A 55585-nucleotide genomic window follows, 5' to 3' on the forward strand; every position below is an offset into this window, starting at 1 on the left:
GATATAAAATTTTTTACGCCTTCGTATTATTGCTGTTTCCGTTGTTTTTTTATGCAACGACCATTCCTTTTGAGTATATCGACGGGAAAATAATCATCAATGTGGATATTAAAAATAAGAAGCACAATTTTATTTTTGATACCGGTGCTTTAACGATAATTTCTTCTGAACTAAAAGGTTCGTTGAATGAAAAGAAAAGCACCATCATTTTTGAAGCTACAGACGCCAACAACTCCAAATCTACAATGGATCTTTTCTCAACCAATGAGTTGAAGGTTTCTGATTTGAAATTTAAAAATGTAGATTTTTCATTTGCTGATATTAGCTGGATGGATTCTCGTGCGTGTAAAAAAATCAGTGGGATTTTCGGAGCCAATATGATGAATAATAAGGTTTGGCGAATTGATTTTAAAGCTAAAAAGATTATTGTTTCAGATAAATCAACTGAAAATTCTGCCCAATCTGTATCAATTTCTTTTTCTGAAGAAAATTTTACTCATGTTCCGACTATAAATGTTACTATAAGAAAACGAAATTTCAATGTTTTTTTTGATACAGGAGCCGGTTCGGGTTTTACTTTAGATTCAAATTCATATAATTTAATAAGAGACAATAATTTTCTGACTTTTGAAGGACTTCTGTCTCAATCATTAAATAGTGTGAGTAAAGGCGAAAAACAACTTGATATGATGGAAGTTGAGATTAATAATACTGTTTTAGGCAATCAGGTTATTGATAATAGTAATGATTCCCGAAATTTGGTTGGAACGAGATTTATGGAAAATTATATCGTCGATTTGGATTTTATTTCTAAAAAAATCATTTTAAATACAACAGGCAAAATTCCTGAATATAATAGTTTCGGAATTTCTTTTGCTCCCGCTGAAAACCATTTGGTTATTGTGAATCAACTCAAAATCCCTCAATTATCTGAATTAAATGTTGGCGATAAGATTATCAAAGTTAACAATATTGATGCTTCAAAAATGAGTCTTGAAAACTTCTGTGAAATCAAAAAAATGATGGATAATGGTCAAATTATGACCATTCAAAACGAATCCGGAAAAGAGTTTAGACTCGAAAAGAAAAATATTTTACAATATTTAAATTAATTTTAGTTTACAATTTATCCAAATCATCAATTGATTGTTTCTGTAATGTGTTTTGTTACATTATAGATTTTAACGATTGTTCAAATTGCCTTTTTAATGCGGTTTTTAATTATTGTTTGATCTAATTTTGTCCCGTAAAATTTATTCAATTCATGGAATTATTAGAAAAATTAAACTGGAGATTTGCAACAAAAGCAATGAATGGGCAAAAAGTGCCTCAGGAAAAAATAGATAAAATATTAGAAGCTGCAAGATTAGCGCCTACATCAAGCGGTTTGCAGCCTTTTGAAGTGATTGTAATCAGCAATCAGGAAATTAAGGAACAAATAAGACCTCACGCTTGGAATCAGCCACAAATTACAGATTGTTCACATCTTTTGGTTTTTGCAGCTTGGGACAATTATACGGAAGAAAGAATCAATAAAATGTTTGATTTAACGAACGAAATAAGAGGTTTTAAAAACGAAGGTTGGGAAAATTACAGACAGCAAATTTTGGCAATGTATCCTCCAAGACCGGCTGAAGAAAACTTTACTCACGCAGCAAAACAAGCATATATTTCTTTCAGTGCGGCAATTATTGCAGCAGCTTTCGAAGGATTAGATTCTACGCCAATGGAAGGTTTTTCGCCAGAAGAAGTTGACAAAATTTTAAATTTAAAGGATAAAGGTTTAAGAAGCGTTCTTCTCTTACCAATCGGATACAGAAATTCTGAAAATGATTGGTTGGTAAACCTTGCCAAAGTGAGAAAATCAAAAGAAGATTTCATCACAGAACTGAACTAACAGCTAATTTTTTTCTTCATAGAAAATCCCTTTCAAAATAACTTTGAAAGGGATTTTATTTATTTCTAAAATCATGTAGAGATTAAATTGTAGGCTTCCAATCCACCACAGCTCTAATAAAAGCCTCAGCATTTTCCACCGGAATATTAGGTAAAATTCCGTGTCCTAAATTGGCGATGTATCTGTCTTTACCAAAACGGTTAATCATTTCATTCACCATCTTCTTGATTGTTTCAGGTGTAGAATGTAATCTTGCAGGATCAAAATTTCCCTGAAGCGTCATGGTGTGATTCGTCAAAGTTCTTGCAAATTCCGGCTTAATGGTCCAGTCAACTCCCAAAGCCGAAACCGGCGCCATGGTCATCTCTTCCAAAGCAAACCAGCATCCTTTTCCGAAAACTATAACGTGTGTCAACGGGCTTAATGCTTCAACAATCTGATTGATATATTGCCAAGAAAATTCATTATAATCTGCCGGAGAAAGCATTCCGCCCCAAGAATCGAACACCTGAACTGCAGAAACACCTTTTTCAACTTTTCTCTTCAAATAAGCAATGGTTGTATCTGTGATTTTCTGTAACAATTTGTGTGCGGCTTCGGTTTGTAGGAAACAGAAAGATTTAGCAATATTAAAATCTTTTGAACCCTTTCCTTCAATACAGTAACATAAAATCGTCCAAGGTGAACCTGCGAATCCAATCAATGGAATTTCGTTATCCAACTTATCCAAAGTCATTTCTATTGCATCGAAAACGTAGCCTAAAGTCTCATTTACATCCGGAACGACAATGTTATCAACTTGTTCCGCAGTTCTGATTGGTTCATCCAACCAAGGTCCGACAGATTCTTTCATTTTGAAATCAATTCCCATCGCTTGGGGAACCACCAAAATATCTGAAAATAAAATCGCCGCGTCTAAAGGAAATCTTCTGATAGGCTGAACCGTAATTTCCGATGCCAATTCTGGAGTTTGACATCTTGTGAAAAAATCGTATTTATCACGAAGTGCTATAAATTCGGGTAAATATCTTCCTGCCTGTCTCATCATCCAAACCGGAGGTCTTTCTACGGTTTCTCCTTGAAGTGCTTTTAAATATAAGTCGTTTTTAATCATAATTTTTAGGTGATTGTTGTTGGTTTTCAGTTACTTGTTTTAGGCTAAATTTTCCTTAGACCTATTTCTGATTACCGACAATAAATTTAAAAGAGTATTTTCTTTGCTTGTGAAAATCTCAGATTTTGTATGTTTTTTTAATTCTTTAGAAGTAGTTTCTCCAATAGAAAAAAGGATAACATTTTCCAGAGAATTATTTTTCGCAAAACTACGAACTCCGCTCGGACTGAAAAAAACAATTGCTTGGTATTTTTCAGTAATTATTGGATTCAGTTCTTCTGTATCATAAACAGTAACTTTTTTGTACTGAATATTTTGCAACGGAAGTTCAATATCTAAAACATCTATCGCCAAATTTGCACAAAAATGAATGAATTTTTCGTGAACACAGTTTTCAATGATAAATTTTGAAAGTGTTTCTGCATTTTTTAAAACCTTAAAAGTTCCGAAACCATTTTTTCGAAGTTCTCTCTTTGTTTTTTTGCCGACGCAGTAGATTTTATTATAATTTTTTGCTGTGAAATCTTCGTTAGGTTTAAAACCGTTTTCAAAAAAAGATTTCACTCCGTTTAAGCTTGTGAAAATTAAAGACCTGTTTTTTAAATCAAAACTTTTTACAGGAATTGACCTTGTTTTTATTACCTCAATGCATTCAACCGAAATATCATTTCCTAATTTTTCGGAGATGTATTTTGGGTCTAATTTTTTGGTAAATAAAATGTTCATTATTTAGTTTGGTTGAGAATATTTTTAACGCAAAGGTCGCAAAGATTTTTCTTTTAAATTATTGAAAATATTTTTTAGTTCGCAAAGGCTTTTCACTCAGTAAAGACTACAAAATTTAATTATTTTCAGAGGTAAAATTAATTGATTGGTTTATCTTTTAATTTTAAATCAGCGACTTTTAATCTTACCTTATTCATAAAATCTTTTCCCGGATCTTCTTTTCCTGTGAAATATTTAGGGTCTGATTCTTTCCAAAGTTTAGACTTTCTGAAAACTCCGTATTCGGAATGCCCGATTAAATAGTCAATTTTATATTTTTGAGTTAAATATCTTACCAATTGCGCATTGGCTTCAACCTGTTTCTCGGTAAGCGGTTGTTGTTTACTTCCGATGTTTTCAACACCGATAGCGCAATAATTTAAACCAATCGTATGCCTTGCAAATTGAGTTGGTTCCATCAATTGATAAATAGTTCCGTCGCGGTCGATAATGTATTGTGAAGAAACATTTAATGTGCTTTGTTTTTTTAAAGTATTTCTGGCACTTTCGAGATGGGTTTTGTTGAAATATTTAAAATTACTTTCGACCGTTCCGCCTGCAGTGTAATGAAGAACAATCATTTTAGGAACAATTGTAGGTGTTTTTTGGGTTAATCCATGATGATCTTTTAAGTATTCTAAACTTAAAGCCACTCTTTCTGCCGAATAATTGATAGGTTTTTCAATAATTTTTAAACCCAAATTTTGTGCAGAACCGAAATTTAAAACCAATAAAAAAAGAGCGAAAATTACCTTCTTCATATTTAATTATTTTGAATATTGATAATGTCCGGTAATGTCAAATTTAAACAAGCAGTCTTCCAAAACTTGTCCAGCTCCGATGTTATGAACAATTAAATATCTTTTTCCGTCCGCTGATTTTTTATTCACAACAATTCCAATGTGCGTTAAATTTCCAGGCAAAAGCCAGGTTACAATATCTCCCGGAACGTAGGATGCAGGGTTTTGATCTGTTGGTTTTGATTTGCCAAATTTTGCAAAGAAAACTTGCAAATTGGGAACTCGTCTATGGTCGATATTTGTATCTGGTTTTTTCAAACCGAATTTTTTAGGATATTTAGAAAAATTCTTCTTCATATCTTCATGTACTTCTTTTTGTAAATCGATCCCCAGTTTTCTATATGCTCTGATGATGACATCAGTGCAAACTCCCTTGTCTGCAGCTACATCGCCATTGGGATATTTAATCGAAACATATGCTGGGTCATAAGTAACTCTGTCTTTGGTTAAACTTAAAGCTGCATCAGAAAGTTTTTGCGCAAACTGATTTTGCGCATTTGCTGTAAAAGCAAAAAACAGAAAAATGAATATTGAAAAGTACTTTTTCATTGTTTTAAAATTTTGAACTTCATGTTGGTTCCGTAAAGTTCAAAAATTAAATTTAAACAGGAAGATATTTTAAATATAAAGAAATGTTAAGATTTCTCGTAAGGACTAATCTTAGCCTCAACCTTTACAGCAGACTTTTAATTTCTCTCATTAATTCCTTTCCTCCATTTTCCAAAACAATATTCGCAAATTTTTCACCAAAATCTTCTTCTTCATTATATTCAAAATTCTCGTCGGTGGCGATGTAGTTTTTCCCATCTAATGAACAAAGGGCAGCTTTAAATCTGATTTGATTATCAAATTTTTCAGCATAAGCTCCAATTGGTGCTGTGCAACCTCCTTCAAGTGTGCTTAAAAAATTTCTTTCCATTTCAACACAAATTTGAGTTTCCTTGTGAGAAATCTGTTTCAGAATATCGTTAATTTCTTTTTTATCAGAATGTCCTGCAACGGCAACCACGCCCTGCGACGGCGCTGGAATCATAAACGGAATAAATTCGTAGTCAATATCCATTTTCATTCTTTTAATTCCGGCTAGAGACAAAATTGTGGCATCAAAATCTTGTTCTTCTAATTTCTGAAGTCTGGTTTGAATGTTTCCTCTGATGTCGAAAAATTCAGTTTCCGGATAATGTTTTAACCAAAAAGCCCGTCTTCTTAAACTGCTTGTTGCCAGCTTCAATTCGTGGAATTCTTTATCAATTGCAGATTTTCTTTTAATCAAAACATCTTGCGGATGATCTCTTTCCAAATAAGCAACAATTTCTACATTTTCAGGAAGTTTTGTAGGAACATCTTTGAGTGAATGTACAGCAATATCAATTTCGTCATTCAGCAATGCAATGTCTAAATCTCTTGTGAAGACACCCGTAATTCCTAATGAATACAAAGGTTGATTAAGATTTTTGTCGCCAGAAGAAATGATTGGGACAATTTCAGTCAGGTAATTAAGGTTTTGTAACTGTCTTGCGACTTCTCTTGCCTGCCACAGTGCGAGTGCAGAATTTCTTGTTCCTATTCTAATGCTTTTCATTGAATTCGTTATTGGGTTGTTCAACTAAAATTTCGTGCATTAATTTACTAATTTCTTCGGCTTTCAAAGGATTGTCTATGATATATTTTGCAAAACGGTTGGTGATTTTCTGAATCATTTTCTCAGAAAGCTCCATGTCGTTGATATTGATGTACTTATTTTTTCGGTAAAAATTGTGCATTTCATTACGTTCCATATTTTTCAGAACAGCTTTAAAATGATGAATATTGGGCGCTAATTTCCTTTTTTTCTCCCATTCAAGAAAATCTTTGGTCATTTCTTTAATGATGACTTCAGCTTTCGGAATTTCCTTTTCTCTCTGCTGAATTGTTGCCTGAATCTGTTTTGAAAGCTCATCAACATCAATTAATGTCACGTTCTCAATTTCAGAAACATTTTTATCAACATTATGAGGAATTGAAAGGTCAATAATCAAAATTTCTTTTCCGTTTTTTAAATGAGATTTGTTGATGATTGGAGTTTTGGCTCCTGTGGCAACGATAAGAATATCTGTGTTATCTAATTCTTTATCAAAATCAGCATAGTCAATATTCGGGATATTATATTTCTCTGAAATCTTTGCTGCTTTTTCCTGAGTTCGGTTGGCAATTTTTATTTTTGGCTGATAAACGTGTTTTACCAAATTTTCAACCGTGTTTTGTCCGATTTCTCCAACACCTAGAAGAAGAATGTTCTTTTCAGTAAGTCTTTTCTGATTATTTAAAATATAATGAACCGCCGCATAAGAAACGGAAGCTGCTCCATTTGAAATCCCAGTCTCATTTTTTATCCTTTTGGAAATTTGAATGGCAGAATTAATCGACCTCTCCAAATAAGGATTTGAATTTTGTCTTTCTTTTTTAAAACGGGCGTAAGCTTTTTTAATTTGTCCGATAATTTCAAAATCGCCAATAATCTGACTTTCCAATCCCGCTGCAACTCTGAATAAATGATTTAAAGCTTCTTCTTTGGTTGCAATATTGGCGAACTTTAAAAAATCAGTAAGCTGCACACCAATTGTTTTACAATATTCTTCGGCTACAAAAAGGTAATTTGAAGTCGTGGTATAAATCTCCGTTCTGTTGCAAGTGGAAACCACGAAAGCGTCCCCTAAATTTTCATCATGAATTCGGGTGACAAAGTTTTTAATATTTTCATCAAAAAACGCAAATTTACCTCTCGTTTCTACATCTGCCTTCTCGTAACTAATCGATAAGACGGCAAAATTTGATGTCTGATGTATATTGGAATACTGTATCATAAGCAGTCGCAAATTTACAAAATTTTTACTCAAAGGATTTGCAATTGTATGTATGATAATTATCGTAAAAAGCTATGAAAATGAATTTTAAACTAGATTTAGAATGGGTAAAAATAAAAACAGTTAGGGTTGTGTACTTTATAAATTTTAATAAAAATTTAACCAAATTAGATGAAAGTTATTATTTTTAACTAGTATGAAATTTATATCTTTGTAAACTTAAATCAGGACAAAATTATGAGTATATTCGATATGTTTACGCAAGACATTGCGATAGACCTTGGAACTGCTAACACGCTTATCATTCATAACAACAAAATTGTTATAGACCAGCCCTCAATTGTTGCGATTGAGCGTTCTACAGGTAAGCCAATCGCAGTAGGTGAACAGGCAAAACATATGCAGGGTAAAACTCATGAGGATATTAAAACAATTCGTCCGTTAAAAGATGGTGTAATTGCAGATTTTCATGCTTCTGAGCACATGATTAAGGAGTTTATCAAGAAAATTCCAGGTATCAAAGGAAGATTTATTCAGCCTGCTTTAAGAATCGTTATCTGTATTCCTTCTGGAATTACCGAAGTTGAAAAAAGAGCGGTAAGAGATTCTGCTCAGAAAGTAAACGCTAAAGATGTACGATTGATTTATGAGCCAATGGCAGCTGCAATAGGAGTTGGTATTGATGTTCAGAAACCTGAAGGTAACATGATTATCGACATAGGTGGTGGTACTACCGAAATTGCTGTTGTTGCTTTGGGAGGTATTGTTTGTGACAAATCTGTGAAAATTGCAGGGGATGTATTTACAAACGATATTGCTTATTTTTTAAGAACGCACCATAATTTATATATTGGAGAAAGAACTGCTGAAAGAGTGAAAATTGAAGTGGGTTCTGCAGTGGAAGATTTAGATGTAGATATTGACGATATTCCGGTACAAGGTAGAGACTTGATTACAGGTAAGCCAAAAGAAATTATGGTTGGTTACAAAGAAATCGCTCGTGCTTTGGATAAATCAATTATCAGAATTGAAGATGCTGTAATGGAGACACTTTCTCTTACTCCACCAGAATTGTCAGCAGATATTTACAAAACGGGTATTTATCTTGCGGGTGGAGGTGCTTTGTTGAGAGGTTTGGCAGATAGGCTTCACAAGAAAACTGGTCTTCCGGTTTTTGTAGCTGAAGATCCGTTGAGAGCTGTTGTTCGCGGTACAGGTATCGCACTTAAGAATATGGATAAATTCAATTTCTTAATTAAATAATTTTAACTTTTTACGACTTTATATCTGAATGGGATTTTTGCTGAGATTATTTTCAAAGAATTCGCTTCTTGTTTTCTTTATCTTCTTGCAAATCATTGCTCTCATTTTGATATTCTCCAAAAATGCCATGCAGCAATCTTGGCTTGCGGGTCAAACTGCGGCTTTCAATTCTTGGGTTTCAGGAGGTATTGATGAAGGTGTTTCTTATCTAAAATTAAAGCAAGTCAATGAAGATCTTGTTGCTCAAAACAAATCTTTAATGGTGGAACTTTATGGAAAACAAGGTGCAGCAAATCCTCAATTCAGAAAAGTACACGATACATTGGGAGGCGGGCAAATCTATACTTTCGTAGATGGTGAAATTGTTTTCAACAGTATCAACAGACGAAACAATTATTTCACTATCAACCGCGGAACAAGAGATGGGGTTTATCCTCAAATGGGTGTAATGGCCCCAAAAGGAATTGCTGGAATTGTTATTAATTCTACCGACAGTTACGCTTTAGTACAATCGGTTTTAAGTGTTAATAAAATCAGAATTAATGCTGCTCTAAAAAACTCAGGATATTTCGGAACTTTAACGTGGAAAGGCGATAATTCTCGTATAATGCATTTGGCAGACGTTCCAAAGTATGTTTCCCTGAAAATTGGCGACACGATAGAAACCGATGGGAAATCAGCGATTTTTCCTAAAGGTGTAATGATTGGTAAAATTGCGGGTTACACCGTTGATAATAAAACAGGATTTTGGGATATTTCAGTTGAATTGAGTGAAAAAATGGGGGCTTTAAATAAAGTTTTCGTTGTTAAAAATCTTAAAAAAGCTGAGGTTCAAAAAATTCAGGATACATTGCAAGCTGTAATAAAAAAGGAAAATGATTAGCAGAACCCTATTTACAGATTTTTTGATCATGGCTTTTCTGGTTGCATTACAGGTTTTTGTATTGAACAGGATTACGCTGTTTGGTAAATTTACACCGGTTTTATATCCGGTTTTTGTGATGTTTTATCCTTTTTTCAGAAATAAATTTCAATTTTTAGCTTTAAGTTTTTTAATTGGTCTTTCCGTTGACGGTTTTCTTGGTACATGGGGAATCAATGCTTTGGCAACTACTGCAATTGCTTATTTCCGCACGTTGATTTTCCGTACGTCTACAGATACTTCTACAGATTTCTTTTCATTTCAGTCTTTGCAGTGGACGCAGTTTTTACTGTTTCTTTTTTCAAGTATCTTTTTGCATCAGCTTTTGGTGCAATATATTGAGTTTTTCAAAATCAGCAGAATTTTTGAAATCTTATTTAATGTGTTGGTAACTAGTGGAATTTCCTTTATATTTATCATCGTTTACGCATTAATCTTTAAAATCAAACAGAAAGTTTGAACGCACGCCATATAAAAATCTTAACCGTTCTCATCGTTATTGCTCTTATTTTTGTAGCAAGGCTTTCTTATTTACAGTTGTTTACAGACCGTTATGCATTGAATGCGGCGAATACTTCCATCAAAACCGAATATGTAATTCCACAACGTGGAGTTATTTTCGACAGAAACGGAAAAATTATGGTAGGAAACCAGCCTGCTTATGAAGTTTCTTTTACTCAGGCGTTAATGAAACCTGATTTTGACACGTTGGCTTTCTGTAATTTAATGAAAATTGAGAAAAGAGATTTCATTAAAAAAATTAATACAATTAAGACTGAAAAATATTATTCTAAACTAACTCCAATGACTTTTCTGAAAGATTTAAGCAGAGAAGACATTGCGAGAGTTCAGGAAATTATATTTAAATATCCTGCCTTTAATATTGTTCAGCGTCCACAAAGACAGTATGAAGTTTCCACTTCCGGAAATCTTTTAGGTTATACGAGTGAAGTAAACGACAGAGAAATTAAAAAAGATTCTGTGTATTATCTTCCGGGTGATCTTATCGGAAAAACAGGGATTGAGAAAGCTTACGAGAAAGAACTTCGTGGAGTAAAAGGAGTAAAATACATTCAAAAAGATATTAAACTTAGAAATGTTGGCCCTTATAAAAACGGTTCTCTTGATAAAGATGTAATTACCGGAAAAGATATTACTTTGACGATTGATTACGACTTGCAGAGAATGGCTGAAGAGATGCTGGTGAATAAACATGGTGCAGTTGTCGCTTTAGACCCGAATAATGGCGAGGTTTTGGTTGCAGCAACAGGACCCGATATTGACCCAAATCTTTTTACCGGACCTCATAAATCTAAAAATCTTTACGCATTATCAAAAGATACAATTTACGAAAATAAACCAACCTTCGACCGCTCTTTACAGGCTGGTTATCCTCCAGGCTCAACTTTCAAATTGCTGACGGCTTTAGCGGCAATGCAAATGGGAGTGATGGATGAAAAAACAATTTTCCCTTGTGGAGGTGGTTTCTTTTATAAAGGTAAAAGAATTAAAGGCCACGGTGGAGCAGATCCATTAATTCCTTCGATTCAGGTTTCGAGTAACTGTTTCTTTACGTATGCATTTATTGCTATCATCAAAAAATATCCGGGAAATCCTTCAAAAGGTGTTGATGAATGGAAAAAAATCATGAGCAGTTTTGGTGTTGGTGAATTTTTAAATAATGATTTTGCTGTTGGTGCAAAAGGTAGAATTCCTTCAGGAGATTTTTACGAGAGAAGATTTAAAGAAATTATAAAAGCCAACGGTTCTACAAAACAAAATTATAAAAATTGGGACGAAATGTCAACCGGAGCCATCTATAACGGAATGGGACAAGGTGACGTGATGGTAACTCCACTTCAGTTGGCAAATTATGTTGGAGCCATTGCAAATAGGGGTTGGTATTATACTCCTCATATTGTAAAAGCGATTGATGGAAAACCTAATCCCGATCCTAGATTTAAAGTAAAACATAAAACGTTAGTTGATCCTAAACATTTTGAGCCTGTCTTAAAAGGAATGGAAGCCGTAGTTTTAAGAGGAACGGCGAGAGGTTTAATGTCTAAAGATTTTACACAATTAGCAAAAACGGGAACCGCGCAGGTTCCGCAGGGAAAAGATAATTCTATTTTTGTACTAATTGCTCCTGCTGAAAACCCCAAAATTGTGGTGGTTGCTGTAATGGAACATGCGGGATTTGGTGCAACTTGGGCAGGTCCGGCTTGTACGGTTATTGCTGAAAAATACATTACCGGAGATTTAAAACGTGAACATCTTTATAAAAAAATGATTACGTCGAGTTTTATGCCTGAATATAAACGACAGTGGATTGTCGATTTAAAAAGGAAAGGACTTTATAAGGAACCAAAACCGGATTCGCTTAAACTTAAAAGAATTCAAGATAGTCTTAATTTAATTAAGAAAAAGAAAGAAGCGCTGCAAAAACAAATCAATACAGAAACCAAAAAACCTAAGAAACCATGAAGTGGACAGAAGGAATAGATAAATTGGGGCTTGGTCTGTATTTTCTGTTGTGTACATTCGCAATAGCGAATATTTACAGTGTTAATAAAGATTTAGGTGAAAAACAATTGATTTTTTTCGGAATTTCTCTTTTTGTTGGTCTAATTATTTTTGTCAGCAGAAGCAAGTTTTTCGAAAACATGTCAAGTATCATTTATATTGGTGGAATCTTGCTTCTGTTGGGGCTTTTTCCTTTTGGAACCGAAATTTTAGGGCAAAAAAACTGGTATAAGTTCGGAGGCATTACGATGCAGCCGGTAGAGTTTTCTAAAATTGGGGTTTCGCTGATGTTGGCAAATTATGTCTCGGGATCAGAATTTAATCTTAAAAATAGGAAATCATTAATTACAGTTTTTGGAATTATAGCAATTCCTGCCGCTGTAGTTTTAGCAATTCCGGATGTCGGTTCATTGCTTGTGTTTACGGCGTTTTTTATCGCTTTATATCGAGAGGGATTATCAGGAAAACTATTTTTGATTGGAGGTCTTTTTGGAGCCGTTTTCCTTATTGCCAATTATCTTAATGATCCTTTGCAATGGAGTTTATGGTATTTTACATTATTTATCTTAGTAATAGGAGGGATTTGGTTTGCGTTTAATGCTGCTTTTCTTCGCAAGAATATTTACACTCTTTTACCAGGAGCAGGAATCGTACTTTTGTTGGCTGCGTTATCATTCATCTCACCTGTTATTTTTGAAAAACTTCCAAAGCACCAACAGGAGCGTGTTGAGGTTTTATATAAAGGAGAAAGAGAGTTTCGCGATACTTCGGGTTATAACTTATTATATTCAAAAACAGCGATCGGTTCCGGCGGAATGTTTGGAAAAGGATTCCGTGAAGGTTCTGTTACCCAAGGAAAGTTCGTTCCGGAGCAGGAAACCGATTATATTTTCTGTACCGTTGGTGAAGAATGGGGCTTTGTAGGAAGTGCCGTTCTGGTCTTATCTTATATGATTTACATCGGTCGAATCTATTATCTCGCAGAAAAGCAGAAATCCGTATTTAACAGGGTTTTTGGGTATAGTTTTGCCTCAATCCTTTTAATGCACTTTTCCATCAATTTAGGCATGGTTATGGGGCTTTTTCCAACGGTGGGTATCCCGTTGCCGTATTTCAGTTATGGTGGAAGTTCATTACTTGCCTTTTCAATCATGACTTTTATTTTCTTTAAACTTAATTACGCAGATAAAAACAGTTTGGTTTAGAACTGGAAGAGGAAGCCGGATGATAAAGTCTGAACGTATTCTTCAGAGTTAATATTTAAAATCCGCTCAATCTGTAAAATCCGCAAGAAATTCTTCTTAGATTTAGTTTGGATCTGAGTATATCCAAATAGAAATTTACAAAATCAAATATATATTTATGAGAGAAGCTTACTTCATTGACGAAAATTTTGAAAATATAGATTTCACTCAACAATCTTTAGAAGTTGGCGAATACGAAAATTGTACTTTCCGAAATTGTAATTTTGAATATGTAAATCTCTCCGAAATTAAATTTACCGACTCTGAGTTCTTCGAATGTAATTTAAGCATGACAAAACTTGCTGGAACGGCTTTCAGAGATGTTATATTTAAAGAATGTAAAATGTTTGGAATGCAATTCAATGATTGCAATGAGTTCGGAATGTCTTTTAAATTTGATGGTTGTGCTTTAAATAATTCTGTTTTTTATAAGTCAACTATTAGAAAAACAGTTTTCAAAAATTCGAAACTAATTGAAGTTGATTTTTCTGAGTCTGATATTTCCAATTCTGTCATTTCAAACTGTGATTTAAGCGGAGCAATTTTCGACAGAACCAATTTAGAAAAAGCAGATTTAAGAACTTCTTTCAATTATACAATCAATCCTTCCTCAAATAAACTTAAGAAGACCAAATTTTCACTTTCTGAAATTCATGGGCTCTTACGTCAACTTGATATAGAAATCGATAAGAATAGCTAATTTATTAGCTTATAGATTATAAACAAAATTAAAGCCATCAAATCTGATGGCTTTATATATAAATCAATTATTTAAGACTAAAAATTAGTAGTTGCTAAATTATTGTAGTTATCTCCGTTTTCGTTGATTACTCTTTTTGCGAATCTGAATTTAGGTCCCCAATAAGAATCATTCAGTGAAGAAATCATAACACCCTTTGATGTTGCCGCATGAATAAATTTCACTTCACCTTCTTCTGTTACATCTTCTACAATTCCTACGTGAGAAATTCTTCTACCGTGAGAAAAGAAAATTAGGTCACCTTTCTGAAGATTTTCTTTATCGATTGCTTCTCCTTCTTGAGATTGAGAAGCTGCAACTCTTGGCAACGTAAGTCCTGCTGCTGCACCGAAAACTGATAATACAAATGCTGAACAATCGATTCCGTTTCTTGTAGTTCCTCCATATCTGTAAGGAGTTCCGATATAAGTAGAAGCTTCTGCTAAAATATTGTCGATTGTCTTGTTATGCTTGATCGCTTTTGCGATTTCAGAATTTTTTATAGAATTCTTGGCGTTAGATAGCGCAACTGCTTTTTCAGAGATAAAAGAATTGATTAATGTCTTCTTATCTTTCTCTAACTGAGTGTCTAAAGCAGTAAGTTTGGCATCTGTTTTGTACTCTTTATTGTAAGTTGCCGGTTTTGAAACGACGTAATTTGTTACGCATGATTGAAGTGATATTGTAGAAACGAAAGCAACTAAATAAAACAAAACTCTTTTCTTCATAAATTTTCTATTGTCCGTGTTAAAAAGGTATATTTTTCTCTAAAGCCTTACAAAAGTAGAGATATCTGCCAAGACGGCATCAATATGATTATTGTCATGTTCTTGTTTTAACACATTTTAACATCCTTTTTTAATATGTTAAAGAAATAACTGCGTTGAGGGGCCTATTTTCTATGACATCTAATTTTTTTCATTAAGATTTTTTAACATAATTATTATAGATGCTTACTATTAATAGAAATTTTATTTTTTTAAATAATTATAATAATCTCAAATACTGTTAAATAAAATGGAGATTAAAAGCTAAATAATGCTTTTATCCCTATTATTTCCGAGTAATATATCTGTTAAGATAATATATGTTCGAAGCTTCTTAACGCTCTTGAATTTATTTATATCTCATGTCTCAATAATAAAATTAATTTTAAGCAAAAAAAATTCCCCGCATTAACGGGGAACCTTCACTAATATGGAACTTTACAGATGTTATCTTGTAAATAACATTTCTCTATATTTCGTCATTGGCCAAAGCTCGTCATCAACCATCATTTCAAGATCGTCAGATGCTTCTCTGATCGGATCAAATAACGGAATAACGCTTGTGCAGTATAGTTCTGCCTGCTTTTGGCTTTCAGACGTTGCTTTTGCAGCTTCTCTCGCTTTCATAAGATCTTCAACACCTAATTTAATTTTAGAAATGTTTCCTGAAATCTGAGTAATTAAGCTCATCTGCTCTTTAGCAAGAGTTTTGAATTCTTTATCATCAAAAATTTCTTTAAGACCTCTTACGTTTTCAATCAGTCTGTTCTGATAATTTAAAGCCGAAGGAATAATGTGGTTTCTTGCGATGTCACTCAATACTCTTGCTTCGATATCAATAACTGTTGAATATTTTTCTAATTTAATTTCGTTTCTCGCCTCAACTTCTCTATGATTGAAGATTCCGATTTCCTCATATAGATCAAGGAATTTCTGGTTCATTTCCTGCTTTAAAGCTTCAGGAGTAGTTTTCCAGTTGTTTAAGCCTCTTTTTTCAGCTTCTAAAGCCCAATCATCAGAATATCCGTCACCTTCAAACATAATGTTTTTACACTGCTTGATGTATTCTCTTAATACATTAAAGATTGCTTCGTCTTTTTTAAGACCTGTTTCAATTAAAGCGTCCACTTCTACTTTGAAATCGCTTAATTGTTTTGCCGCAATCGTGTTCATTACGGTCATAGATTCTGCACAGTTTGCAGAAGAACCTACCGCTCTGATCTCGAATTTATTTCCGGTAAATGCAAATGGAGATGTTCTGTTTCTGTCAGTATTATCCAACAAAATTTCAGGAATTTTTCCAACTACATTTAATTTTAAGTCAGTTTTTTCGTCTGGTGAAAGTTTCCCTTCCGTTACTTTTTCAAGCTCTTCCAAAACTCTGAACAACTGACTTCCAATAAATACTGAAATAATTGCCGGTGGAGCTTCGTTTGCACCCAATCTGTGATCGTTGCTTGCAGAAGCAATACTTGCTCTTAAAAGATCTGCATATTCGTGAACTGCCTTAATTGTATTCACGAAAAATGTTAAGAACTGTAAGTTTTTCTTTGGGTTTTTTCCCGGGCTTAAAAGGTTTTCGCCAGTATCAGTTGCCAAAGACCAGTTGTTGTGTTTCCCACTTCCGTTTACACCTGCGAAAGGTTTTTCGTGGAATAAAATATGGAAATGGTGTCTGTGAGCAATTCTTGCCATAACGTCCATCAACAGAGAGTTGTGGTCAACAGCAACGTTTACTTCTTCAAACATCGGAGCTAACTCAAATTGGTTTGGAGCTACTTCGTTGTGTCTTGTAGTAACCGGAATTCCCAATTTCATACATTCAACTTCCAGCTCTTTCATGAAGTTCATAACTCTTGTAGGAATTGAACCGAAATAATGGTCATCCAATTGCTGTCCTTTTGCAGGAGAATGTCCTAATAAAGTTTTACCTGTTAAAACTAAATCTGGACGAGACTGATACAATGCTGAATCAACCAGGAAATATTCTTGCTCCCAACCTAAAGTAGGAGTTACTTTCGTTACATTTTTGTCGAAATACTGCATAACATTCGTTGCAGCTTCGTCTACAGCGTGCAAAGCTCTCAATAAAGGTGCTTTGTAATCTAAAGTTTCTCCTGTGTAAGAAATAAAGATAGAAGGAATACACAAAGTAGTTCCCATAATAAATGCCGGAGATGTAGGATCCCAAGCCGTATAACCTCTTGCTTCAAACGTGTTTCTGATTCCACCATTCGGGAAAGAAGATGCATCAGGCTCTTGCTGAATCAATAAGTTTCCGCTGAATCTTTCGATTGCTCTACCACCTTCTATAGGAGTGAAGAATGAATCGTGCTTTTCTGCAGTGCTTCCAGTCAATGGCTGAAACCAGTGCGTGTAATGGGTAACCCCTTTGCTCATTGCCCAGTCTTTCATAGCAACAGCTACCTGATCTGCAATTAGTCTCTGGATTTTACTTCCTTTTTTAATAGCATCCATAATAGATTGGAATGCTTCTTTTGTTAAGTATTCTCTCATTGTGTTTTCAGAGAATACATTTTCACAAAATAATTCTGATAATTTAGCAGGAATTTCTACTGAATTATCTTTTCTAAAGTCCTTGAATGGTAAAGTTTCTAAAGCTTTAAATCTTAAAGTTGACATATAGTGTTGAATTTTTATGGCGCAAATTTACAAAAAAAATGAATTGAAAATAAAATACCCCTAATTTTTTTAGACTATTTAATTATTTGTTTTGGTTTTAATTTCAATTGACCCCTGTTCTAATATGGGGTGTTTTTAAAATGGAATTAATTTTCCGTTTAAATAAGATTAATATGGGTGCAGATAAACATTTTTTCTGTTAAAATAGGATTTAAAATTAAGTTTAAATCATTTTGAGAGTAATGATTTCCTGAATTCATTTTAAAAAACAAACTTATGATGCTCAAGAATCCTTATTTTTGAATAAATCAAAACCCGATGATAAAAAAAATCACATTCATTATTTCCTGCCTGTTCTTGCAAATGCTATTTTCTCAAAAATCAGATCCGATATATTATGATAAAGATTGGGAAGTTACTACAAAGGCAAATGCTTCTTATTATCGACTCATGCCTTTGAAACAAATCGGCGAGTTGGCTTTGCTTCACGATTTTTATATCAACGGAACTCAGCAGTTTGAAGGCTACACTTTGAAGGCTAATGAAAATGCATACGTTGGTGATATTATTTGGTACGACGAAAGTGGAAATGATGAAAATTTTAAACAATATCGCAATGATACAAAGAACCTTACCTTATTATATTATCACAGCAATGGCAAAATCCGGAAAAAAGTTCAGTATAAAAACGGAGTAAAAGATGGTGAAGCCATAATTTACGCAACCGATGGAATGGTTTTAATGAAAGGGATTTATGCAAAAGGCAAACCTGAAAGCGGAAGTTTTGAAAGAGTAAGACAAAGTGATGACTACGATTATAATTCAACTAGTGAAGAAGGTACAGACGGTAAAATTCTGGAGACGGCTGAAGGGGTAATGGTTTCGCCTCCGCCTCCAGTAGATGTTCAGACAACAACTGTTGAACCTCAAACGGTAGAAATGGCAGTCTATGAAGGTGAAAATCTTTTGAAAAGCAAGAAAAACAGAAAAACCGTTTCAGAAAAAATATTTTGGGTCAACTCAAAGCAATTGGCTCAGGAAACGGTTTATGAAATCGGCGCGTATGATTTTAAACCTACTGCTAGAAAAAATTACTATAAAACCGGGAAATTGGTTCAGTCTTTAAATGAAACTCAGTTCAAACAATATGGAAATGACATTGAAAACGGCGCTGAATATCAATATTATCTTCAAAATAACTTTGCGACCGGTATTAAGTCTGTTTCAGATTTTAGTAAAGGTGAAAAGTCAGGGAAAGAGATCGTTTATTTTCCAGATGGAAATGTTTCTTTCGAAACCAATTATAAAAATGGCTTAAAAGATGGTGAGGAAACTGTTTTTAATGAAAATAAAACGGTGAAAAGTAAGCGGGTTTATAAAGAAGGGAAATCTTTTAATGGAAATTTTGACGAAAGGGTAGGCGGTATGTACGTCAGCCAAAATTATACAGATGGTGTAAAAGAAGGTGAGGCAATTGCTTTAGATGAAGAAAAGCAAATAGTTGCAAAAGGAATTTACAAAAACGGAAAACCTTTTAACGGAACTTTTATTGAAGGTAATGAAGATAGTTCTGATAATTATGAGTTGATCAATGTTGAAAACTTCAAAAAAACCGGCTTACAAAAAGTTTTCGGCTACAGATTGGAGAATTTAATTAAAACGTATACGATCAAAGATAATAAACTGAACGGAATGACTACTTTCTATAATGACAGTAAAATAGTGGGAACTTTAGAGTATAAAAATGGCGAACCGTACAACGGAAACCTGGTTGAAAGTGAGAAAACTTCGGTTTTCAAAAACGGAAAAATTACAGAAGAGACGTATTTTGAAGATACTTATAATAAGGATAACATTCGGAAGCAAAAACTGTATGAAAATGGAATTCTCGTAAAGGTTAAAGATTTTTCTTTTGATATTTCAGAAAACCCCCAGGAACTTTATGAAGGTGTTTTTAAAAATGGAAAACCTTATTCCGGATACTTTGAAACTGAATATAACAGAGAATTTAAGCAAGTCAATTATTTTGAAAACGGAATTTTGAAATTTCAATATTCAAACGATTATCTGAAAAATATGGATAATTTCAGACATCAGTCTTATGATATTAAATCTACGTATAAAGACGGAAAAATATACGATGGCATAGAATATAAGCTAGATGAAAAACAATTTATCTCAAGATATTGGAAGAGTGGAGTTTTACAAAGTTTCGACTGGGATTTGTTTGCAGTGCATTATTTCAACAGACTTCATTTTGAACTGAAAAATAATACGATTGAAATCAGCGATATGCAGGCAAACAGAAAGGCTGAAATTAAAATTGACCCATCCAAAAACACGTTTAACAAACAGCTTTCTATCGGTGGAAAAGTAGTTGACGGTACCAAAAAAGATTATCTGGATTCAAAGTATAAAGAAAGCATTATTGTTTATTGCGAGAAAGACGGAAAAATTGTCTCAAGTACCGTAAATCCAATGGATGAATCGATGGAGCCGATGGAAGGAACGGAATTGTTCTACAAAGTTTATGCAATGGTGAACGAAACTTCAGGTCTTCAGGATAATTTCAATAGGTTGGCAGAGAAAATTTCAGGCGACAAATTCATTGAAGAAACCGACGAAAACCGTATCATCACGGGAATTCAGATGGATGCTGAAGGAAAACCCAAAGACGGAATTCTAATTACTCCCAAACAAAATAATACGTATACTGTACAATTCTATATGAATAGAAAACTGATGAAAACAGTAGAAAAAGTTACCGTAGAAAAAATCGAGACCGTAATTAAGAATATAGATGATTAATTACGGAAGCAATATGAATAAAACTTATTCCAAAATTCTTTCTCAATAGAAACGTAAATATTAATTTTAAGTCGTTTAAAAATTTAGTTTAAAATGTAATTGTTTGGTTTAAAGTTCTTTAAATCATTAAAATTATTTTCCGTAACTTAGCAGACTTTTTATAAAAAATTTAATATATGACAAATTCTAGAGCAAGAGAAACCACCGAGGCAATTGAAAGACTATACATTTCTATGAGACACCTGTTTTATAGAGGTTTTTTCAAGCCAAGCGGAGTTTCCGGAGAAAGCATTAGAAGTTTGTTGAAGACGATCAATCCCGAGATTTACGGTACCATGAGCGTTCCAAGCAAGTTGGAGCTTGATGGTTTGATGTATGTTTTAGACAGACTTCCGGAAGGAATAGAAGAATGTGCTTTCATTCATCTTACATCAGACGAAGGCTTTGATAAAGGGAGTTTTGAGCCGATCGTTCCTAAGAAAAGAAGGAGAAACTGTTACCGTATCGACGAACATCAGATGAATATCGAAGTTCTTTTGGGACGTTCAGAAATCTATGATATCCTTACCCACTTAACATTCTTATTTATAGAAGCCGATAAAATCCGTAATCTCGCATTTATTCAGGATGAAAACTGGAAGCCGACACGTGCTTTCAAAATCATTGAAGAAGTGGTAAAGGGCGAGAAAAAATTCAGCAGAAGAGAAAAAGAAGTCGCATTGATTCACCTTTCTTCTTTAATAGGAAGAACTTTTGATGAAACTTTAAATGCCTACAATACGTTTGGTGACGATGAAAATCCGGACAGATTATTCAAAATCATTTACCATTTAGGAAAAGTGAGTCTGGAAGATGCCAAACAAAGCCGTGAGCGTGAGATTTATTTCAGTGCTATTTTAAAAGAAAGAGTCGGTCACCACTATTTCGGAGAAAAGTGGGCTCACAAAGTGAAAGAAGTTTTATTTGAAAACGACCTTCACATGCGTCCGTTACACATTATTTCTGCGAATATGCATTCGGTGAAAAATATGTTGTACAGCAATGATGCTTTAAAGAAAAAAGATCCGAAAGATGTTGATTACAAACTCTACGGAGAAATTTCAGATAAAAAAGATCTTCGTGACAAAGTTTCAAAATACGCTTTGGAAGAAGGTTTAGTTTACATCAATGACAAAAGCGGAAGTAATATCGATGTTCAGATCATCGATTTAAGCAAAACCAATCTTAAAAACACGCCGTTCGGTCACTTGAAATACGATGGTGACGATGTGATCATGGTTTTCGATTATGCATTTGGCGAACAGGCTTTTGAGGTGATGGATGAATTACTGAGACCTTTCGAGCAAAAAGGAGAAGTATACATGATGAAAGTAAAATCTGTTTCCATCATGGGGAAAGCGGGAATTCTCGCTGGTGGAAAAGGTGATATTATGATTCCTACTTCCCATATTTTTGAAGGAACGGCAGATAATTATCCGTTTGAAAATGCTCTGAAGCTGGAAGATTTTAAAGATGATGAATTGCAGGCATTCGAAGGACCGATGATTACGGTTTTGGGAACGTCACTTCAGAACAGAGACATTCTTTCTTATTTTATGAACACTTCATGGAAGGCCATCGGACTTGAAATGGAAGGTGCACATTACCAGAAAGCGATTCAGGTAGCATCTAAAATCAGACATCATATCGCACCGGACTTATTTGTAAGTTACGCTTACTACGCTTCAGATAATCCTTTGGAAACTGGAGCTACGCTTTCATCAGGTGGATTAGGACTGACCGGTGTAAAACCTACGTATCTGATTACTTTAAGAATCCTGGAAAAGATTTTACAAAGCGGAAAGAAAGAGATTTCTTCTAAAAAATAAATCTGATTATACAGAATACATTTAATCCTTCAAGGTTTGTAAACTTTGAAGGATTTTTTTTAGGGTTTAATTGTTACCAACCTTGTCAAGGTTACTTAGAAAATGATATAGTTTCATTTGTGAATTCGAGGCGTGACGTTTTTTGGTTATTTAAAAAAGAATCTGTGAAAATCCGTGTAATCTTTGGGAAACTCAAAAAAATATTATCTTTAAGATATTTAAATGTAAAAGAAATGAGTACACCCTCACAGTTAGCCAAAAGATTTCGTGAAGTTTTATTGGATGGAAAATGGATTGCCAACACCAATTTTAAAGATCAGCTTTCAGATGTAACATGGCAACATGCAAACACGAAAATTGCCAATCTCAATACCATTGCTATGCTCACATTTCACATCGATTATTATATTGCCGGAATTCTCAATGTTTTCGAAGGTGGAAATTTGGAAATCAGAGATCAGTTCAGCTTTGATCTTCCACCGATTGAATCTCAGCAGCAATGGGAAGCGCTCTTAAATAAATTATGGAACGATTCTGAAAAGTTCGCAAATTTATTAGAACAGTTGCCAGATTCTAAATTGGATGAAGTCTTTGTCGATGAAAAATATGGAACGTATTTAAGAAATATTGACGGAATGATTGAACATGCTTATTATCATTTGGGACAAATTGTTTTAATTAAAAAAATAATGAATTAAACATTAATGACGCTAATCTCTTTTATGTAGATAACACAAATTGGCAGTGTTAATTTGTGCTTTCATGAGTAAAATTTTTATTTAAATATTCTGCGAAAATCTTCAAAGAAATAATTTAACAATCAAAATTCATCTAAACCTCAACAAAACTCCATTTTTGAGGCTTTTTTAAAAATTTCTTACCTTTAGACAAATAAAATTTATCAATGAAAAAATCGTTAATCATCCTTTGTGTGTTTGTAATTTCGCAGTTTCAGGCTCAGCAAAAAGCCTATTATCAGCAGGCTGCACAATATAAAATGGATATCGACGTCAATGCAGAAGAATTTACTTATCAGGGAACTCAAACTTTAAAATACCAAAATAATTCGCCTGACGAACTCGATGTTGTGTACTTTCATTTATACTGGAATGCATTTAAACCCAATTCTATGATGGATCAAAGAGTAGCAAGTCAGGGAAAAAACGGTGATTCCAGATTACAGAAAGACGGAATTTCCAGATTGGCAGCAATTCCTAAAAACGAAGAAGGTGCGCAAAACATTCATTGGATTAAGCAAAACGGAAAGAATTTAAAGTTTGAAATTCAGGAAACCGTGATGAAAGTATATTTAGATAAGCCGGTTAAAGCTCGTTCAAAAACAACTTTTACCATGGAATGGGATGCTGTAATTCCGCAACAAATCAGAAGAGCGGGAAGAGATAACCGTGAAGGTATTGATATGACAATGACACAATGGTTTCCTAAAATCGCAGAATATGATTATGATGGATGGGCAACTTTCGATTATGTGGGAAGAGAATTTCATGCACCTTTTGCAGACTTTGATGTAACGATTAAAATCAATAAAGATTATATTGTCGGAGCAGGAGGAACACTTTTAAATCCTACAGAAGTAAAAGGATATGATTCTTCAGCGCAGATTAAAACCGACCAAAATAAAGCAATCTGGAAATGGAAAGCTAAAAACATGCTCGATTTTGCCTGGGCTGCAGACCGAGATTATTCGGTAGAAAGTTTTGAGGTTCCGCAAGGTCCGAAAGTATATTTCGTCTATCAGAAAAACGATAAAACAAAAGCATGGGGCGAAGCAAAACCTTATGTAACAAAATATTTCCAAATCATGAATTCTAAATTCGGGAAATATGCTTATCCTTCTTACGCATTCATCCAAGGTGGAGATGGCGGAATGGAATACGGAATGTGTACCATGATTTTGGGTGAAGCAAAAAATATTGAAGATTTAATGGGATTGATGGCTCACGAAGGTTCGCACTCTTGGTATCAGCAAATGTTGGCAACCAACGAACCGACAAGACCGTGGATGGATGAAGGTTTTACAAGTTATGCTGAAAGTTACGTGATGTATCAGTTGTTTCCACCAAAAGATAACAGACCGAATGCTTTCGTTGAAAAAGTAGATGCTTATAGAAAGTTTATCAAAAAAGGAATTGAGGAGCCTGCAGTTTGGTTGGGCGATCATCATGATAACGGGACAGCATATTCTTATGCGAGTTATGTGAAAGGAGAATTATACTTGGTACAGTTAGGTTACATTGTTGGAGAAGAAAATTTATCTAAAATTATGACCGAGTATTTCAAAGAATGGAGCATGAAACATCCTACCGACAGAGATTTCTTACACATCGCACAGAAAATTTCTGGCATGGATTTGAAATGGTTCTATCATTATTGGATCAACACCACAAAAACCATCGATTATGGAATTAAAGATGTGCAGTATGGTGCTCAGTCAACAACGATAACTTTAATTAATAATAGTCAGGTTCCTATGCCTATTGACTTTTCTGTAATTACTTCAGATAAAAAAATAGTGAATTATCAGATTCCGTTAAATATGACGCATGCCTGGAAAACCAAAGATGCTTTCGGAGAATTTACTACTTTGAAATATTGGCCATGGACGCAAAAAGAATATACGTTTACCATACCTTATAACAAATCTCAACTGAGCGTTTTAGGAATAGATCCTAGTCAAAGATTAGCTGATGTAAATCCTGAAGATAATTTTGTTGAAGTGAAGTAATTTAATAATGGTGTTGAAACACCGTCACTTCGAGTAGATTTTTGAAAAAAATCGTATCGAGAAGTAATAATAAATAAAATGCCCGAAGAAACTCTTCGGGCATTTTGTTTATATATTCTTTAGTTGTTCTATTTCATTTCTCAGCCGTTGGTTTTCTTCTTTTAGGAAAGTAATTTGATCTAAAAGACTTTCTGTAAGCTTATCAGAACCATTGTAGTTATTGGTTTGATTTTGAATCATATTATTACTTGAGTTTTCATTCGATGTGTTTTCCTTATTTATTTGTGTGTAACCTTCTTCCGGTTTTAGAATATCATCCAATTCCACATTAAGCGAAGTGCAGATATTTTCAATATGATTAATCCATGAGTTGGTTTCTCCGTTTTCTATTCTTTGATAAGTAGAGCGTGAGATGTGGAGCTTTTCTGCAAGCTCTTCCTGAGAAAAACCTCGTTCTTCTCTGTATGATCTTATTCTTTTGCCTATGCTTGTATTCATGGATAACCTTTTTTGAGTAGAGCAAATATAATTTTTTTTTCTAAAAAAATCGTGCATCAAAAATAGGGCATTGCAGTTTGAATTATTTATCACATATTTGTGGAGTTACAAAATATTTATATTTTTAACCCTTTAAAAACAAATGATCTATGAAGAAAAATTTATTTCTCAGGCTCTGCCTGATTCTTGTGGTCGCCGTTACTGCTTACTCCTGCAGAACAGACCAATTTCCCGAACAGGAAAATTTTAACAACAGCGCTAAATTCCAGCTTACCTCGAAGAGGATTTCTTTAAATGATGCGAAGCACAAAGCCAAACTTTTACTCGAACTGCAAAAAGCGGAAAAAGAAGTAGAGAAACAAAAGTTGAATATTCAGGGAAAACTCGTAAATATAGGAAACGGAATCAATATTGATACTGATAACGTGATCTATATGGAAAACGGTCCCGATTTTCATACCTATACATTTAGCGTTATTCGTGACAATACTCCTATCAATGCTCCAATAGAAAATCTTCTTTTAACTCCAAATCCGGATGGAAGTTACCGGGTGTTTCATATTGTTTTGAATCTCACAGAAGCAGATAAAGGCAAAATTGCCAACAGAGAATATGTAAATTATAAAAATAAAGAGCAGATAACAGAATTGGCTGGTGTCAATCTTTCTTCACTCAGCCAAAAACAGCTTTGTATTCCGCATTACTATTCCTATCCTGTAAAATGTAAAGATAATCTTCATGAACCGGGAGAACCATGTGCTTATGCTGGTGAATTTGGGGCCGCTTATTGGGGAAGCATTGTTCTGTATGATTGCTTTGGAGAAGAACCTGCTACGATTATGCCTACACCAACTCCTATTAATGGAGGCGGAGGAGGCGGAGGTGAATGCCCAGATTGTCCGGATAATAATACCCCTGTACAATGTGTACAAGCACCTACAGATCCTACACAAGTGGGAATTGTAGACCCGAATGGCTGTATTATTGGGATGCCTACAGATCCGAATTTGCCAAATTTGGGTGAAAATCCTTGTGAAAAAGCACAATTACCTGTAAGTAATGCAAATACTCTTTTAAATGAACCAACTATTTCTGCAGAAGTCTCCTCATTAGAAAATCATGCTGCTAATAGTTTCACAGAGTATGGAATGGCAATTATTAATACTGGAACGACAACAATCGCACAAGATCCTTACACTAATAATGACCCAAATGACCCTGGAGCAATAAGTATCAGTATTCCTTCAGTTGGAGATTTTTTAGCTAATGCACATAGTCATCCTGATCATGGTGCAGCCCCACCGTCTCCTAAAGATTTTTATAATGCTCTTGAAAACTCAAAAAACTATCCTACTTTTATGGCAGAATATGTATTCGCACATAATGGTACTAAATATGCTTTCGTTGTAAATGACAAAGCAAAAGCAGAAGCTTTTTTGGCAGCTTACCCTCTCTCAAGTACTACAATAACTGTGGACGGCAAAAGAGTGTTTAGTAAAAATTCTCAAGTGGGAAAAGACTTTATTGAGATATTAGAACATTATACAGAAGGGAGGCTACCAAATTACTCAGGAGTAGACCAAAATGATGGTTTAGAGTCTGCATATGCGATGATTTTACAAAAGTATGATGCTGGAGTAAGTTTGGCAAAAACGGATGCTAACGGAACTCTTAGACCGCTTCGCTTAGTGTCTTTTAGGTATACCATTCCTGCATCAGGAGGCAAGAAAATTACCGGATATAAGGCTGAACCATGCCTATAACTAATTTAATATATTTACACTTATGAAAACAAAACTTATTATACTCTTAGGATTTTTTTATTTCACTTCTTGCATGGCACAAATCCCAGATGAACCAATGACAATTGCAGAGTATCCTACATTTTACACCCAAACCGTCAATAAACTTAATAATATAATTCCTAATAAAGCCAATTATTATGGACAGCCACTTTCGGTTTTTTTACAGGCTTTAAGTCAAAATAATATTATTGTTAAAAAATATGAACCTGGTCCTTTTAACGGTGCTAAATTATTAAAATTAAGTTTTTTTTGGAATATGGATGTTCGAAAGTGGGCTATGGATGGTAATTATGCTGAACCTCAAATAAATATCTATTTTCAACAGCCTTTTAATTACCAACAAGCCATGACAATGATGAGTACCAACGGTTATCACTCTTATTGGAACCCCCAAGCAGAAAACTTTTTCAAAGACTTGGTTATAGAAAAAATAGAATTCTGGTATGTAAGAGGATTGACAGATAATAGTGCGAATCCTAAGTAATGAAAGTTTTTTCAATTCTTTTAATATTTAGTTTATTGACAAGTTGTACAATAAAGCAAAAACAATTAGATTATTATCTATCAACAGGAATTGAGAATATAAAAATATTTCCTGCCAATAAAGAAGATTCTTTAAAGATCAATTCTATGAATATTACTGCGAATAAATCTTATGAGGAATGTAGAAAATTACAAAATCAATCGTGTATTGATGATAGAGGTAATATGATTTTATATGCAATATTTCTTGAAGGTATTAGTAATTTTAGAATGGTTTTATTTAACAATTTTAAACTACCTAAAAATGCTTTAGAGGGAGAAAATCGTATCAGAATAACAGTAGGAATTAATAATACTATTGAAAACATAGAAATATTAAAATACACTGATGAAAATACATTAAAAGCTATTCAAGATGTTTTTAAAATAAAAGAACTTAATACTTGGAAATCTGCAAGGATTTACAATATTCCTGTGAAAGAACAATTTGAGATCAGTGTTTTTGTGATTCATAAATATTGATTTGATAGTTATAATTAAAAAATATGAGAAAATTACTTTTCTTTATTGTAATTCTTACTTCACTGACAAGTTGTAATGTCAGAAAAAAAGGACTTGTGCATTATCTGTCAACGTTAGAAAATGTGGAATTTATAGCTTCTAAAGAAGATTCCATAAAAATAGATAGTGTAAAACTAGTTTTAAAGAAAACTCAGGAAAGAATAGATGGAGAAAAAGGTGACGGATGGATATGTTTTGACTCAGAAAATCATGCAGAATTTAGAGGAGGAGTCACATTATTCAGAGAATTAATCTATAAAAAATTCAAAGTTTCTACAGATTCGAAAGAAGGAGAAAATCTTATCAGAATCACAATTGGTAAATATAATAATCTTGAAAATGTAGAAATTTTAAGGTATTCTGACGAAAACAGTAAAAAACAAATAAAAGATATTTTCAAACTTAAAGAATTGAATAATTGGTCATCTGCAAGATTATATCAGGTGCCAGTGAAACAACAATTTGAAATTAGCATTTTTGTTGAGAAAAGATAATTTTCTACTATACAACTAAAGAAACCGCAGAAATTTCTGCGGGTTTTTAGTTTACTCTAATGCTTATTCCCAAATCCTCTAAAGGGTTATACCAAAAGCTCCCGTCGATTTACACAAATCCACGGGAGCTTTTAGAAAAAGCAGGCTTGCTTTTCAAAAATGCACGCCTGCTTTTTAAAATTGCTTACTTAGCTTTTTCAAACTTCATCACGGCAAGCATTTCTTTAAGGTCAATTCCCGGTCGGAAAGCAATTTTTGCTGATTTAATCATCGAAGAATTAAACTTATCGGCGGTTTCTGCTCCTTCGCTGCTTAGTGTTAGACTAAAAGATCCGAAATCTCCGAACCTTACAATTCTGCCTTCCGATAAATGCTTAGAAAGTACTTTGGTTAAATCATTCAAAACTGCAAGAACGTCGGTGTCGCTTACTGTTGTAGAACCACCTGCAATCTCTTTACTGAGACTGCGGAATGTAACTTCTCCTGAAGATTTGGCATTAGCGTAGAATTTTTTTGGAGCTGATTGATCTGAAGGGTTACCCTTTTCACTTAGTGAATACTGTACTGGCATATCATTGTGTTTTTAATTGTTGATAATGTCAAATATACTGTTTAAAATAATATAATGTAAATTATTTTCATTTTTTATGGTGTAATATTGTGATAAGTGCATTTTATTAAAGGTGCTGCTAATTTTCAGGTACAATTTTATTTCATTAATACTTAAAGATTTATGGGATTAGAGTAATTGTATATCTGGAAAATGAATATCTTGCTCTCTATAATGAAATTAAAAAAGCTTTAATATAAGAATCATGACAAAAAAAGAGCTTTTAAAATTAATCTACGAAGAAATAGATTTTAAGGAAGGAGAACTTAAAGATGATGAAATTGCCTGGAAAAATATTTTAGGCGCGGAACACATTGTTTCTGAGAACAATATTGCTTCTCAAAACGGTATGTTTGCTTGGTATGAAGATAATGATGTAGGCTTTGATATCCTAAAATTGAAAATCAACAGCAACTTCCTTCTCGAATGGAAAGTTCCTGTCAATTCTATGGGGTTTTCTTATGGCGGCTGCCGGTTTATTGAGTTTTGTGAGAATTTTTTAATCGTCATGTATGCAGATAAGCATCGTGATCAATTAGTGGTAATTAATACTGGAACCCTTGAAATTGAAAATTTGGGAGTACTCAGCCGAAATCCTTCAGTTGATTTAAGTGAAAATGTTTTAAGCGTAAAAGAAAAAAACGAAGAAAATTCCGGGTTTAAAGTGAGGTTTCATAATGGGATTTTTACAAAAGAAATTTTGGAATAATCTTTCTCATCAATCAAGACAAATATAGAAAATCCCGATTATTCCCATGTTTAGTGACAAATTCTGTAACATTTTAAGCATTATCTTTACTAATGATTAAAAAGTAAACTATGTTTAAACGATTTTTAAAGCTGGAGTGGAAAAGTTTTTTTCGAGGATCTTCGGTAGGTATCAATCTTGCGATGAAGATTTTCAGAATCATCGGGATCTGTTTCTTTATTATGTGGCTCGCAATGATGTCTTTTATTGCCTATTTTTATGTGCAGGAAGAAATGGCGCAGGATCCGCTGAAAATTATTTCGCGTTTTATGATTATGGGCTGGTTGGTAGATTTGGTTTTCAAATATATGCTTCAGCAGATTCCTACGCAGAATATCAAACCTTTCCTTACTTTAAATATTCCTAAAAAAGTTGTCGTTAATTATACTTTAATTAAAACATTTCTTACACCGCTGAGTTGGTTTAATTCAATATTTTTGATAACATTTTGCGGAATTTTGGCATTCAACGGATATGGTTTTCTAGGCATATTTGCATGGTTTATCGGAATGTCGTCTCTGTTTTATCTGAATAATTTCCTCAATCTTTTATTTAACGATAAAGAAAACATTGCCATCGGAGTAGGAATTCTTATTGCTGGTTTTGCAGCATTGAATTATTATGAGATTGTTCCTGTTTTGTCTTATTCAGAAAGTATTTTTTACAGCTTTTATGATAAACCTTACCTTGCGATAATTCCCGTTCTCTTATTTGCAGCACTTTGGAAAATCACTTTCAATTATATCCGAAAAAGCTTTTATCTGGATGAAGGTCTTGAAGCTAAAAAAGAAATCGGAAAAACCGAAAACATAGCTTTCCTTAATAAATACGGTGCGATTGGAACTTTTATCAACAATGATATTAAGATGCTGAAGCGAAATAAAGTTACAAAAGGCGTATTGATAGGTAGTTTTATGTTCCTGTTTTATGGTCTTTTGATGTTTGCCAATGATATATACAGTGGCCCTGCATGGATGATGTTTATGGGACTCTTCGTGACAGGCGGTTTTCAGTTTACTTTCGGACAGAGAGTTCCTGCTTTTGACAGTGCTTATTATCCTTTGATGATGACGCAAAATGTTCCCTACAAAGAATATCTAAAAGCAAAATGGTGGTTGATGAATATTGTTACCGCAATTTCAATTGTTATCGCCTTATTTTATGCCTATTTTGGATGGGATATTTATTTCGCCTTTTTCGCTGCGGGATTATATAATATCGGGGTAAATTCTCAATTTACATTATTGTCGGGAGCTTATAATAAAAACTTGATTGATCTTAATTCAAAAGAGAAAAGAGTCGGACAAAAAAATACATTTACTTTCAAAGCTCTAATATTAATGATTCCTAAAATGCTGTTACCAATGGCGGTTTATTACGCAATGAATCATTTCTACGGAATTTCGGCAGCTGTAATTTCTGTAGGAATTATGGGGCTTATCGGTTTTCTTTTCCGTGAAAAAATCTTCGATATTATTATTAAAAAATATAAAACTGAGAAATACAGTACGCTTGAAGCTTTCAAAAAAGATTAGAAACCAAATATGTCTTTGCTGAGTGTAACGCCTTTGCGACCGAAAAATATTCATTATTAAATGGAAAAATCTTTGCGAACATTGCGCTAAAACAATACAAAATTAAAAAATCAAAACAATGATCACAATACAAAATTTAAAGAAAACATACGGTACAGCAACCGTTCTTAATATAGAAAATTTAGAAATTACCAAAGGCGAAACGTTCGGTTTGGTTGGTAACAACGGAGCCGGAAAGACTACACTTTTTAGCTTAATGCTTGATTTAATTCAGCCGACAACAGGTTTTGTAAGCGTTGAAGGAATTAAAGTTAACGAATCTGAAGCATGGAAAAACAAAGTTTCAGCATTTATCGACGAAACTTTTTTAATTGGATATTTAACTCCTGAAGAATATTTCTATTTCATCGGCGAATTGAGAGGTCAGAATAAAGCTTCGGTAGACGAATTCTTGAAACAATTCCATGATTTGTTTAACGGAGAAATCATTAATGCCGGAAAATACGTACGTGATCTTTCTAAAGGAAATCAGAAAAAAGTCGGAATCATCGGTGCCTTAATTGGTAAGCCTGATATCATTATTTTAGATGAACCATTTGCGAATCTTGATCCTTCAACGCAAATTAAATTAAAAAACATGATCCGTGATTTTGCCAGAGAGAACGGAGTGACGTTTTTAATTTCAAGCCATGATTTGGCGCATACTACAGAAGTTTGTAATAGAATTGTTGTCGTAAACAAAGGAGTTGTTGTTCAGGATATTCAGACTACGCCAGAAACGTTACGTGATCTTGAAAAGTATTTCGAAGATCAGGTAAACGCAGGGAAACAGCAAGTGATTTCGGAAGAAACGTCAATTTAAAATGATTGATATTTTCTCAGAGCCACAAAGTGGCGGTATAGTATAGCATCGGGTATATCCCGATGTTTTTAATAATCGTAAATGAGTTTGATAATTCAAAAAAAATATAACATTCATTTTCAGTGGGTTGCATTAGTTTAAATAAAAAATTAAAATTTTCTGTAACCATTTTAAACTTTTACTGTCTTTACTATAGAAACAGAATAAACCATGAAGCTTTTGTTTAATAATAAAAAAGAAGATTTGCTGAGCCGCCTCAAAAGGCAGGATCCGGCTGCGCAGAAAATCTTTTATGATCAGAGTGTAAAAAAATTCCTGAGTGTAGCGAAAAGTTACGTCAGCGATTTGTATCAGGCGGAAGATTGCGTGATTAAAGCATTTTGTAAGATTTTTAAACATATTGAAAGCTTTCGTGGTGAAGGAAACTTCGAAGGTTGGGCGAGAAAAATTGTAGTCAACGAATGCCTCAATTTTATTAAAAGCTGCAAAACGGTTTTTTATCTTGACGACGTTCACGCTTCTGTTTTGGAAGATTTACAGGAAGAAATGATAGATTTTGATTTTAATGCACAGGAACTATTAGATCAGCTTCCGTATGCGTACAGAATGGTTTTCAACCTTTATGTGATTGAAGAATATTCGCATCAGGAAATTGCAGATACATTGAATATTTCTTTGGCAGTAAGCAAAACCCAACTCTTCAGAGCAAAAGAAAAATTGAGAAAGATTTACTTTCAACAACAAAAAAAACTGAAAAATGAACACGTCTAAAGATAATTTTGAATTCCAGATAAAAAAACAAATCGACGAAAGAGAAGTGGCTCCTTCAAGAGATTTGTGGGCAGAAATTCAAGCTCAAACCGAAAATACTCGTTCAAAAAAATTCAATATGAACTGGGTGTTATTGGCTGCTTGTCTTGTTTTAATATTTGGTTTGGGAGCAGTTCTATTTTTAAATAATGATTCTGAACCAAAACCACAAATGGCTGAAACTGAGGAAACACCTTCTTTGAAAGAAGAAAATACAATAACACAGCCAGAAACAACAAATGCTCAGAACATTATTGTTAAAGATGAGCAGGAAAGATTTACTCAAACTAAAAATTTACCTTCTGAAATACAAACTGAAAAAGAAGTTTCTCATAAAAATGAACTTCCTTTAATTAAAGAAAATCCTTCTGAAATCGCTTCTCAGATTATCATTCAGAATCAGCCTGCGAAAATCATGGCAAAATCAGATTCTGTAAAGGTTCAGAAGAAAAGAAGATATGTTGATCCTTCTACGCTGCTTTTTTCGGTAGAGCATAAAGATGTCATCGATAAATCTAAGGATGGAAGCAATGTTGCGACAATCGATCTGAATACTAAATAATTCAATTTAAAATAAAAAAAATATATATCATGATTAAGAAATTTATCATCACAGGAATGTTGTGCCTTGCTGCGACCTCAATGAATGCACAAAGAAAAGGGCTAAGTTTAAACCTTCAATCAAAAGAAGATACTACGGTAAGCCCGATTGTAAAAGAGAAAGTAGAAGAATATGCTGCGAAAATCAATGGAATCATTCAGGAAGAAAAGAAGCAAATGGAAACCGAATTGAAGTTTCTTCAGGAAAAGAATTTGGATAAAGCAGAATTTGACAAGCAAAAAGCTCAGATTGCAGATACTTATTCTCAAAAAATAGATGAGAAGATTGAAGCTTTAGGATTTGATTTAGACCAGGTGATTCAAAAACAGGTAAGATATTCTTTGTTGAATTCTGACGTAACTTCAAACGAAGAATTAAAAGAAAAGCTGTTGAAAAAGTTTAGACCTAAAAAAAGCTTTGACGGATATATTTCTTACGGAATTATGACGTTGACGAATGATAAACCCGATAATGATTTAGATAAAAACTTAGGTTACGCCAATAATTTTGAATTTGGTTTAAAATTTAATTATCAGTTTGGCAGAACCAGTCCATGGGGATTGATTTCCGGTGTAGGTTTTTCTTGGAGAACAGTTCGTCCTGATAACAACATGATTTTCGCAAAACAAAACGGAGATGTTTTCCTTACAAAATATGAAGGAAGTCTTGATAAAGCTAAACTAAGAACAGGTTATGTAATGGTTCCGCTTGGTTTTCAGTATAATTTTTCTAAGCTGAAAAGTGCAGGAATGGATGTTCAGTACAGACCTTATTCAGACGGATTCAGAGTAGGAGCCAATGTTTATGGCGGAATTAAAATGGCAACGAATAATATCGTTAAAGGAGACAGTCAGGGTTTCAGGGACCGTTCAAATTATCAGGTAAATCCTTTTGTTTACGGAGCGCAGGTTACGATTTCTTATGACAATATCTCGCTGTTTGTGAAAAAAGATTTCAGTAATTTCTTTAAAGATTCTTATTTTCAGAATGACAAAGCTTTGGTTTTTGGAGTTGCTTTGGGTTGGTAATTTAACTGTATAAATAATTGATGTAAAATATAACAAACTAACAGATCAGATATTCAATTTGGCACACGAATTGAATATTAAAAATCAACATTCACATTAACAAGCAAGACACTCCGCAGAATTTTCTACGGAGTGTCTTGTTTTATGTCTCGGAATATTATTTCAAGCTTCCAACCATATCTTCAGGCTTCACCCATTCGTCAAACTGTTCAGAAGACACAAAACCAAGATTGATCGCTTCTTCTTTTAAAGTTGTTCCGTTGTTATGAGCTGTTTTTGCAATTTTTGCAGCATTTTCATAACCGATTTGTGTGTTCAAAGCAGTTACTAACATTAAAGATTTGTCTACCAATTCTTTAATTCTTTCGTTATTTGGTTCAATTCCAACTGCGCAATGATCATTAAATGAGATACAAGCGTCAGCAATTAGCTGAGCAGACTGCAAGAAATTGTAAGCCATTACTGGTTTAAAAACATTCAGTTCATAATTTCCCTGCGTTCCCGCAAAAGAAATTGTGGTATCGTTTCCTAAAACTTGTGCACAAACCATTGTTAAAGCTTCATTTTGTGTAGGATTTACTTTTCCCGGCATGATTGAAGATCCTGGCTCGTTTTCCGGAATATGAATTTCGCCAATTCCTGAGCGTGGTCCTGAAGCCATCAATCTAATATCCTGAGCGATTTTATATAGAGAAACGGCCAACTGTTTCAAAGCTCCGTGAGATTCTACAATTGCATCGTGAGCAGCCAAAGCTTCAAATTTATTTTCTGCCGTTACAAAAGGAAGATTCGTGAACTTTGCAATGTATTCTGCCACTTTTACATCGTAACCTTTAGGTGTATTTAAACCGGTTCCAACCGCTGTTCCTCCCAAAGCTAATTCTGAAAGGTGAGGTAGAGTGTTTTTTAAAGCTTTAATTCCATAGTTTAATTGAGCGACATATCCTGAAAACTCCTGGCCTAGAGTTAAAGGAGTCGCATCCATCAAATGCGTTCTTCCGATTTTTACAATATCTTTAAACTCAATTGCTTTTTCGTTCAACGTGTTTTTTAGTTTCTCAACTGCAGGAATGGTAACTTCAACTACCTTTTTATATGCAGCAATGTGCATCGCAGTCGGATAAGTGTCGTTTGAAGACTGAGATTTGTTGACATCATCATTGGGGTGAACTTCAGTTTTGTCGCCCAAGTTTCCGCCAGATTTAAAGTGAGATCGGTTTGCAATTACTTCATTCACATTCATATTTGATTGTGTTCCCGAACCGGTTTGCCAGATTACCAAAGGAAATTGGTCGTTCAGTTGTCCTTCAAGGATTTCGTCGCAAACTTTGCCGATCATGTCTCTTTTTTCAGCAGGAAGGACTCCTAAATCTGTATTGGTAAATGCCGCGGCTTTTTTTAAATAAGCAAAAGCTTCGATAATTTCATGGGGCATAGAACCTTCCGGACCGATTTTGAAATTGTTTCTTGAACGCTCCGTCTGTGCGCCCCAAAATTTGTCTGCAGGAACCTGCACTTCACCCATGGTGTCTTTTTCTATTCTGTAATTCATTGTGAAATTGTTTAATTAGAGGTTTAGGACGAGGTTAAGTTTAAGGCAAATTTCAACCCCAATCTTAACCTTAGCTTTAATTCATAAAGTTAAACATTGCTCAAAGATCTCACAATTTATAATCATTATAAATACGTATTTAAGTCGCTGATTTTGCTCATGTTTTTTCGTGTAAGCTGTATTTTTGCACCGAAAATAGAAAGTAATGGATTTTAAATATCAGGATCCGTATCCAATTTTGAAAGATGATACGGTTTATAAAAAATTGACTTCAGAGTATGTAAAAGTGGAGCAACACGGAGAAAGAGAAATTTTAACTATTGATCCGAAAGGTTTGGAGCTATTAGCTGAAGAAGCAATGGCAGACGTTTCTTTTATGCTTCGTTCTTCACATTTGGAAAGTTTAAGAAGAATTATTGATGATCCTGAAGCAACTGACAACGACCGATTTGTTGCTTATAACTTACTTCAAAACGCAGCGGTCGCTGTAGAAGGAGCTTTGCCTTCTTGCCAAGATACAGGAACGGCAATTGTAATGGGTAAAAAAGGGGAAAATGTTTATACAGGAGTTGAAGACGGCGAATATTTAAGCAAAGGAATCTACAATACCTATCAAAAAAGAAATTTAAGATATTCTCAAGTCGTGCCTTTGACAATGTTTGATGAGAAAAATTCCGGTTCAAATCTTCCGGCACAGATTGATATTTATGCTAAAAAAGGAAATTACTACGAATTTTTATTTTTAACGAAAGGTGGAGGTTCAGCTAACAAAACTTTCCTTTACCAAAAAACGAAATCTTTATTAAACGAGAAATCTCTTGAAGCATTTGTAAAAGAGAGAATTTCAGATTTAGGAACTGCGGCTTGTCCGCCTTACCACTTGGCTTTGGTGATTGGTGGAACTTCAGCTGAGGCGAATTTGGCTGCGGTAAAAAAAGCATCAGCAAAATATTATGACAATCTTCCGACTGAAGGAAACGAAGCTGGACAGGCTTTCAGAGATTTGGAATGGGAAGCGAAAGTTCAGAAAATTTGCCAGGAAAGTGCGATTGGGGCTCAGTTTGGAGGAAAATATTTAACTCATGATGTTCGAGTAATCAGACTTCCTCGTCATGCAGCTTCTTGTCCGGTTGGAATGGGAGTTTCTTGTTCGGCTGATAGAAATATTAAAGGAAAAATTACCAAAGAAGGTATTTTCTTAGAGCAATTGGAACAAGATCCAAAAAGATTTTTACCTGCAACGCCACCACATTTGGAAGAAGCGGTTGAAATTAATTTGAATAAACCGATGCCGGAAATTTTGGCTGAACTTTCAAAATATCCAATCAAAACAAGATTAAAATTAAATGGTACTTTAATCGTTGCGAGAGATATTGCTCATGCAAAAATCAAAGAATTGTTGGATGCAGGTCAACCAATGCCTGAATATTTCAAAAATCATCCGATTTATTACGCAGGACCGGCAAAAACTCCAGAAGGAATGGCTTCAGGAAGTTTTGGTCCAACGACAGCGGGAAGAATGGACGTTTATGTTGACGAATTCCAAAGCCATGGCGGAAGTATGGTGATGTTGGCAAAAGGAAACAGAACAGCTGATGTCACGAACGCTTGTAATAAATATGGAGGTTTCTACATCGGTTCAATCGGAGGTCCTGCTGCAATTTTAGCGAAAGATAATATTCTTTCTGTTGAGGTTGTAGATTTCCCTGAATTAGGAATGGAAGCGGTAAGAAAAATTGAGGTGAAGGATTTTCCAGCGTTTATTATTACAGATGATAAAGGGAATGATTTCTTTGCAAATCTTGCTCATTAAATTGGAGATTGTATGAGGAAATTTTAGAATTTTAGCGTTACAATTGTCAGTCTAATTTCTAAAATCTAGCTTCTAATATCTAAATTAATAGTTTAAAATAAAAATAAATAGTAAAAATCAGCTTTTGTCTTTTGTGTGAAAAAGAAAAAAGTCCTATTTTTGCTTAAAATATTAAGAAAATGATCTTATCTGGATTTTGGCCGTTTTATCAGTTCCTTTGGACAATCTATTTTATCTGTATGTTCCTTGTAGGGTTCTGGTGTATCTTGATGTTTTTCGGGTTGGTAATTCCAATGTGGTTAACAGAAGGTTTGAAAGAATATTTTGGAAAAGTAAAACCTTTCGATCCTGAGCAAATCAGAAGTAAGCTTCTAACAGAGCAGGAAGGAGTTGAGGTTATTTACAGTGCTCCAAAAGGTCATGGTCCTTTCATCCACGAAAGTCATGGTCACGATAAAGGACATCATTAAGTGATTGTCATTGCTTTCTCACATGAATTCCGAGGAAGTAATATCAAAGCAAAACAACATATATAAAACCACTAAAAGCAATTTTAGTGGTTTTTCTTTTTATCCTAATCTCAGTTTTTCAGGAGAAACACCAAATTTTTTCTTGAAAGCTCTCGTGAAATTCTGCACATATTCATAACCGCATTCAATGGCAATTTCTTTAATCATAAATTGTTTGTTGATAATCATTTTTTTTGCTTTCAACATTCTGAGTTCAGATACATAATCAACAATTGTTGTCTGATAATATTCTTTAAATTCTTTCCTCAACTTATTTTGATTAATTCCTATTATTCTGGAAATTTCTTCAATTTTCAAATTTTTATGATAGTTTTCATCTAAAAATTTCTTGATGGTTTCAGGCGTTTTAGATAAATCTTCTACAGTATCTTTCTCATTAAACTGCTCAAAAATCAGAATTAAAAGTTTAATAATTTTTGCCTCAATAAAGAGTTTCTGTATTACTCCTTTTTTAGAATATCCGGAAATTTCCTTTAAAATCATATGCATTTCTACTGTCATATTGGGCGGAGTTTGTTTATGAAGAAAGATGAAATTATTATTTTTCATGTTTTCAAGAATTTCTGCACTTTCAAGATTCGATTTTGGATCAATCAAATTAAAAACATACTGATAGTTAACCTTAATTTGAAGATACTTTAAAACTTCCTGATTTTCCGTCCATAATTCTGCATGATTTTCTGCAGAGGAATAATGAAGAATGTATTGATTTTTTTTAAACTGAAAATTGGTACCACAATCTGAAGCCTGCAGATTGATATTCGGGCTCAGAAAAAAAAGCAGATTAAAGCTTGATTGTCCTTCAATAAAGTTTGATTTTAAATATTTTTCAGTCGCTGCATCTTCATGAAAAACCACCTTAATGTCTTCAGATTGAAATAGTAAGCCTCTTTTCGCCTGTTTCATTGTACGACGTGTTTTTAATTCCATAGTATTTGAATAAAAAAGCCGCATCCGATAAGTAAAAGTTTGAAAATGATAAGTAGGGATTTGAGACGCAAGCTAATTTTGCACAAAATTAAATTAAATTTAGAATAAATAAAAATAATATCTGTTATGTTTAAAAATTTATACATTCCAATGGTTAAAATCGGTCTAGGCACAATGGTGTTATCGATTGCAACCAGTAATTTTGTAAATGCTCAACAATGGCAAAATGTGGGTTCTTCTGCGAATGTTTCGGCAGGTGGAAGTAGCTTTAATAATTTGGTTGTTGATAATGCGGGAAATTATTATTTGTCATACTATGATGTATCTGTTCAAAAAGGTTCAGTTCAGAAATTTAATGGGACGTTATGGTCTTATGTAGGAGGAAGTGCAGGAATTACGACAAGTTATGCAACTTATAATTCATTGTCAATCAATTCAAATGGAACCAATCTTTACTATACCAACCAAGGAAAAGGTTTAGAAGTTCGCCAGTTTAACGGAAGTTCGTGGACGCAATTGGCAAGTCCGACAACCTCAACAATTAATTATCATGCTTCTGCAGTTGCTCCATCTGGAGTTTTATTTACTTACAGTAATTTAGCCTCGGGAACGGTAAAAAGATTGGTAAATGGAACTTGGGAACAAGTTGGAAATACCGGTTTTTCTGATGGTGCTTCTTTTGCTGAAATGGTTATTGGAACTAACAATAAAGTTTATACAGCAAATGTGGCAAGTGGAATAAGAGTATATGAAAATACTACTACAGCAACAACCTCAAATGCTTGGACATTGGTTGGCGGAGCGATTGTAGACGCAGCGTCTTCCGGAGAACAATATACTTCTGATATTGCAATTGATGCAAATAATAATTTATACGTTGCGTACGTTTCTAATTCGGCAAATTCAAAAAAGGTAAATGTAAAAAAATTCAATGGGACGACTTGGGAACAAATGGGTAATGCCTATTTTTCTGCAGGAGGTGTACAACACGTTGCAATTGCAGTAACTTCTTCCGGAAAACCTTATGTAGTGGCAAGTCGTTGGGAAAATGATAATTTCTTAAAAAATACTGCTTACCAATTAGATACTGTGACTAATACATGGTCAACTTTCGGAGGTGATTTTATTTCTGACGGAGAAGCGACTTATAATGATTTAGCTGTTGATAATACTAATAATTATCTCGTTTTAGCATATTCTCAGGATTTTACAAAAGTTAAAAGAATTTCTCTTGCACCTTCAACTACACCAGTTTGTAATAATACTGACCCGGGAAATAATGCAGGAGATACTGGTTGTGTAACATTTAATTATAGAGGGCAACCTGTAACTTATGCTACGGTAAGAGGAACGGATGGTAAAATCTGGCTTCAACAAAATCTTGGAAGTACAAAAGTGGCAACATCTCTTACGGATTCTGATGCTTACGGAGACTTATTCCAATGGGGAAGATGGGATGACGGTCATCAATTGAGAAATTCAGCTTTATTAGGAACGGCTCCTTCTCCGAACAATCCGGCAGGTTTGAACGGTGGGAATACAACTTTCTATTCCGCAGCATATAATTCTTCATCAAACTTTTGGTCTGGAGGAATAACTGCTGATACATGGTCAGCAGCAAGCTCTTCTTCAGTAACAGCTACGAGTGGAGCAGATCCATGTAAAGCAATTGGTTCAGATTGGAGACTTCCTACTGTAACTGAGGTTGATGCAGCGGTAACTGCTGAGAATATTACTGAATTTAATTCTGCACTTTCGAGTAATTTAAAACTTATTCCTGCAGGAATGAAAGATTATAGTGGAATTTTCTCTCCTGGAACAAGACTTTATCTTTGGTCTTCATCATCTTCACCCTACACAGGTTCTGGACAACATTTATATGTAAGTCAATATTCGGCTTTATCAAACAGTGCGGGTAGAGACGCTGGAATGTCTGTAAGATGTATCAAAAGTGTAACTACAGGCTTAGGAACAACTGATATTAGAAAAGTAACTGTTGGAGTTTATCCAAACCCAACAAATGGTATTTTAAATATCAAAACTGATTCACCAATTGAAAATGTAAATATTACCAATGTTGTAGGTCAAAGATTAAAAGTTCAATACTCAAATCATCAGGTTAATTTACAAAGATTGCCAAACGGAGTCTACATTGTAGAGTTGATTATGAAAAACGGACTAAAAATATCTAAAAAAGTTATTAAAAATTAACGTTCATTTTAATATTTGATTTGTTTTTAGGCGGTTGTTTCATTTTGAAATAGCCGTCTAATGCTTTTATAATTAAATCAATGATAAGCATCATGTTTGATGTGATAATCGAAAGGTTGAAAATGATAACTCATTCTTTCTTTTCAGGATTAATTTTGCCGAAAATTTTAAAATAATTTAGAATAAATAAAAATAACTTATTTATGTTTAAAAATTTACAAACAAAAGCAAAACACATTGGAGCAGGAATAGTCATCCTTTCTGTAGCGGTAAGTTCACTCAATGCACAACAATGGGTTGATGTAGGTTCTGCGGGAAGTATTTCTGCGGGAGCAAGCAGTTTTAACAATCTTGCAATTGATGCACTGGGAAATTATTACGTTTCTTATTATGATGTTTCTGCTCAAAAAGGTTCTGTTCAGAAATTTAACGGAACTTCTTGGTCTTATGTTGGCGGAACTGCAGGAATTACAACAGCAACAGCGACTTACAACTCGCTATCATTAGATACAACTGGAAATTTGTATTATACCAATCAATGGGGATATCCAAATTCAGGAATGGAAGTTAGAAAATTTAATGGTACATCTTGGAATTTGCTTTCGCTTCCATTTACTGATACTACAAATTATCAAGCCTCGGCAGTTGCGCCCAATAACGTTCCTTTTGTATATGCATCGGTTGGTTCGGGAACTGTAAAAAGGTTGGTAAACAACGTTTGGGAACAGGTGGGACCATCAAATATTGCAGGAGGAAATCCTACTCATGCAGAAATGGTTATCGGCTCAAATGGAAAGGTTTACGTTTGTCACGTTGCATCTGGAGTAAAAGTTTATGAAAATAACTTAACAGCTTCTGCAACTGATCCATGGACTTTAGTGGGTGGTGCTTCTGTGGGAAGTGCTTTTACAGAAGGCGCTAATGCGACTTCAGATATTGCAATCGGTGCTAATAATACTTTGTATGTAGTTTACTCATCGACTTCGGATAACAATAGGAAATTAAACGTAAAAAAATTCGACGGTACAAACTGGGTGCAGGTTGGAAATGCTAATTTTGGAATTTCTAATGATTTGTATAATGTCTCTATTGCAGTTACACCTTCGGGAAAACTATATACTGTAGCAAGCGGATGGTCTGTAAACAGTGGGAAAAATACCGTTTACGAATATAATTCAACAACAAATACCTGGGAAACTTTCGGAGGTGATTTTGTTTCAGATGGAACGGCTACTTATAATGATTTACAGTATGATGCATTTAATAATACTTTAGTTCTTACTTATTCTCAAAGCGGAGTTAAGGTGAAGAAAACTCAACTACCAAGTACAACTCCAGCATGTAGCAATGTAGATCCTGGAACAAATCCGGGAGATACAAGTTGTGTAACTTTTACTTATAAAGGTCAACAGGTAACTTACACTACGGTAAGAGGAGCGGATGGAAAAGTTTGGCTTCAGCAAAACTTAGGAAGTTCACAAGTTGCAACTTCAATGGCAGATGCAGATTCTTACGGAGATCTTTTCCAGTGGGGAAGATGGGATGATGGCCACCAAAACAGAAATTCGGCAACGACAACGGTTCCTTCAACAAATAATCCTACTGGTTTGGTTGGAATCACTTCTTTTATTTTAGGAAATAGTCCGGCTTGGTGGTCAACAAATGCATTAAGTGATCTTTGGAATGGAACAAATATCTCAGCAATAACTTCAACTGTGAGTGTTGACCCTTGTAAAGCAATCGGGCAAGGTTGGAAACTTCCTTCTCAGGCTGATTGGGTTGCTGCAGTAGGAGCAGAAGGAATGTCGAGTGCAGCAAATGCTTATACCAGCAAATTAAAATTACCTGCGGCAGGTTATAGAAGTCAAAGCTCTGGTGGCTTCACTTATGTTGGTGAAAGAGGGTATTACTGGAGTGGTGATGTAGCAAATACAGGTGGGAAATATTTATATAATTCCACATCTTTGGCCAATCCAAACTCAGGAGGTCCGAGAGCTCAAGGTCAATCTGTAAGATGTATTAAAGAAACAACCACAGGTTTGGGAACTTCAGATGTTAAAAAAGTTTCTCTAGGTGTTTATCCGAATCCTACGAATGGAATTTTAAATATTAAAACAGATTCTGATATCGAAAAAGTAAACGTTACCAATATTGTTGGTCAAAGAATGGATGTTCAGTTTTCAAACAATCAAATCATTATGCAGTCTCTACAAAAAGGAGTTTATATTGTGGAACTTCTATTGAAAAACGGACAAAAAATCTCTAAAAAAGTGATTAAAAATTAAAACCATTTCACATAAATAATTGATTCATATTATTAATTTTTTACACCCAAAAGCTCATGTGTTTGCATGAGCTTTTTGTTTTAATAGTTATATGAAGATTGGTCTCCTTTATTTTCAATTTTGTGATTATTTACTTTTAATGTGTGTTGAATATTATCAGGAACAGTATGGTAATATAGCGTTGCAGAGTTTCTGCTTTCTGTTTTTATGGCAAATCGCTCCTTAAAATTTACTGTTTTTGTTTTAGAAAGTTTCCAGTCTTCAGATTTGCTGGAAGGAACTAAACTATCAATCACTGCATTTTTTCCATAATTTACAAATTCATTGTATAACGAGCTTTTTGCTTCATCAGGAGTGTCTTCTTTAAAATAAGCTTCTCTAATTATATAAATGTTTGATAGCATTAGTGATTTTCCCAATGCACTTATTTGCTTTTTTGAAAAAGGTTCTTTTGATGGAATAGCTTTTATAATTTCCTGTTTGGTTATCCAAATACTGTCATTGGTATTTTCTTCGTCTTTTGAAGCTAAATGATAATCTATAAAATTAGGAGTATTCATTTCTCCTTCTCCGCTTATCTTTTGTATTAAAAACTTGTCCCCCTCTCTTTTTAAAACTGAATAATTTTCATCGCTGTAACTATCACTTTCAAAAGAAAAAATTACACTGTTTTTATTGTCAATAGAGTCGAGTTGCTTATTTAGCAGTATGCTTTTTTCCTCCATTTCTGCAGCATATCTTCTTTCTGATTGATATTGAGAAATTTTTTCATAACCAGTGTAACCTAACAATCCCAGAATCAAAATAATAGGAAGAGCAAAAGCTCCAACATGAACTCTCGAAGGATACCTGTAAAGAAGTTTATGTTGTAAATCATTGATAAGATGATAAGATTTTCCGTCTCGTCTTAAAACCCATTCCTGTCCAATTGGGAAAACCGGAATAAAATAGAGATGTGCATATTTTTGAATAAGCTGTATCTCTGCATTTTTCATTTCAGGATTATTTTCTAATCCCAGTTCTTTTGGCGATACTCTTTTAATGACGAAGTTATTGTGCCCGAAAACGATACTCATGGTTTAATGTTATTAGTGGCGCAATATAAAAATTTTAGTTATGTTTATAAAAAAAATAATCTATGAAACTCAAAACTATCTTTCAATTATTAATTGTAATCTTCACAATGATTTCCTGCCACAAAGCTTCGGTAACAATCGATGTAAGCTATGACCCCGAAACGCAAAAAGGAATTTTATTGGTAGATAATGAATTTAAGTTTAAACTGTCAGAAGATTCTACAAGCACTTCAATTACAATAACGGAAGGGAATCATACATTTAAACTTAATAACGGAAAAGAATTTAACCAAACAATATCAAAAAAAGGAGGAATTTTAAATCTTAATGATGACGATTTTGTAGTAATGAGCCAGCCTTACGGATCTGATACCAAATTTTCTTCAACATATAATACAAATATAGACTTTACAGCAGGACACCATTTTGTGGTTATAGACAGCATGATTTATTATTCTAAAACAGATTCTCTGGAAGAAGTCTCTGATGCAAGTCTGAAAAAAGCGCTTGATATGGATAAAAGACTTGATGGACAAGGGAATTTTATGAAATATTACAAGAAAGCTAAGTTTATCGAAAAAGATTGGAATTTTGGCTTGAATGAAGATTTCCCCGAAACAGTGCAGACAACATCTTCATCAGCAGCAACTATATCCGGAAATCTTACATATAAAACAAAGGTAATTCCAGCTACAATATTCAAATTATATGCTTTAATGAGCCCGCAATACTTTGTTATAAGAAATATAAAAGATATTGAGGCAAGTAAAGAAGATGTAAAAGAAGACAGAGAAAAGAGCAGTAAACAAATGGAATTTGATAAATAAATTATATTTTGTCATAAGTAAATCAGAAGTTTAAGAGTATGAAAATCACTTTTGTTCTTCGTTGTCAATTCCGTATCTTTGCCAACTAAATTTTTAATATGTCTAAATCATTAATTCCAAAATTAGAAGCGATAAAACAGAGATATAATGAGGTTGCCGATCTTATTATTCAGCCTGATGTCATTTCAGACCAGAAAAGATATTCTTCTTTAAACAAAGAATACAGCGATTTAGGAAAAATTGTACACGTTTACAACCAATATAAAGGTGCTTTAGACAATATCGCAGAATCTGAAGAAATCATTGCAGATGGTTCAGACAGAGATCTGGTAGATATGGCTAAAGAAGAAAAAGTAGAAGCTCAAGGTAAACTTCCCGGCTTGGAAGAAGAATTGAAAGTACTTTTAATTCCAAAAGATCCTGCTGATGATAAAAACGTCATTGTAGAACTTCGTGCCGGAACAGGAGGTGATGAAGCTGCAATTTTTGTGGAAGATGTTTACAGAGCGTATGCAATGTTTTTTAAAACTAAAGGCTGGAAACACGAAATCACAGATTCTAGTGAAGCATCTAAAGGATATAAAGAACTAATTCTAAGAATTGAAGGAGATGGTGTTTATGGAATCATGAAATTTGAATCTGGGGTTCACCGTGTTCAACGTGTTCCGGAAACAGAATCTCAAGGTCGTGTACATACTTCTGCAATTACTGTTGCGGTTTTACCGGAAGCTGAAGAAATCGATTTTGAATTAAATCCTGCAGATATTGAAATGCAGACTTCACGTTCAGGAGGAGCAGGTGGACAAAACGTAAACAAAGTTGAAACGAAAGTACAGTTAACGCACAAACCTTCAGGAATGGTGGTTGTTTGTCAGCAGGCTCGTTCTCAGTTGGCAAACAGAGAATTAGCAATGGAAATGTTGCGTACTAAATTATACGATATCGAAGTTCAAAAAGCGGTGGGAGATGTTGCAGCACAAAGAAAATCGATGGTTTCTACAGGTGACCGTTCTGCAAAGATCAAAACGTACAACTATCCACAAGGTAGAGTTACCGATCACAGAATCAACAAATCGATGTACAATCTTGATGCATACATGAATGGTGATATTTCTGATATGATTGATGCTGTAATCATGGCTGAAAATGCTGAAAAAATGAAAGGAGAAGAAGATAATTATTAAATCTTTTCTTTTAAAATTATAAAGCTTCCAAATTTTTGGAAGCTTTTTTTATTTAAACTAACACAATTGTATTTAACCTCAAACGATTTTATTTTAAATTAATATAAATGCATTTAGTTATATTTAAGGTTTATTGAAAGTATATTTTTAAAGAAAAGTATTATTTTTACCTTTGAAAAATTAATTGGATATTCATTTGTGTTTAAAAGACTTTGATGGGTTTCCGACCGAAAAATATGTCAATGAATTCTATCGTAATCAATGTTGGAAACAGCAATATCAGATTTGGTCTTTTTGATGATGACAATTGTGATATTTCGTGGATTATTAATACAAAACCTTACCGTACTGCCGATGAACTGCATGGTCAGATGTTAATTTTATATCAAACCTATAAAATTAATCCAAAAGATATCAAAAAAATTATAGTAGGCTCTGTAGTACCGCAATTAACGAGAGAAATAACTTCTGCCATCAGAAAAATTCATGGGATTACTCCGGTAATGGTTGACAGAACGACTCCTTCAGAAGTCTTAGCAAAATCGAAACAAATGGGAACAGATATTTATGCGAATCTTGTTGCTGCGCACAATATGTACCCGGAAAGAAAAAAAATTGTTCTTGATTTTGGTACTGCTCTTACTGCAAGTTGTGTTGCCGATAATGGTGAATGTCTAGGCGTAATTATCGCTCCGGGAATTGTAACTTCTCTCAATTCTTTAATCAGTCAGACTGCCCAACTTCCTGAAATTGAATTGGTAAAGCCGAAATCTGTTTTAGGTCTAGATACAATTTCTTGTATGCAAAGCGGGATGGTTTATGGTTTTCTTGGGATGGTAGAAGGTTTTATTGATAGAATTAATGATGAGGTAAATGACGATTGTTTTGTCATCGCAACCGGTGGAGTTTCTCACGTTTACAAACCTTTAACCGAAAAAATTCATATTGCAGACCGGCTTCATACGTTGAAAGGACTGTATTTTCTTGGGAAAGATTTATAATTGAGGTTGAGACCAAGTTTAAGGTTGATGAAATTCTCATTCTAAAACTTAGCCTTAATCTCAACCGCAACCTATCTCTTAGCTTTAAAAAACTCCTTTACAATTGATGAACATTCGTTTTCCATAATTCCTGAAACGATTTCTGTTTTTGAATGTAAGGAAAGATTTTTATTGATAAATCCGCGCTGTTCGTCTCTGGCTCCGATGACAACTTTCGAAATTTGTGACCAAGATAGTGCTCCAGAACACATTACACAAGGTTCTAAAGTCACATATAAAGTACAATTGACAAGATATTTTCCGCCTAAAAAATTAGCTGCGGAAGTTATTGCCTGCATTTCAGCATGTGCGGTAACGTCGTTCAACGTTTCGGTAAGGTTATGAGCTCTTGCAATTACTCGGTTATTTGAAACCACAACACAGCCAATCGGAACCTCATCTTTTTCAAAGGCAATTTCGGCTTCCTGCAAAGCCATTTTCATAAAATATTCGTCAGTAAACATAAAAATAAAAGCTTAGTGCAAAACTAAGCTTTTCAATATTGGGATATGACATTTTTTAACCGCAAAAGAGACAAAAGATTGTATATTGCAATAAGTTATTCAAAAGCTGACAGAACAAAAAGTAAATAAAAATTTTACATTTTGAAAACTTTGAATTACTCTCTCAATCTCTTCTTTTGGTTCTTTTGCGGTTAAAAAGAGGCTTTAAATTTTTTTATTTAGTATTAAGTTTTTGCTATGATATTTCTGAGGAAATTAGAATCGATACCCAATTCCGCCCATTATTTTTCCGGTAACTTCTTCAAAATAATGTTTATCTCTGTCACCGAATCTTCTGGCAATACCACCACTTGCTTCAATAACAAGATTGTTTTTCATGACCCATTTTCCTCCGACTCCAAAACCAATACCTACAGTCGTAAAATTACTTCGTCTTACTGAAGAGGTGTAATAATATCCATTAATATCATCATAATTGTAAGAGTAAATGTCATTGGTTTCTGTAGTAACGGGTATAAAACCTTCAAGGAAAAATCCGGATGCATATTTTTTACCAAAATACATTCTGTAAAATGCTGAGAACTGGCTAAATCTGTCATCATCACGGTCTAAGTTAATCATTGCATTAATACCGATACCTTTGTTTTGTGAAATTAATCTTTCATAAGAAACGTTCGCTAAAGGAAATGCAATTAATAAAATTGGATCTGCGAGAATGTCATTTTTTCTCTGTTTTTCTGCAGTTTCTTGTGCATGAGACACAAATGTTCCGAGAGTTAGGGATAATCCTAACAGGATTTTTTTCATAGGGATTCGTTTTATTTTAAAAAATTTCCTATTATTCATTTATTTTGAATAAAATAAATGAATAATAGCTTAATTCAGTTTTCGTCAAATATAAATAATAAAACTATACAGTGTGAAAAAATATTTTTACTCGAAATTAAGAGCTAAAGGTAATCTGAATCTGTATCTTACAGGGGTTCCGTTGTTGTATGCGGGAGAGAATTTTTCGGAGATTGAGTATAAAGCAATTTCTGCCTGTCTGTTGAAAGTGAAATTATCACCTTCAGCTTTTACATCACTTATGGTTCCGTCTTTCTCTACAATAAAAACGACGTTCGTTTTTACATTTCCGGCTTCAGAATAAACGCCTTCACCGTAAAAAAGCTGTGCAACTTCTTTTCTTAGCGCATTAATTCCACCAGGATAATCAGCGACTTTCTCAATAGGATTGGTAAATTCTTGCTTTTGTGAAACCGTGATTTTAGAATTTAGTTTTTTTACATCTTCTAAATTTTTAACTTTCAGTAAAGCGGCAATTAAAGCAACGTTTTCAATACTATCCATCTTTTTCATAAAGAAAAGAAAGTCATTTTTTACCGCAGATTTGTATACAGGATTTTTCTCGGCATCAAACTTCTTTTTAAACTCCGTATTCAACATCGCTCTATGTTGATTATAATAGCTTTTTACCATCTTGAATTCCTCTTTTTGTTGAGAAAAACAAAATGTTGAAAGAAGTACACAAAATAAATATAAAGCCCTCAAAAGATGATTGTTTATGTAAATATAATCAAAAAGATGCAAAAGATACTTTTTCGTTCTATTCTGAAAAATAGTTGTTAAGAGATTCCTGTAAATGTCTCTTAATGTCTTCAACTAAATTCATCGGTTCTAAAACCCGTACTTCTTTTCCATACGATAAAATTTCCTGCATAAAATCGTAAGTAGGATGGAGGAAAAATTCAAAATAGATGTCTTCCGGAGTTTCTTTGGTTTCCTTTTGTGACAGATGCAAAGGGAAACTTCTGATGTATTCACCTTGATGGCGGCTGCATTTTAAAACAATTTTCTGCGGATTTTGCTCGGTAAGATTCATTACTCCGAAAGCATTTTTAAAATGTTCTCTAAAATTATATTTATACTTTTCCTTGAATTTCTGAGGCGTTACATCAAGATAATTGATTCGGTCTAAACCGAAAGATTTCAACGCTTTATCTTTGGTGTCAATCGCAATAAGATACCATCGGTCTTTGGATTCTTTTAATGCCAAAGGATGAACTTTTCGGGAAGTCATCAGTTTATTTTTAAAATTGTAATGCTCAAACAAAACAATTCTTTTATTGCGAATGGCGAAGAATAGGTCATAAAAGTTTTCGGCTCCGCTTGGTTTTCGGCTCTCAAAAAAGATATAGTTGGCAAAATCGGGATGATTGTTTAAAGCGTTGCTTACCTGAAAAGATTCCAATAACTTTTGGTTGTATTCATCGACTTCCATCATAGGACGGCTTTCGATGTAATAACGATTATCACCTTTCTTCTTGTTGTGAATAGAAAGATTAAAAAGATTAGAAATCTCACGAATATCTCTCTGCAAAGTACGAATAGAATAGCTTTTAATATCTGCATCCTGAAATTCAAAAGAGTTCAAAAGATAATCTTCCATTTGGGAATATGTTGCAGGAGCACTTTCTAATTTCTTGATGATAAGGGCATATCTTGTAAGGTAAAAGTCTTTTTTCATTGCTTTAAGTTTCTATTACAAATATATATGCTTGTTACGACAAATCGTGTCGTATTTTATTTTTAAGGATAAATTTTAAGCTAAAATATTCTGAATTTTTCATTTTGTCATGAAGTTATCGCTGTACACTTCCTGTACCCTTGCTGTACTCTTTCTCTAAAATAAAAAACTTCTTATATTTTTCCTGCTGTCAAAATGGCAGAGACTTTTTTAGATTTTTTTTTGAAATAAAGTCTTGTTGTTTAAGTATAATCTTAAATTTTCTAAAAGAATTTCTTTGTATTCATTTCGGATAAATACATCAAGCCAACTTACGACTGCAAAGCTTATAGAGTATAATCCTTCAGGATTATGAAATTTGTAATTGCGACTTATCATTGTATGCTTTTATAAAGATAAAAAATAATGCAATTTTAGAAATTGGTTTTTAAAAGAAAAAGCCACACGATGCAATCGTGCGGCAGCGGGGGGGACCTAAAGAATGTTTTTTTTAATTTATAATATTATTTATGCTCCTCAAATCTTTTACCAAAAAGAAAGATCCCCTCTAATAAATCATTGAGATATTTTATAGCAGCATCTTTGCCCATTTCTCTATCTTAAAGAATAAAAGCAACCAAAAGGTTGCCTTTAAATTAAAATGCTTTCCAATCTTTCATTAGGTTTATGACTTCTTGTAAAGGCATTTCTAAATCTTGATAAGAAGTAGAGTTATCTGCAATGAAATAAGCTGTATCTTTATTACATTTAAAATCTCCACACATATAACCTATTTGCATAAACATAAGATCATCATTAGCTTCTAGCCAGGTTTTACTTTCGTTTCTTACGGATTCTAATAAATCTATGATTTCTTGTATATTATCTCGAAATCGGAACTGTCCAATAAATAAGGATAATAATAAGTATTTATCATTTGTTGACTTTACTACTTGAAAATCATTATCTACTATCTTAAATTCTACTTTACTCATGTTATAAATTTTTAAAGGTTATATTATATGCTGTTTTAACTTCTCTTGTAGTTAAATCAATACGCATTTAAATTAATATTCCATTCTTTGTTTTTCCAACATATCTGTTACCCTCCTTTTCGATGATATTTCCACATGCCTCTTTTATTTTATTGATGTCCCATTTGCTTGGAAAGAAAGTATGAATATCTGTCTTTCGCTTTCATTTTACTGCCTCTTCAATCCAAAAGTAAAAAGCAGCCATTACTGACTGCCTTACTATTTAGCTCATAAATATTTTCCACTCTTTCATCAGGTCGATGACTTCTTGCAGAGGCATTTCTAAGTTTTGATAAGAAGTAGAGTTATGGTTATCTGCAATGAAATAAGCCATGTCTTTGTCACATTTAAAATCTCCACACATATATCCTATTTGCATAAACATAAGATCATCATTTACTTCTAACCATGTTCTATTACCGCTTCTCACAGATTCTAATAAATCTATGATTTCTTGAATGTTATCTGGAAATCGAAATTGTCCAACGAATAAGGATAATAATAAGTATTTATCATCTGTTGCTATTGGACCTGCAATTTCTTTTCCATCTAATAAACTGTTTGTTTTAAAGTTTATTTTGTTCATATTTGTTCATATTTTTTATTTAAAGTAAATATAAGCTGTGGTTATCTCTCTAGTTTCAGTGCTAATATAAAATTCTATCTCAATTCCTTGCTTAGTGATGCCTCTATATTTATTGCCTTGTTTAAAAGTAATATTCTCACTCGCTTCTTGTACCACTTTCTTTATTTTATTGATATCCCATTTGCTAGGAAAAAAGGTATGAGTATCTTTCTTTAGAACCCATTTTCCCATTTCTTTTATCCAATATTCTATTTTTGCTAAGCGAACTGTTTCTCCTGTTGGTAATACTTTAGTTCCAAGATTTTCTGCAATTCTTACCAGTTTGTTATTCAACTTATTTAGAATATGAAAGCCTCCTACTGTAGGACTATAGTTAAATCCACTTTCCGCAACTTTTCCTCCTTTACTTGCAAGATACTCATATTCTTCTACTAGATTGTCGGCTTTATATTTTTTGATCCGGATATGTCCGTCTTCTATATGCTGTTCAAATCGTCTACCAATGATAAAAATTCCGTCCAATAAGTCATCGAGATATTTTATAGCAGCATCTTTGCCCATTTCTTTGAGTTGTTTGGCAAAATCTGTGATTTGTTTTTTTGTTCCTTGTTTTATAATAATGCCTTTATACTCAAGTCTGGTTATAAAATTTGAAATAGGTATACCCGCACCAAGTCCTGTTGGCTTTGCAGCTAATTTTGGCTTTATTCCTAAATTGGCTAATGTTTGTGCAGACTCTCTATCAAATCCTAATTTTATATATGTTATTAGCTTAGAGAGTTGATACTGGCTATTTAAAAACCATTTCTCAAGCTCACTCCAAATTCTTTTTAAAAAATCACGAAAAGATTTACCTCCTTTAGATATTATCTCTAATAAAGAACTAAGCGCTTTATACGCTTGATCTTTCGCAAATTTAGCAGAAGCAGATAATGCTGCTCCAACTTCTTTATTTACAGCTGCAATAATATCAGCAATGGCTCCTAGTTTTGCCACTTTCAAGACTTGTGTGAAAGGAACAAAAAAACTTGCAATAAAAGCGATAGCACTTCCGGCAACATATGCAACTCTTACCCAATCATAATCATCTTTTTCATGAGTCTTACAAAAGTCAACTAATTTATTAAAAGTTTCTGAAATTGCAGTGCCTAAATTATTCCAAAAATTTCCTCCGAAAAGAAACTCGTTAATATTGTCTACCGTCTCCATCGCACCTTGAAAATCTAAAGCAGTATTGAATGGAGCCTGTAAAATTCCTCCAACAAACTTTAATAATGAAGATACGAAATCGACTATCCCATTCCAAAGACCGCAATAAAAAGCAATTGAAACCTGAATATGACTAATAAAAATATTGACAGTTTTATTATCAGCCATCTGGTATATTTCTTCAATTGTATCTCTGATGAACTTATTATAGTTTCTTACAAATCCTTTAATTTTTCCAATATTTTCTTTTATAAGTTTTTCTAATCGATCAGGAGTAATATCATGAAGGTCTATACCTTTTTTATCAGTAAATAATTTTTCTAATTCATTTAATGAATCTTCAGGGATTGTCAATAATTTTATAATATTTTCTCTGTCAAAAAAATATTCTTCACTCTGAGTGTCCCAAAAATCATCTGTAATTTTAAGATAATCAATTCCTTCACCTAGCTTTGAGCAAATCCAACCAACCCCTTTTAATAAAGAGCTGTAAGCAAGAGACGCTAGTTTTAAAGCTTTCAGTATGCTATCAATATAAATATTACTTTTTTCAACGGTTCCCTTTTCTAAAAGTTCTTTAATAACTTTTATTTCCAGACCTGTGTTTGAACCTAAAATACTCATTATAGACGTACTGAAGAATCGATCATCTATTTTTCCATCTTTATCGTAAAATTGTTTTCTAACAGCATTCGATACTTTTGCATACAGCTTTCTAGATGAGAATGTATCCTCTTCAGATTCTATAAAAAATAATATTTCATCGGCTTTTGCACTTACTGCATTGTAAGCCTCTCTAACCTTATTACCATCTGAAGACATAAAAAATAGCACTTGAAATGGAAGCTTTTCATCAGGATCTACAACTCCATTTAAATTCTTGTCAAAAAAATGATCAATAATTGTAAAAAGATATCCTTCTTTTTTTACATCATTTATTATTTGTAGATTGCCCCTTTTTTCTTTCTGAGCATCAATGAAATATTGATTGCTTACAAATTTAGCGTCAACGTTATGAGGTTTTGTTTGAAGCATTGGACTAACATTGTTCATTCCTCGTATAAATTCTCCTAAACGTACTTGCGCGTAGCTAGTATTTTGTTGAAAACTTTTTGGAATAATTAAATCTGAATTCTGAAATGAAATATTACTATTTAAAAATTTCTGTACCTCATTATTGTAATCATCAATGTATTTTTCATTTTTCATTTTAATAATTTTAAGATTAATAATAGGCAGAGTTTTAAACTCTGCCTGTTCAGGTTAATATTCTGTTGAGTAGAATATATAGCTGTTAATTGAGTTCAAACCCTTCAATAAAATTAATGGTGTTTTCATAAGTCATTGCTCTATTACTACCT

General features: G+C 33.6%; 49 protein-coding genes (1 of these 49 only partly in view). 29 read left to right on the plus strand and 20 right to left on the minus strand.

Annotation, left to right across the window (positions count from 1 at the left end):
* Both OEA66_RS14010 and OEA66_RS14015 read left to right on the plus strand, forming a co-directional pair.
* On the plus strand, positions 1-1112 hold the 3' portion of the coding sequence (locus OEA66_RS14010) for a retropepsin-like aspartic protease (RefSeq protein ID WP_267281958.1). 7 nt of this gene lie to the left of the window's left edge; only the last 1112 of its 1119 coding nucleotides appear in the window; its start codon lies beyond the left edge, outside the window; the stop codon is at positions 1110-1112.
* A 152-nt stretch (positions 1113-1264) separates the two neighbouring features.
* Positions 1265-1897: an NAD(P)H-dependent oxidoreductase gene (locus OEA66_RS14015; protein WP_267281959.1), complete on the plus strand. Its 633-nt coding sequence runs from the start codon at positions 1265-1267 to the stop codon at positions 1895-1897.
* A gap of 82 nt (positions 1898-1979) precedes the next feature.
* Here the strand turns inward: OEA66_RS14015 and hemE are convergent, their stop codons facing one another.
* The 6 genes from hemE to hemA form a co-directional block, all read right to left on the minus strand.
* Positions 1980-3011, minus strand: coding sequence for a uroporphyrinogen decarboxylase (gene hemE / locus OEA66_RS14020; protein WP_267281960.1), 1032 nt, complete (start codon positions 3009-3011; stop codon positions 1980-1982).
* Between the two features lie 39 nt (positions 3012-3050).
* Positions 3051-3737, minus strand: a complete 687-nt coding sequence (locus tag OEA66_RS14025) for a uroporphyrinogen-III synthase (RefSeq protein WP_267281961.1) — start codon at positions 3735-3737, stop codon at positions 3051-3053.
* Positions 3738-3874: 137 nt separating this feature from the next.
* Positions 3875-4537, minus strand: coding sequence for a peptidoglycan recognition protein family protein (locus tag OEA66_RS14030; RefSeq protein ID WP_267281962.1), 663 nt, complete (start codon positions 4535-4537; stop codon positions 3875-3877).
* Between the two features lie 6 nt (positions 4538-4543).
* A complete protein-coding gene (locus tag OEA66_RS14035; protein WP_267281963.1) occupies positions 4544-5125 on the minus strand; it encodes a DUF1287 domain-containing protein in 582 nt (193 codons plus the stop codon).
* 124 nt (positions 5126-5249) lie between these two features.
* Entirely contained in the window at positions 5250-6158 is a 909-nt protein-coding gene (gene hemC / locus OEA66_RS14040) for a hydroxymethylbilane synthase (RefSeq protein ID WP_267281964.1), read from the minus strand.
* The gene (gene hemA, locus OEA66_RS14045) at positions 6145-7419 is read right to left on the minus strand and encodes a glutamyl-tRNA reductase (protein WP_267281965.1); all 1275 of its coding nucleotides are present in this window, start codon (positions 7417-7419) and stop codon (positions 6145-6147) included. The genes hemC and hemA overlap by 14 nt, the downstream gene beginning before the upstream one ends.
* A gap of 237 nt (positions 7420-7656) precedes the next feature.
* On the opposite strand from hemA, the gene OEA66_RS14050 reads away from it, so the two are divergent.
* The 6 genes from OEA66_RS14050 (at position 7657) to OEA66_RS14075 (ending at position 14071) form a co-directional block, all read left to right on the plus strand.
* Positions 7657-8682, plus strand: a complete 1026-nt coding sequence (locus OEA66_RS14050) for a rod shape-determining protein (protein WP_219970004.1) — start codon at positions 7657-7659, stop codon at positions 8680-8682.
* Positions 8683-8710: 28 nt separating this feature from the next.
* Entirely contained in the window at positions 8711-9565 is an 855-nt protein-coding gene (gene mreC, locus OEA66_RS14055) for a rod shape-determining protein MreC (protein ID WP_267281966.1), read from the plus strand.
* A complete protein-coding gene (locus OEA66_RS14060) occupies positions 9558-10064 on the plus strand; it encodes a rod shape-determining protein MreD (RefSeq protein ID WP_267281967.1) in 507 nt (168 codons plus the stop codon). The genes mreC and OEA66_RS14060 overlap by 8 nt, the downstream gene beginning before the upstream one ends.
* On the plus strand, positions 10061-12088 hold the full coding sequence (locus OEA66_RS14065) for a peptidoglycan D,D-transpeptidase FtsI family protein (protein ID WP_267281968.1): 2028 nt from the start codon (positions 10061-10063) through the stop codon (positions 12086-12088). Before OEA66_RS14060 ends, OEA66_RS14065 begins: the two co-directional genes overlap by 4 nt.
* Entirely contained in the window at positions 12085-13332 is a 1248-nt protein-coding gene (gene rodA, locus OEA66_RS14070) for a rod shape-determining protein RodA (protein WP_267281969.1), read from the plus strand. The genes OEA66_RS14065 and rodA overlap by 4 nt, the downstream gene beginning before the upstream one ends.
* A gap of 157 nt (positions 13333-13489) precedes the next feature.
* A complete protein-coding gene (locus OEA66_RS14075; RefSeq protein WP_267281970.1) occupies positions 13490-14071 on the plus strand; it encodes a pentapeptide repeat-containing protein in 582 nt (193 codons plus the stop codon).
* 77 nt (positions 14072-14148) lie between these two features.
* On the opposite strand, the gene OEA66_RS14080 is transcribed toward OEA66_RS14075, so the two are convergent.
* Both OEA66_RS14080 and OEA66_RS14085 read right to left on the minus strand, forming a co-directional pair.
* Positions 14149-14838 carry a C40 family peptidase gene (locus OEA66_RS14080; protein ID WP_267281971.1) on the minus strand — a complete coding sequence of 230 codons (690 nt, stop codon included), beginning with the start codon at positions 14836-14838 and terminating at the stop codon, positions 14149-14151.
* A 486-nt stretch (positions 14839-15324) separates the two neighbouring features.
* Positions 15325-17520 (minus strand): glutamine synthetase III family protein, encoded by a 2196-nt coding sequence (locus tag OEA66_RS14085; protein WP_267281972.1) that lies wholly within the window; start codon positions 17518-17520, stop codon positions 15325-15327.
* Positions 17521-17838: 318 nt separating this feature from the next.
* Between OEA66_RS14085 and OEA66_RS14090 the strand changes: the two genes are divergently transcribed.
* The 4 genes from OEA66_RS14090 (at position 17839) to OEA66_RS14105 (ending at position 24942) form a co-directional block, all read left to right on the plus strand.
* Entirely contained in the window at positions 17839-20328 is a 2490-nt protein-coding gene (locus OEA66_RS14090) for a toxin-antitoxin system YwqK family antitoxin (protein ID WP_267281973.1), read from the plus strand.
* A 176-nt stretch (positions 20329-20504) separates the two neighbouring features.
* Positions 20505-22196 (plus strand): DUF6909 family protein, encoded by a 1692-nt coding sequence (locus OEA66_RS14095; protein ID WP_267281974.1) that lies wholly within the window; start codon positions 20505-20507, stop codon positions 22194-22196.
* Positions 22197-22429: 233 nt separating this feature from the next.
* Positions 22430-22894, plus strand: a complete 465-nt coding sequence (locus OEA66_RS14100) for a DinB family protein (protein WP_267281975.1) — start codon at positions 22430-22432, stop codon at positions 22892-22894.
* Positions 22895-23100: 206 nt separating this feature from the next.
* A complete protein-coding gene (locus OEA66_RS14105; RefSeq protein WP_267281976.1) occupies positions 23101-24942 on the plus strand; it encodes a M1 family metallopeptidase in 1842 nt (613 codons plus the stop codon).
* 108 nt (positions 24943-25050) lie between these two features.
* Here the strand turns inward: OEA66_RS14105 and OEA66_RS14110 are convergent, their stop codons facing one another.
* Positions 25051-25440 carry a helix-turn-helix domain-containing protein gene (locus OEA66_RS14110; protein ID WP_267281977.1) on the minus strand — a complete coding sequence of 130 codons (390 nt, stop codon included), beginning with the start codon at positions 25438-25440 and terminating at the stop codon, positions 25051-25053.
* A gap of 149 nt (positions 25441-25589) precedes the next feature.
* Here OEA66_RS14110 and OEA66_RS14115 point away from each other — a divergent pair, with 149 nt between their 5' ends.
* Genes OEA66_RS14115 through OEA66_RS14130 form a run of 4 tightly spaced genes read left to right on the plus strand, consistent with a single transcriptional unit; the run spans position 25590 to position 28783 of the window.
* Positions 25590-27203 (plus strand): hypothetical protein, encoded by a 1614-nt coding sequence (locus OEA66_RS14115; RefSeq protein WP_267281978.1) that lies wholly within the window; start codon positions 25590-25592, stop codon positions 27201-27203.
* Positions 27204-27225: 22 nt separating this feature from the next.
* Positions 27226-27729, plus strand: coding sequence for a hypothetical protein (locus OEA66_RS14120; protein ID WP_267281979.1), 504 nt, complete (start codon positions 27226-27228; stop codon positions 27727-27729).
* Positions 27729-28250: an energy transducer TonB family protein gene (locus tag OEA66_RS14125; RefSeq protein WP_267281980.1), complete on the plus strand. Its 522-nt coding sequence runs from the start codon at positions 27729-27731 to the stop codon at positions 28248-28250. Before OEA66_RS14120 ends, OEA66_RS14125 begins: the two co-directional genes overlap by 1 nt.
* 23 nt (positions 28251-28273) lie before the next feature.
* On the plus strand, positions 28274-28783 hold the full coding sequence (locus OEA66_RS14130; RefSeq protein WP_267281981.1) for a lipoprotein: 510 nt from the start codon (positions 28274-28276) through the stop codon (positions 28781-28783).
* A 184-nt stretch (positions 28784-28967) separates the two neighbouring features.
* Here OEA66_RS14130 and OEA66_RS14135 read toward each other — a convergent pair whose 3' ends face one another.
* Complete coding sequence (locus OEA66_RS14135; protein ID WP_267281982.1) at positions 28968-29354, minus strand: HU family DNA-binding protein; 387 nt, start codon at positions 29352-29354, stop codon at positions 28968-28970.
* Between the two features lie 244 nt (positions 29355-29598).
* Between OEA66_RS14135 and OEA66_RS14140 the strand changes: the two genes are divergently transcribed.
* The 6 genes from OEA66_RS14140 to OEA66_RS14165 all read left to right on the plus strand — a co-directional run bounded on the left by OEA66_RS14140 (position 29599) and on the right by OEA66_RS14165 (position 34977).
* Positions 29599-30102, plus strand: a complete 504-nt coding sequence (locus OEA66_RS14140) for a hypothetical protein (RefSeq protein WP_267281983.1) — start codon at positions 29599-29601, stop codon at positions 30100-30102.
* 110 nt (positions 30103-30212) lie between these two features.
* Complete coding sequence (locus OEA66_RS14145) at positions 30213-31676, plus strand: DUF5687 family protein (RefSeq protein ID WP_267281984.1); 1464 nt, start codon at positions 30213-30215, stop codon at positions 31674-31676.
* A gap of 118 nt (positions 31677-31794) precedes the next feature.
* Entirely contained in the window at positions 31795-32538 is a 744-nt protein-coding gene (locus tag OEA66_RS14150; RefSeq protein ID WP_267281985.1) for an ABC transporter ATP-binding protein, read from the plus strand.
* 210 nt (positions 32539-32748) lie between these two features.
* On the plus strand, positions 32749-33309 hold the full coding sequence (locus OEA66_RS14155) for an RNA polymerase sigma factor (protein ID WP_267281986.1): 561 nt from the start codon (positions 32749-32751) through the stop codon (positions 33307-33309).
* Positions 33296-33910, plus strand: coding sequence for a hypothetical protein (locus tag OEA66_RS14160; protein WP_267281987.1), 615 nt, complete (start codon positions 33296-33298; stop codon positions 33908-33910). The genes OEA66_RS14155 and OEA66_RS14160 overlap by 14 nt, the downstream gene beginning before the upstream one ends.
* Positions 33911-33939: 29 nt before the next feature.
* Positions 33940-34977 carry an outer membrane beta-barrel protein gene (locus OEA66_RS14165; protein ID WP_267281988.1) on the plus strand — a complete coding sequence of 346 codons (1038 nt, stop codon included), beginning with the start codon at positions 33940-33942 and terminating at the stop codon, positions 34975-34977.
* 157 nt (positions 34978-35134) lie between these two features.
* Here OEA66_RS14165 and fumC read toward each other — a convergent pair whose 3' ends face one another.
* Complete coding sequence (fumC, locus tag OEA66_RS14170; protein ID WP_267281989.1) at positions 35135-36529, minus strand: class II fumarate hydratase; 1395 nt, start codon at positions 36527-36529, stop codon at positions 35135-35137.
* A 205-nt stretch (positions 36530-36734) separates the two neighbouring features.
* On the opposite strand from fumC, the gene OEA66_RS14175 reads away from it, so the two are divergent.
* Both OEA66_RS14175 and OEA66_RS14180 read left to right on the plus strand, forming a co-directional pair.
* Positions 36735-38342, plus strand: coding sequence for a fumarate hydratase (locus OEA66_RS14175; protein WP_267281990.1), 1608 nt, complete (start codon positions 36735-36737; stop codon positions 38340-38342).
* 179 nt (positions 38343-38521) lie between these two features.
* Positions 38522-38812 carry a hypothetical protein gene (locus OEA66_RS14180; RefSeq protein ID WP_267263787.1) on the plus strand — a complete coding sequence of 97 codons (291 nt, stop codon included), beginning with the start codon at positions 38522-38524 and terminating at the stop codon, positions 38810-38812.
* Between the two features lie 99 nt (positions 38813-38911).
* Here OEA66_RS14180 and OEA66_RS14185 read toward each other — a convergent pair whose 3' ends face one another.
* Positions 38912-39802, minus strand: coding sequence for a helix-turn-helix domain-containing protein (locus OEA66_RS14185; protein ID WP_267281991.1), 891 nt, complete (start codon positions 39800-39802; stop codon positions 38912-38914).
* Between the two features lie 126 nt (positions 39803-39928).
* Here OEA66_RS14185 and OEA66_RS14190 point away from each other — a divergent pair, with 126 nt between their 5' ends.
* Together OEA66_RS14190 and OEA66_RS14195 are read left to right on the plus strand one after the other, a co-directional pair.
* On the plus strand, positions 39929-42013 hold the full coding sequence (locus OEA66_RS14190; protein WP_267281992.1) for a T9SS type A sorting domain-containing protein: 2085 nt from the start codon (positions 39929-39931) through the stop codon (positions 42011-42013).
* A gap of 203 nt (positions 42014-42216) precedes the next feature.
* Positions 42217-44298, plus strand: coding sequence for a T9SS type A sorting domain-containing protein (locus OEA66_RS14195; protein WP_267281993.1), 2082 nt, complete (start codon positions 42217-42219; stop codon positions 44296-44298).
* 80 nt (positions 44299-44378) lie between these two features.
* Here the strand turns inward: OEA66_RS14195 and OEA66_RS14200 are convergent, their stop codons facing one another.
* Positions 44379-45374 carry a hypothetical protein gene (locus OEA66_RS14200; protein ID WP_267281994.1) on the minus strand — a complete coding sequence of 332 codons (996 nt, stop codon included), beginning with the start codon at positions 45372-45374 and terminating at the stop codon, positions 44379-44381.
* Positions 45375-45436: 62 nt separating this feature from the next.
* On the opposite strand from OEA66_RS14200, the gene OEA66_RS14205 reads away from it, so the two are divergent.
* The 3 genes from OEA66_RS14205 to OEA66_RS14215 all read left to right on the plus strand — a co-directional run bounded on the left by OEA66_RS14205 (position 45437) and on the right by OEA66_RS14215 (position 48386).
* Entirely contained in the window at positions 45437-46201 is a 765-nt protein-coding gene (locus tag OEA66_RS14205; RefSeq protein ID WP_267281995.1) for a hypothetical protein, read from the plus strand.
* A 98-nt stretch (positions 46202-46299) separates the two neighbouring features.
* Positions 46300-47385, plus strand: coding sequence for a peptide chain release factor 1 (prfA, locus tag OEA66_RS14210; RefSeq protein WP_267281996.1), 1086 nt, complete (start codon positions 46300-46302; stop codon positions 47383-47385).
* A gap of 242 nt (positions 47386-47627) precedes the next feature.
* Complete coding sequence (locus OEA66_RS14215; protein WP_267281997.1) at positions 47628-48386, plus strand: type III pantothenate kinase; 759 nt, start codon at positions 47628-47630, stop codon at positions 48384-48386.
* A gap of 71 nt (positions 48387-48457) precedes the next feature.
* Here the strand turns inward: OEA66_RS14215 and OEA66_RS14220 are convergent, their stop codons facing one another.
* From OEA66_RS14220 to OEA66_RS14250, 7 genes are all read right to left on the minus strand, one after another.
* Positions 48458-48889: a nucleoside deaminase gene (locus tag OEA66_RS14220; protein ID WP_267281998.1), complete on the minus strand. Its 432-nt coding sequence runs from the start codon at positions 48887-48889 to the stop codon at positions 48458-48460.
* Positions 48890-49144: 255 nt separating this feature from the next.
* Positions 49145-49696, minus strand: coding sequence for a hypothetical protein (locus tag OEA66_RS14225; protein WP_267281999.1), 552 nt, complete (start codon positions 49694-49696; stop codon positions 49145-49147).
* 126 nt (positions 49697-49822) lie between these two features.
* Positions 49823-50368, minus strand: a complete 546-nt coding sequence (locus tag OEA66_RS14230) for an energy transducer TonB (RefSeq protein ID WP_267282000.1) — start codon at positions 50366-50368, stop codon at positions 49823-49825.
* A 127-nt stretch (positions 50369-50495) separates the two neighbouring features.
* Positions 50496-51416, minus strand: coding sequence for a helix-turn-helix transcriptional regulator (locus OEA66_RS14235; protein ID WP_267282001.1), 921 nt, complete (start codon positions 51414-51416; stop codon positions 50496-50498).
* A 635-nt stretch (positions 51417-52051) separates the two neighbouring features.
* Positions 52052-52390, minus strand: a complete 339-nt coding sequence (locus OEA66_RS14240; RefSeq protein ID WP_267282002.1) for a hypothetical protein — start codon at positions 52388-52390, stop codon at positions 52052-52054.
* Positions 52391-52652: 262 nt separating this feature from the next.
* Entirely contained in the window at positions 52653-53015 is a 363-nt protein-coding gene (locus tag OEA66_RS14245) for a hypothetical protein (protein WP_267282003.1), read from the minus strand.
* 15 nt (positions 53016-53030) lie between these two features.
* Positions 53031-55433, minus strand: coding sequence for an EndoU domain-containing protein (locus tag OEA66_RS14250; protein ID WP_267282004.1), 2403 nt, complete (start codon positions 55431-55433; stop codon positions 53031-53033).
* Positions 55434-55585: the final 152 nt, after the last annotated feature.

The organism is Chryseobacterium luquanense (assembly GCF_026460945.1).
Lineage (GTDB): Bacteria > Bacteroidota > Bacteroidia > Flavobacteriales > Weeksellaceae > Chryseobacterium > Chryseobacterium luquanense.

Excerpts from the sequence above, each read along its gene's own strand:
- OEA66_RS14015 (WP_267281959.1), top strand. The coding sequence starts at position 1,265 with ATGGAATTATTAGAAAAATTAAACTGGAGATTTGCAACAAAAGCAATG.
- hemE (WP_267281960.1), bottom strand. The coding sequence starts at position 3,011 with ATGATTAAAAACGACTTATATTTAAAAGCACTTCAAGGAGAAACCGTA.
- OEA66_RS14025 (WP_267281961.1), bottom strand. The coding sequence starts at position 3,737 with ATGAACATTTTATTTACCAAAAAATTAGACCCAAAATACATCTCCGAA.
- OEA66_RS14030 (WP_267281962.1), bottom strand. The coding sequence starts at position 4,537 with ATGAAGAAGGTAATTTTCGCTCTTTTTTTATTGGTTTTAAATTTCGGT.
- OEA66_RS14035 (WP_267281963.1), bottom strand. The coding sequence starts at position 5,125 with ATGAAAAAGTACTTTTCAATATTCATTTTTCTGTTTTTTGCTTTTACA.
- hemC (WP_267281964.1), bottom strand. The coding sequence starts at position 6,158 with ATGAAAAGCATTAGAATAGGAACAAGAAATTCTGCACTCGCACTGTGG.
- hemA (WP_267281965.1), bottom strand. The coding sequence starts at position 7,419 with ATGATACAGTATTCCAATATACATCAGACATCAAATTTTGCCGTCTTA.
- OEA66_RS14050 (WP_219970004.1), top strand. The coding sequence starts at position 7,657 with ATGAGTATATTCGATATGTTTACGCAAGACATTGCGATAGACCTTGGA.
- mreC (WP_267281966.1), top strand. The coding sequence starts at position 8,711 with ATGGGATTTTTGCTGAGATTATTTTCAAAGAATTCGCTTCTTGTTTTC.
- OEA66_RS14060 (WP_267281967.1), top strand. The coding sequence starts at position 9,558 with ATGATTAGCAGAACCCTATTTACAGATTTTTTGATCATGGCTTTTCTG.
- rodA (WP_267281969.1), top strand. The coding sequence starts at position 12,085 with ATGAAGTGGACAGAAGGAATAGATAAATTGGGGCTTGGTCTGTATTTT.
- OEA66_RS14075 (WP_267281970.1), top strand. The coding sequence starts at position 13,490 with ATGAGAGAAGCTTACTTCATTGACGAAAATTTTGAAAATATAGATTTC.
- OEA66_RS14080 (WP_267281971.1), bottom strand. The coding sequence starts at position 14,838 with ATGAAGAAAAGAGTTTTGTTTTATTTAGTTGCTTTCGTTTCTACAATA.
- OEA66_RS14085 (WP_267281972.1), bottom strand. The coding sequence starts at position 17,520 with ATGTCAACTTTAAGATTTAAAGCTTTAGAAACTTTACCATTCAAGGAC.
- OEA66_RS14090 (WP_267281973.1), top strand. The coding sequence starts at position 17,839 with ATGATAAAAAAAATCACATTCATTATTTCCTGCCTGTTCTTGCAAATG.
- OEA66_RS14095 (WP_267281974.1), top strand. The coding sequence starts at position 20,505 with ATGACAAATTCTAGAGCAAGAGAAACCACCGAGGCAATTGAAAGACTA.
- OEA66_RS14100 (WP_267281975.1), top strand. The coding sequence starts at position 22,430 with ATGAGTACACCCTCACAGTTAGCCAAAAGATTTCGTGAAGTTTTATTG.
- OEA66_RS14105 (WP_267281976.1), top strand. The coding sequence starts at position 23,101 with ATGAAAAAATCGTTAATCATCCTTTGTGTGTTTGTAATTTCGCAGTTT.
- OEA66_RS14110 (WP_267281977.1), bottom strand. The coding sequence starts at position 25,440 with ATGAATACAAGCATAGGCAAAAGAATAAGATCATACAGAGAAGAACGA.
- OEA66_RS14115 (WP_267281978.1), top strand. The coding sequence starts at position 25,590 with ATGAAGAAAAATTTATTTCTCAGGCTCTGCCTGATTCTTGTGGTCGCC.
- OEA66_RS14120 (WP_267281979.1), top strand. The coding sequence starts at position 27,226 with ATGAAAACAAAACTTATTATACTCTTAGGATTTTTTTATTTCACTTCT.
- OEA66_RS14125 (WP_267281980.1), top strand. The coding sequence starts at position 27,729 with ATGAAAGTTTTTTCAATTCTTTTAATATTTAGTTTATTGACAAGTTGT.
- OEA66_RS14130 (WP_267281981.1), top strand. The coding sequence starts at position 28,274 with ATGAGAAAATTACTTTTCTTTATTGTAATTCTTACTTCACTGACAAGT.
- OEA66_RS14135 (WP_267281982.1), bottom strand. The coding sequence starts at position 29,354 with ATGCCAGTACAGTATTCACTAAGTGAAAAGGGTAACCCTTCAGATCAA.
- OEA66_RS14140 (WP_267281983.1), top strand. The coding sequence starts at position 29,599 with ATGACAAAAAAAGAGCTTTTAAAATTAATCTACGAAGAAATAGATTTT.
- OEA66_RS14145 (WP_267281984.1), top strand. The coding sequence starts at position 30,213 with ATGTTTAAACGATTTTTAAAGCTGGAGTGGAAAAGTTTTTTTCGAGGA.
- OEA66_RS14150 (WP_267281985.1), top strand. The coding sequence starts at position 31,795 with ATGATCACAATACAAAATTTAAAGAAAACATACGGTACAGCAACCGTT.
- OEA66_RS14155 (WP_267281986.1), top strand. The coding sequence starts at position 32,749 with ATGAAGCTTTTGTTTAATAATAAAAAAGAAGATTTGCTGAGCCGCCTC.
- OEA66_RS14160 (WP_267281987.1), top strand. The coding sequence starts at position 33,296 with ATGAACACGTCTAAAGATAATTTTGAATTCCAGATAAAAAAACAAATC.
- OEA66_RS14165 (WP_267281988.1), top strand. The coding sequence starts at position 33,940 with ATGATTAAGAAATTTATCATCACAGGAATGTTGTGCCTTGCTGCGACC.
- fumC (WP_267281989.1), bottom strand. The coding sequence starts at position 36,529 with ATGAATTACAGAATAGAAAAAGACACCATGGGTGAAGTGCAGGTTCCT.
- OEA66_RS14175 (WP_267281990.1), top strand. The coding sequence starts at position 36,735 with ATGGATTTTAAATATCAGGATCCGTATCCAATTTTGAAAGATGATACG.
- OEA66_RS14180 (WP_267263787.1), top strand. The coding sequence starts at position 38,522 with ATGATCTTATCTGGATTTTGGCCGTTTTATCAGTTCCTTTGGACAATC.
- OEA66_RS14185 (WP_267281991.1), bottom strand. The coding sequence starts at position 39,802 with ATGGAATTAAAAACACGTCGTACAATGAAACAGGCGAAAAGAGGCTTA.
- OEA66_RS14190 (WP_267281992.1), top strand. The coding sequence starts at position 39,929 with ATGTTTAAAAATTTATACATTCCAATGGTTAAAATCGGTCTAGGCACA.
- OEA66_RS14195 (WP_267281993.1), top strand. The coding sequence starts at position 42,217 with ATGTTTAAAAATTTACAAACAAAAGCAAAACACATTGGAGCAGGAATA.
- OEA66_RS14200 (WP_267281994.1), bottom strand. The coding sequence starts at position 45,374 with ATGAGTATCGTTTTCGGGCACAATAACTTCGTCATTAAAAGAGTATCG.
- OEA66_RS14205 (WP_267281995.1), top strand. The coding sequence starts at position 45,437 with ATGAAACTCAAAACTATCTTTCAATTATTAATTGTAATCTTCACAATG.
- prfA (WP_267281996.1), top strand. The coding sequence starts at position 46,300 with ATGTCTAAATCATTAATTCCAAAATTAGAAGCGATAAAACAGAGATAT.
- OEA66_RS14215 (WP_267281997.1), top strand. The coding sequence starts at position 47,628 with ATGAATTCTATCGTAATCAATGTTGGAAACAGCAATATCAGATTTGGT.
- OEA66_RS14220 (WP_267281998.1), bottom strand. The coding sequence starts at position 48,889 with ATGTTTACTGACGAATATTTTATGAAAATGGCTTTGCAGGAAGCCGAA.
- OEA66_RS14225 (WP_267281999.1), bottom strand. The coding sequence starts at position 49,696 with ATGAAAAAAATCCTGTTAGGATTATCCCTAACTCTCGGAACATTTGTG.
- OEA66_RS14230 (WP_267282000.1), bottom strand. The coding sequence starts at position 50,368 with ATGGTAAAAAGCTATTATAATCAACATAGAGCGATGTTGAATACGGAG.
- OEA66_RS14235 (WP_267282001.1), bottom strand. The coding sequence starts at position 51,416 with ATGAAAAAAGACTTTTACCTTACAAGATATGCCCTTATCATCAAGAAA.
- OEA66_RS14240 (WP_267282002.1), bottom strand. The coding sequence starts at position 52,390 with ATGAGTAAAGTAGAATTTAAGATAGTAGATAATGATTTTCAAGTAGTA.
- OEA66_RS14245 (WP_267282003.1), bottom strand. The coding sequence starts at position 53,015 with ATGAACAAAATAAACTTTAAAACAAACAGTTTATTAGATGGAAAAGAA.
- OEA66_RS14250 (WP_267282004.1), bottom strand. The coding sequence starts at position 55,433 with ATGAAAAATGAAAAATACATTGATGATTACAATAATGAGGTACAGAAA.